Raw genomic sequence first — 53,758 nt, 5'->3', positions numbered from 1 at the left:
CAGGCGGTCCTGGAGATCACCCATCAGGGCTTCACGGCAGAGGGCCGGATCGTCGAAATCTGCCTGCACGTCATGCCGCGCACCAAGTGGCGGCTCGCCTACGAGTGGTCCATCGGCTCGTAGGCCCTCGCCCCAGCCGGGGCACCCGGACTCAGCACCCCAAACATAAGGAGCACAGTTCTCATGGCAAGCAACACGATCGGTACCGACGGCGTCATCCTCCGGGACGCGCGCAGCCGGTACCGCACCGCCCAGCGCGAGGAGAACGGCGCGCACGGCGCGTACGACGCCGAGATTCGCCGTGGTGGTGGAACGCCCCGGACGGAGGTGGAGGTCCTGCGTGAGGCAGCCCCCGCTGACGTCGCCGAGCTCCTGGGCAGCGACGGCGAGGTCGTCGTCCGAGCCCGCCGGATGTACGACGGTGACCGCCTGATCCAGTTGGCGACGACCTACATCCCGGTGGACGTGGCTCAGGCCGCCGGCATCGAGCAGGTCGACACGGGCGTCGGCGGCATCATCAGCCGGATGCGCGAGGCCGGTTTCGATCAGGGGACCGAGGCCACCGAAGACGTCGCCCTGCGCACGGCCACAGCAGACGAGGCGAACGCACTCGGGCTGACGGAGGGCGCGTCGGTCCTGACCATCAACCACATCGGCCGGACCGAGGACGGCCGCGTCGTCGAGGTCACCCAGCACGTCCTGGCCAACGGCTGGAAGCTCCGTTACTCCGCCCCCCTGGCCTGACCGGCCAGTCCGGCCCGGGCCCCGGTTACGTGCTGGGGCCCGGCGCCCTCTCGAAAGGACTCCTACGAAATGAGCACCGCGCGCCTCTCCGCTGCCGAGATCGTCAGCGAGCTGCTGTCGGCACTCGCCGACGACGGTTGGCTCACGCGCTTGACGGCCCCCACCGGCCCCGGCCCGATCGCACCCGGCGCTGGGCTTGGAGACATCGCCAACGCGTTCCGCGCGCACAGCCGCTCCGGGGTGCTCCCGCCGGTCGCCGCCCGTGAACTCGAGCGGGCCGCCGACGCGGCCGACCGGGCGCAGGGCCTGGACGCCGCCGAATCGGTGGCTCTCTACGGGGAGCTGGGCACATCCCTTGCTCACCTGGTGCAAGCCCGCGGCGCGTCCACTCCCGACTCGCCGGAATCCGCGGGCTGACCCCGCGAGACCGCCGGAGGGAGGAAGATGTCCCGCAAAACGCGAACAGGCCCCCGCGGGGGCCTGCCGGTCGCGCTCGCCGGTTGTGGTGGTCGGCGCCGCGATCAAGCACCTGTCGAGGAGGTGCCTGCGATGGTCAGCAGGCTACGCGTACCCACTGACAGTGGGCCAGCGGGACACGGCGACACGCCGTCGGCCGCCCATGCTTCCCGTGTGGCGGGACGGCTTCGCAAGTTCTCTCCCGGAGAACGGGATCTCGGAGTATCCGCGCCGGAAACCCGGTACAACACGGCAGTCCCGTCCGGCACGATCAACGGATGGACCGCCTTCTACCAGGACATTCCCGGTTTCCCAAACCGTCGGGAGGGCTCCACCATGGTCGCCATGCACGCACGCGCCCCATAACGCCGAGAGCCGCCCCTGCGCCAACAGGAGCGGCTCTCGATCTGAACTTTTGACTCAGCCCCCGGCCCTCCAAGCCAACAGAGACTGGGTCGTACGTCGGCGGTAACGCCGGGTTCCCTACCCCGCAGGGCCCGGTCACCAATGACCAGAGTAACCGGCATACCTACTTCTACGCAGCACCGCTCGTAGGCTCGCCCAGTTGCCTGGTGATGATCACCGACGTGCGGCTCTCTACCCGATTGGGAGAGTTCGCACCCCATGCACCACCCGATGCACCACCCCCTCCGGCTCGCCTCCGCGGTGCCCGCGACGCTAACCGTCGCGACCGCGTACGAAGGCGCCGTGATGATGACTACGAAGTGCCCTAACCCTGCTTTGACCTGCCCCGATGGGGGTGTCCGCTTCGGCGCATACAACCGCCGAGTGATGACTACGACTGCCCTTGAGATCACCGTCAGCGCCGCGACCGCCGTGGCTGCCAAGGTGGTGACCCGATGACGACCTCTCCCGACCTGATGGACGACGCCGCCGAGGAGATCGAGTTCGACGGCGACATCACCGACTACTGGACGCACACTCAGGTGCGTGACTGGGTGCTGCTGCTCCCGGAGATGACCCGGACGGCGCTGCACCTGTACCTGATCCTGCGCTCGATGGTCTACGAGTCCGCCCGGCGCAAGGGCGGCGGCCTGCGCCGGATGTCGCTGGACCAGCTGTGCTTCCTGCTGCCGGGCGTGAACAAGAAGCCCTGCAGCCCGACCATGATCAAGGATGCGCTGAAGCTGCTCGGTGAGCACGACCTGGTGGTGAATCCTGACGGCGGCCGCCTGGTCACCTCGACGGGCAAGGGCGGGATCCAGAACTCGTTCCGCAAGTACAAGGTCAACGATCTGCCGCCGGACGCGTACGTGGGCTGGCGCAACGTGTGGGACAAGCTCGACGCCTACACGACGGACTGGCGGGAGAACCCGCCGCAGCCTCCGCTGCACACCCGCACCGAGGAGGGGGTCGTCCAGACGCCCGCCGGCCGCCCGGCCCCGGCCGCCACAACCGCCCCGAAGCCGGATGCGCCGAAGCCCGATGCCCCGGCGAAGCAGGCCCCGGCGGGCAAGAAGGCCGCGCCGAAGAAGGCCGCCCCCAAGACGGCGCCCAAGAAGGCGGCGCCGAAGAAGGACCAGGAGGGCGGCGGGGCCGACGTTCCCGCCGACACCTCGGCGGCGAAGCCGGTGGTGGACGCCTGGACCGAGGGCATGAAGGCCGGCGGGCGTCCGTTCCTGCCCAAGCGCGCCGCGTTGATCGCCGCCGAGGCCCTCGAGCTCCTGGAGGCCGGTGCCGACGTCGAGCACCTGTGCCGGGTGGCTGAGTGGATGGGTCGGATGAAGCCGACATGGAAGGTCCTGGAGGACGCGATGACCTTCCCCGAGGCGCCGCAGCCGTCGGTGCCCGGGCAGCGCTCGGGCCGTCCGGCCGTCGAGATGTGCGAGGCCCACCCGTCCTTCGAGGCGGAGGACTGCCTTCGCTGCGCGGCCGACGAGCGTGACCGCCGTCGGCGTGATGCCTCCGAACCGGCGCCGGTCGACGGTGCCGCCCTGCTGGACCGGCTGCGCGCCGGTCAGCCCGCGTGACCCCCGCGCCACGATCCGAACACACCTGTGGCGGCCACTCCCGTCAAGAACCGGCCGCCACAGAAGACCCCACGAAGGAGATCCGTATGTCCATCGTCGCACCCCACGCCGCTCCTGACGACGAGTTCCGCCCCTCGGGACGGGACGACAGCTTCGACCGCGTCCCGCCCAACGACCTCGACGCCGAGCAGTCCACGCTCGGCGGCCAGCTGCTCAGCAAGGACGCCATCGCCGACGTCCTCGACACCCCGCTACAGCAGCGCGATTACTACCGTCCCGCGCACGAGACGATCCAGGCCGCCATCCTGTACCTGTACGGCAAGGGGGAGCCGGTCGACCCGATCACCGTGGCTGCCGAGCTGACCAAGCGCGGCGACATCACCAAGGTCGGCGGGGCCTCCTACCTGCACACCCTGGTCCAGACGGTGCCGACGGCGGCGAACGCGGCGCACTACGCCGAGATCGTCCACGAGCGGGCCGTGCGCCGCCGCCTGATCGAGGCCAGCGTGCGGATCACGCAGGTCGCCTACTCCGGCGAGGGCGAGCTCGACGACGTCCGCAGCGCGGTGGAGGCGGAGGTCCTCGACGCTCTGGCGACCCGCGAGCAGACCGCCGGCTACGCGTACGTCCGCGAGGACGTCCCCGACTTCTGGGACCAGCTCGACGCCCGGATCAAGGGCACCGGCAAGATGACCGGCGTCCCCACCGGGTTCGTCGACCTGGACGCGATGACCAACGGCCTGCAGTCCGGCCAGCTCATCGTCATCGGTGCCCGCCCGGCTATGGGCAAGAGCACGCTGGCCCTGGACATCGCCCGCGCGGCCTCCATCAAGAACGGCCTGACCTCGGCGTTCTTCTCTCTGGAGATGGGCCGCTCCGAGATCACCCAGCGCCTCTACAGCGCCGAGTCCCGCGTCGCACTGCACCACATCCGCGCCGGAACGGTCACCGAGGACGACCTGAACCGCATGGCCAAGCGCACGCCCGCCATCGAGGGCGCCCCGCTGATCGTGGACGACTCCCCGAACCTGTCGCTCACCGAGATCCGCTCCCGGGCCCGGCGCATCAAGCAGGCCAAGGGCGGCCTGGACCTGCTGATCGTGGACTACCTGCAGCTCATGCAGTCCGGCGCCGGCCGCCGCGCGGAGAACCGCCAGCAGGAAGTCTCCGACATTTCCCGCAACCTCAAGCTGCTGGCCAAGGAGCTGGAGATCCCGATCATCGCCCTGTCCCAGCTCAACCGCGGCCCCGAGCAGCGCACCGACAAGCGCCCGCAGATCAGCGAGCTGCGCGAGTCCGGCTCGATCGAGCAGGACGCGGACATGGTGATCCTGCTGCACCGCGAGGACGCGTACGAGAAGGAGTCGGCCCGCGCCGGCGAGGCCGACCTGATCGTGGCCAAGCACCGCAACGGGCCCACGGCGACGGTCACGGTGGCCTTCCAGGGCCATTACAGCCGGTTCGTCGACATGGCTTCCGAGATCACTTCGGAATAAATCGCCACAGAACGTCACAAACCATGACCGCAGCCGGGCACGCTGCCCGGCTGCCGGGCGAGGGCGCGACGCTGTCCGCTCCGGCTGGCACTGTGGGCCTGGTAGTCACACACCGGCTTCGCCCCCGGCGCTCCTGCGCGCCGGGGGCGCTGTCGTTCCCGGCCGCGGCCGCCGGCACCTGTGGGGCGGCCTGGCGGGTCCTGCAGGTTTCGGGCTGCGGCGAGGGCCTGGCGCACGGTCCGGCCGGCCTGTTCCGACGCGGTGCGGGCCCCGGCTCGCGAGGTGTCTGCCGGAAATCCGGCTATCGAAACGACCAGGCACGATGTGGCATCACCGCAGGTCGTTTCGATGGCCGTTTTTCCGACCCACCTGGACGGATTTCCGACCGGACTGGACGGAAAAAAAACGCCACCACGTCGCTGACCTGCGCAAACGCGTTCCCCTAATAAGCCCCCCCAATAAGTTCTTCTCTCTCCCGCACCACCGACCCCACGGTCGCGGTCGTCGCGGGGGGCCCGCCGGACGAACGGCGAGGAGAGAGGCGGCGGCTTCGCCGAACGACACCGGCCTCCTTGCTGCTGCTCCTGCCTGGCCCCGGTCTGCGGGCCGGCCCCTATCGCACGGCCCCAGACCTCCTCCTCCGAGACGCTCCCGCACCGCCCCTCACGCAGCACCGGCTATTAACGGGCCCCTGCGCGCTCTACCTGGGGTGTTGGGTGCGGTGCGAGCCGCACCCAACACCCCAGGCCAGGACACCTTTCGGGTCCGTCCCGGCGTAAATGATCTTGACTCCCTCACCCAGCGAGCCAAGGTGGTGACCTCGGCCTGGGACGGCGGAGAGTCGGGTGAGCTGCGGTCATGGGCCCGACAACACCGGCCGGTAATGAGCGCAAGGGCCTGTTAATAGCCAGGAGGGAGGGGGCTCGGCCCCGTCACCCATTCGGGTGACGGGGCCTCGCTGTGGGGCGTCCGTCGGACGTACGTGCAGGTCAGAACATAGATACGAGCCCTTCGGGCACGCCCTTCCAAGCCCCATCGGCAAGCCGATGGAACACAGACGCGCTTCGCGCGGCGACTTAGAAGAGGGAGTCGGCGCGTCCCTGTGCGGCCCTGTGCGGCCCTGTGCGGCTCTCAGGGGTCGATCCGCACTCCCCGACGGTGACGCCCGGATAGGCGCTCCTGACCCCCTTCACGCCCCGTCTCGGGCCTGTTCTGCAAGATCCCTGAGCCCAGGAGCGGCGGCATCGCGCCAGGTCAGAGCGCTGTTTGTGGTAGATCATCCGCATATGCGACCAGCAACCGGGCCTTAACCCACGTTTTTGAGATCTTGGTCGTCGGGCAACCGCGGCGCTCCGTCCGCGATTCGCGGACACGGCCGGTGCGGTGGCAGGCTGCGAGGCATGGCGAAGATCGACCCGGAAGCCCGTGAGCAGCTGCTGCAGGACGCCGAGGCGCTGCTGCTGGAGAAGTACAGCGGCGGCCGCGACTGGCTGGACCCGGTCCGCGCGATGCACGCCGTGCGCGCGGCCGCCGACCGGTACGGCCTCGACGACGCCGAGCAGGCGGAGGTGCCGGCCGCCGACGTCCTCGCCGCGCTCACCCAGCTCGACGAGGCGCGGGCGGCCCTCGACACCCTGGAGCGCGACCTGACCCGGGCCGCGCGGCGGCGCGGCGCGTCCTGGCAGCAGGTCGCCGACGTCCTCGGGCTGGCCTCCCGCTCCAGCGCGGAGAGCCGGTATGTGCGCCTGGAGCGCGACGCCGCGAGCTACCACGGCGACCGCAATCCCGAGCGCCAGCGTGCCGAGCGGGCCCGCGACCGGGCTGGGGACGCCTGGTGCCGGGCCAACGAGCCCCGCCTGCGCGCCGCCGTGTGGTCCCTGGCCTGCCTCAACGACTCCTGGCCTCAGCTGGCCCGCACCGCCCCCGCCGAGAAGCTGATCGCCTGGCACCGCGAGCTCGACGGCCCCGGCCTCGCCGCCCGCCTGCGCACGCTGCGCCTGATCCTCGACGCCTACGGCGCCGAGCTGCCCGTCGGCACCGAGGCGGCCGCCGCCCGCGACGAGGTCCTGGCGCTCCTGGGGGAACTTCGCGCCGCCCGGCACAGCGTGCCCGCTCCCCGTTCGGATGCCGCAGAGGGCCAGCAGGCTGCGGTTGGAGGTGTTGGGGCTAACGGGTCCGACCAGCCCTGAGCAGCGGAGAGCCCCGGAGGTACGGAGCCCGGTACCGTCGCGGTCATGGACGGCGAACCCGAGCACCGCCCCGTGCTCTTCCTCAAGAAGCCGGTGCTGATGACCTGGGAGCAGCACCGGCCCGGCGGGTGCCGCTGCGTGTGCCGCCTCTACCACTCCGGTGACCTGACATGCTCGGCGGCCGCCGAGCCGGGCCTCCTGCTGCGGGTGATCGCGTCCGCCGGCTCCTTCCAGGGCGCGGGCGACATCACCGACGCCCTGCCGCTGTGCGCCCCCTGCTACGCCGCGATCACCCCGCTCGCCGAGCCACCCACCGGTTAGCAGCCCGTTGTTCGGTCTCAGCGAGGTGGCGACGATCGCCGCACCGACCTGCGGCTCGCCAACTGCACCGCGGACGACGTCCGGCCCTTCAATCCGAAGGTGCTGGTGACCAGCGGGACACCGGAGGCCTTCAACGTCTCCCAGGTCGGAAGCCCCTTGGTTTTGAAGGCGCCAAGCCCATCCGCCAAGTTGGGCCGGACTCTCGCCACCTTCGCTGAGGCCGGACCACAACCCGTTACCCCCAATGGCCCCAACGTGCGGTGACAGGACTGTCCGCGATTTCGCGGACGGGCGGTTGGGTGTGCGCCATGTTCCGGGATCCGCCTGTCGGGCTCCGGGCCGGGCGGGCAAGATCGGCGGCATGGAGGCGAACGGGGACGGGGACGCGGTGCTGCGCGAGCTCGACGAGATCGGACGGCAGCGCACCGCGCACTACGAGGCGGGGCTGCGGCTGACGGCCCGGGCGCGGGAGGCGACGGCGCGGGCGCTGGAGGCCGGGATCGACCCGCTGGAGATCAGCGAGCGGACGGGCTACCAGGCCCGCACGGTCGAGAAGTGGGAGAGCCGGGTGGAGCGGGCCCAGAAGCGCGGTCTGCTCACGGCCCTGCTGGAGCGGTGGCGTGGCCGGGGGCGCGGCGGGAGCCGGGCAGACGCGTCCGTCGGCTCGTGAGCGGCCGGAGGCCCGTGGCGGGATGTCCCTGTTGGGTCCGACAGGTCTAACCACCGCTGAGCTGGTCGTCGTCGGGGGGCGTGGCGAGTGCCCAGTGTCCCCAGCGCTTGCGGGCGGCGTCCGCGCTGATGCCGAACGGCTCGCCGATCTGTGCCCAGGAGGTGCCGGCAGCGCGCTCCTCGAGGACGCACACCCGCACCAGATCCGCCGCACGGGACTCGATACCCGCGGCCGCGCGGGCGAAGATGCCGGGCCAGGCGTCTTCGTGCAGGACGGCCATGAGCAGGACCTCGCGGACTTTCTCCAGGTGGCTGTCGAGACTGTGCCCGGCGCGGGCGAGGATGTCGCGGGCGGGCTGGGCCTGCCTCGCGCGGCGGCGGTCGCGGTACGCCTTGTCCCGGCACCCGCGCGGCCGCGCGCAGTAACGTCGACGGGGAGAGCCGCCCTCCGGGAGCGGCTGACCGCACCACAGGCAGCGCGGGCCCGGAAGAGGGCCGCTGTCGTCCATAACCGGACCGTACGTCCGCTGTCCTACGACGGCCAGGGGCGGGCGGCCGTGCGCCGGGCCCAACCACGGCGGCGCACGGCGCGCTCCTCACCCGCCGGTCGACCGGTCCAACGCTCCGCCGGCCGGGCAGTCACCGGCACCGTGCCCGTCCTCCTGGTCCTCGTCGTCGGGCTGTGGGTCGGCGGGCCAGATACCGAACGGACCGAGCAGGCCGGGACCGGTGGCGCCGAGCTGGGCGGCGCCACCCTTGAGCCGGTAGTGGTCCCTGATCACGGGCGGGGCCCCGTGCCAGCGGCCTGGGGGAGCGGGCCCGGCACGTTCCGCAGCAGCGCGGCGGTCATCGCCAGGAGCGTCTCCGCCTCGGCTCGGTCGTAGGTGAAGTCCTTGGTGACCGCGTCGTTGTGCATGGCGCCGGAGGTCTGGCTGTAGAGGGCGTCCTGGATCCGCCACCAGCGCTCGGTCTGGTTGCACTGGCTGGCGAGCTTCTTCGGCCCCGGCCTGTCCCAGTCCACGTTGTGCTGGATCCATTCCAGTGCTCGGCGGACTTCCAGGATCGCCGCCCTGATCTCCCCGGTGGTCAGCAGCCGCTGCGCCTCCCGCAGCAGTCGGCCGACCGCAGCGCGCTGCGGGTCACCGAGCGGGTAGGGCACGGCCATCTCGAACGCCGCGGACGGCCCCAGCTGCGCAATCTGTTCCTCCCACCGGCTCTTGGCGATGGTGATGTGCGCCGTGTCCTGGGCGCACCCGGGGTATCCGGCTGCCTGCGGCAGGGTGGCGTTCAGGTCGATCTCGAAGCGCACGTCGCCAGCACGGGCCTCCTCGACCGCGTGGACCTGCAGCGAGGTCAGCGGGAACGACAGATTCACCTGGTGGACCGTCACGGTCGGGGTGTACGCGAGGTTCGCCGTGGTGCGGCCGAGCCGGGAACGCTGCGCCGGCACGGTTCCGAAGCCGAACAGGTCCGCTTCCAGGGCGAGAATCTTGCCTGCCTCAGCGAACGGTGACACCCCAATGGCGAGCTGGACGCCCAGCTCGTGACCGCCCAGCGCGCGGCGCAGCCACGTCTGATCGCTGCTGACTTCCACCGTGAAGCGGATGTCGTCGAAGCGGAGTTCTCGCATAGCTCCCCCAAGGGCGTGTCGATCACCCGATTCTGCCGGGTGGGCCGCCGCGTCACCGCTGTCCGCTCGTATAGCTACCGCCAGGTGGTGAGTAGCGCTCCGCACAACTGCGGACGTCGCCCGCGTCCATGCGGGTGAGCTGCGCAGTGTCCTGCGCGACCCGATCGCGGGTGGGGTCTACAAGAGGTGGACCGGCGCGGGCGAGAGGGGTGCACGACGGGATGGGGACATGGCTGGACGAGCCGGGTGCCCGGGAGTGGCGGGAGGCCGTGGACGCCACGGATCGGCTCCGAGGTCCGCAGGTGCCCATCGGTGAGCTTCCCTGCTTCCTCGAGGGCCGCGCTGCGCTCGAGGAAGCCGTGCGATTGGTGGCCGACCCGGAGGCGCCCGGGGCTACCACCGCGGCGCGTTCGGCGATCCGGCGGGCGCTGGCGCTGATTCCCCAGTCACGCCCTGATCAGCTGTGCTACGAGGAGCGCTGGCGGCAGCGTCACCGCTGGGACGGCCCTCCAGAGGTGTGCAGCCGCCGGACGTGTGGCCGGTGCGTGCCCCTGAAGGCCGCGGCCGACCGGGCCCGCGTGGCTGGTGGGCGATCAGACGCGGACCGGATCCCACACGAAGGGGCCCCGTCCGCGAATCACGGACGGGGCCGGGTTGGTCCTGTTGGGTCCAATGGGTCTGACCGGGGCTGACGTGGTTCTCAGCGCAGGCCGAGCAGGCGCTGCAGCAGTGTGCGGCGCGGCCGCGGCGCGGGCTTTCGGGGCTCGGGTCGCCAGTCGCGGATCCGGTACTCGGGGTGCAGGTTGCGCGGCTGGAGGCCGGGCGGCAGGCCCTCGTACGGGATGAACAGGCACTCGTCGACGTTGAGCGGGCCTTCGCGGTCGAGGTCGGCCAGGTCGTAGTGGACGGTGGCCCGCAGGGGCCGGTCCTGCGTCGCCTTGCGGTGCCGGCGGTGGGCCGGGCGCAGCACGCTCTCCACGGTGATCCGGCTCAGCGCCTTGTCCAGGATGGTCCTGGCCTCGACGACGGTGTTCGCGCCGAACTCGGTGTACGAGCCTTCCGCGCACTCGCTGGGGCAGACCGGTCCTTCGGCTTCGAGGTCGGGCAGGACGAGGAAGATCCTCATGCGCAGCGGCAGGGTGGTCTCGTCCGCGCCGGGGCGGGTCTGCAGGGCGGCGTCGATCTCCCCGGCCGCCTGGCCGATGATCTCCTGCGCGGCGCGGACGGTGCCGGCCGTGAGCTTCTGGTACACGCTGTCCCCCTCCTGGGGCGTCACTGTAGGGCTGGGGTGTGTCAGCCCTGGTCGAGGTGGTCGAGGGCCCGCTGGAGCAGCGGACGGTGTGCGGCGTAGAGGGTGCGTCCGGCGGCCGTGATCGCGGCGTCGAGCTGGTCGAGGGAGCCGAACGGCCACCAGTTCGCGTCGGCCGCGTCGTCGCCCGCGACGGCGGTCACCGGGACGGGCAGCAGGTACAGCGCGCTGGTCGAGGCGACCCAGGCGTGATCCGAGGCCCGCCAGTCGTCCACGACGTCCCGCCCGAGGATCACAGGCCGGTGGTCGGAGAGGTCGACGCCGGTCTCCTCACGCAGCTCGCGGACCAGGGCAACCGGGGCGGTCTCGCCCGGATCGACCATGCCGCCCGGGATCGCCTCCTGGTGGATGTCGTCCCGGGTGATCAGCAGCACCCGGCGCTGGTCGCCGGTGCCCGCGACGACGATCGGGTCAGCAGCGGCATTCTCGCCCCACTTCCCGAGATTCCGGCCGGTGCGGCCGGTGCGGCCCTGCGGGTGCAGGGGCCAGCCCCGTTGGTCGAGCTGGAACGGCACGAGCGCGGCGGCCTGCCGCTGCGGCCAGTCCTGCACGTCGGTCGGTGTGGGGGCGGCCTCGGCCCAATCGGGCACGTGGTGGGCCAGTGCCGACGGCCGCAGCTCAGGCGGCGTGATGTCTGCGGGCGTGTACTCCGGCCAGCTCACCGACCAGCAGCGCCGTCCGGCGGGGATGGTCTCGGTGCGCTCGACGACGTCCTTGTCGAGGTCGCGGTGGACCAGGTCCACGGCCAGGCCGCGGGCGGCGCAGCGCTCGGCGAGGACGGAGGCCGCCGTGGCAGCACGGTGCCGGCCGCCCGCACAGCCGACCGAGACGGTGACCGGCTCCTCCTGGCGGGGTCCGGCGAGGAAGGCCGCGACCATGGCGACGGCCGCCTGGACCAGCTCCTCGATGCCGTCGGTGGCCATCACCGCGTCGCGCACGGCCTGGTCGTGGGCGGTCAGGTAGCGCAGCTCCGGGTTGACGTGCGGGTCGCGGAAGTGGTGGCGCAGGTCGAGCTTGATACGAGCGTCGGGTTCGGCGCCGTGCAGGTAACCGAACGAGGTGATCTCGACGCGGGTCATGCGGTCCCCCAGGGGTTGGAGTCGTTGGGTCTAACAGGTCTTATGGGCGGCGGCCTGGTGGTTCGGCCGCCACCCAGGCGGGATCAGAGCCAGTGGAAGACGCGGCGGACGTCGGAGGCGGCGCCGCCGAGGTTGTCGGCGGCGAGGCGGTCGTCGAAGTCGTACGGGTCCTCGGCGGACGCCATCACGGACTCGGCGGCCGCGTCGAGGACGGCGGCGAACGCCTCGTCGACCTTGGCGGCCTTGAGGGCCTGGACGACGCTGTCCTGGTCGGCGTGACCGCGCTTGATGGCATCGGCGAGCAGGTTCAGCGCGGCGGCCGCGGCCGGGGCGAGGTCGGCCAGTTCACCGATGCCGGCGGTGCCGGTGCGCTCGGCGGCGGTCTCGACGCGGGTGACCTGGGCGAGGTCCTTCGACGGCGTCTCGTCGCTCACATCGTCTCCTGGCGGTAGGTCGGCAGCTCGGGGGCGGCGGCCGGGGCAGGGGCGTCGGGGTCGAAGACGGGGGTGCCGCCCATGTGGATCACGGCGCGCTGCTGGCCGAGCAGGGCGTTGAAGCGGTTGAGGAGCTTGCGTGCGTCGTGGGCCATCTGGGGGTTACCCCGGTACATCTCGATGTCGCGGATCGCGAACTCCAGCCACATGAAGTCACCCTTCTGGACCGGGATGCGGGCCAGCTCGGGGTCGGGCTGGGTGACGGAGGCGGCCCCGGCGCTCTGGTACAGGCGGCCGATCAGGTCGGTGGTGCGGCTGCTGTAGCCCAGGTCCGGGCGGGCGCGGCGGGTGCACTCCTCGGCGTGCAGCAGGATGCGCTCGAACGCCTCCATCTCGGCGAGGGTGATGCCGATGTACTCGACGCGCGGGGGCTCGGGGCGCGGCGGGAGGGGGGTGCCGAAGACGGTGCTGGTCGGGGTCTGGGCCGTGGGCTCGTTCCTGCGGAAGATCACGGGGGCTTCTCCGTACGTAGCGGTGGCCAGGCGGTGCGGGCGTGGCCCGACCCCTTGAGAATGCCAACTCTGAGTTGGCTATGCCAATACAGAGTTGGCCAACTTCCAGTTGGCTAGAAAGGGTTCGGACGCAAGAACACCCCCGACCTGCAACGACGGTCGGGGGTGTTAGGTCCAACAGGTCTAAAGCGACGTGAAGTGCGCGGCCCGGTCCAGCGCCCGCAGCAGCTCCGGCTCCCACCCGGTGCGCGGGATGTCGAGCGCGAACAGCCCGGAGGCGCCGAGGACGTCCAGCTGTACCCGGTGCTCGATCCCCTCCCGCCACGCCTCGCGCAGCGCGTAGCGGGCCAGCCGGCGGGCGTCACGGCCGACGGTCGGGACCGACTCGGCGTCGGGCAGGGCCGCCAGTCGCCTCCCGGCCTCCTCCAGGTCGGCCATGAAGCGCGCGGCACGCTCGGCGTCCGGAGTCGGCGGCACCAGGTGCAGCTCGGGCTCGGCAACGCCGCGGCGCAGCTGCTCCATCCGTACGGGCAGCGGCTCCCAGCCCTCGGTGCCCGCCAGGTCGATGTTCACCTTCGTCACGGTGCGGGTGTAACTGCGAGCCACCCCGCGCGGCTGCAGGGCGGTGCCGGCGGGCCGGTACTCGGGCTCGACGTCCTCGGCGACCACGCCGCCGTGGTTGCCGCGCACCGAGACCCACAGCCAATCGGCGCCGCCGGTCACCTCTGTCATCAGCAGGCGGCGGACCAGGAACCAGCGCTTGAGGGCGGCCCGGGTCGCGCGGCGCAGCGGATAGACCTCGACGGCCACCGGGGTGTCCGGGCGGGCGTTCTGCGGCCGCCGCCGCACCCGGATCTCCTCCAGAGAGGGGGAGAGGTCCTCCAGGCGCAGCGCGCACAGCTCGCCGACCCGGGCACCGGTGTCCAGGACCACCGAGGCCATGGCGAGCATCCGCACCCGCAGCGGGTAGTTCCCGGTGAGCAGGCCGCGCTCGACGCTCCAACCGGTGCCCTTGCCGATGACGTCGGAGAGGGTCTGCAGACTGGCGCGCAGCCGCTCGCGTCGCACGACGTCGACCGGCTCCTTGCCGGGCAGTTGCTCCAGCTGCCGCAGGTGGTGCACCTCCAGGCCGAGCTCGCGCTGCAGGAGGACCATCACCCCGGACCGCACCATGGCGGTCGCCTCCGACGTCGGGCGCTTCTCGCCCCGGTCGCGCAGCTCGCCGACCAGGGCGAGGCGCTCGTACCTCTGGAGCGATTCGCGATCGAGGATGTCGGCCAGGTCGTCGGCGACGGTCAGCGGGTGCTCGGGGTGCTTGAGGGCGCGGACCAGCTCGCGGGCGTGGGCGCGGATCTGCCGGCGGCGGGCCTCGGAAGGGGCCTTCTCGCACACGGCGTCCACGGCCTCCTGGAGCTCGGGCAGCTCCTCGAGGACGTCCTGCTTCTTCATCACCCTGGGCACGGTAGCCACGTCCGGACAGCCCCACGGCCCGAACGAGGAATTAGACCCATTAGAACCAACAGGCCCAACCGTCGCTGACGTGCGGACGCACGACGGGCCCCGCCGCGGATCGGCGGGGCCCGTCATCGCGGCCGGGGCAGGCCGGGGGCTACTTCGTGACCGGCGGGCCGGTCTTGAGGTTCTTCTGGCGGCGCTGCGGGAAAGGGTTGCCGCTGTTGTACTCGCGCTCGTCGCGGCGGATCTGCGCAAGGACGGCGGCCTCCACGTACGCGGAGAGCGACACCGGCACGTCGGCGTCCTCGTCGTCGAGTTTCTGCAGCGCGACCACCGTGTTGCGCAGCCGGTTCATCACGTCCGGGGTGACGTAGGCCGGGATCTTCTCCTTGGAGCCCGGCGCCGCCTGCGGGGCCTTGTCTCCCAGCTCCTTGCCGAGGATGCTCCCCTGGCCGAAGGGCAGTCCGTTGGTCATGCTGCTTCCCCTCGCGGCGCCACCAGCATCCGACCGAGCTGGTCGAAGTCGCGCGTGGTGGTCGATCGCTTGCTGAACTCTCGGATGGACTTGTTCTGGCGCGGTGCACTCTTCGCGTCCACCGTCTTGCGCACTGGGCAGACCAGCGCGTGCGGGTAGTGCTCAGCCATCTCGTTGCCGACCTCCTTGGCGATGTTCGTGACATCCCAGGCGGACAGGACCGCGGCCACGACCTCGACGTCGTAGTCGTCCTGCGCCTTGGAGATCACCTCGCGCAGGGACTTGTTTGATTTGGCGTCCAGAGCGCTGACCTGGCTCGGCACGATGACCTTGCCGCCGATGGCGAGGGTGTACGTGGAGAGCTTCCCGACCTTGGGCGGGCAGTCGACGATGGTGATGTCCACCGGCGCTTCGCTGCGCTTGATCGCGCGGCGCAGGATGCGCTCCCCCGAGACGTTCGGGTCGTACTCGGCGACGGCGCAGTCCTCGTAGCTGGGCACGATGTACACGTTCTCGTAGCGCGTGTAGTAGGTCGCATCGTCCAGGCCGGCCTTCTCGTACAGCACGTGCAGGAGCGACTTGCGGTTCTCCACGGCCAGACCCTCGGGGTACACCGGCTCCAGCCAGCCGGAGAGGCCCGCGTCCTGCGGGTCAGCGTCGATCACTCTCACCGAGTAGCCCATCGCCGCCCAGGCGCAGGCCAGCTCCAGCGTGGTCGTCGTCTTGCCCGCCCCGCCCTTGCGGTTGAAGACCATGAACACCCGGTGCTCGCCGGGGAGGATCGGGGCCGGGCCGGTGAAGGCGGCGGGGAGCAGGATCCGCGGCTTGAGCCGGTTGGCCGGCTCCGTCCACGCCCGCTCGAAGACCGTGGGCATCAGCAGCCGCTCCGGGATCTTCAGCGGCTCCAGCGTTACCTGGACCATGGCTCTCTCCTCATCCGGGCCTCTCCCCGTGCACTCGTCACCGCCAGACCGTACCGCCTCCCCCTGGCCCGCACAGGTACCGCGTCCCGGGTCCGCCCGATCGTGGAAAACCGCAGGCCAGGCCCTTGCCCCCAACAGGGTTGACCCCATTGGGTCCAACAGGACCGACTAACCGGCGCGTTGACCAGCGTGAACCGCCCCCCGGGCCGTCGGTGAGACCTCGCGCCCGCGCGCGTGGGTCTGTCGCAGAACGCGCGATAAGGCCGCGACGGTAGCGATCGGCGTCCGTACGGTCCGCCGGCATGAGATCCCGCAACCGCCGCCCGGGCCGCCCCTCGCTGCTGACCCCGGAGCGCGTCGACGCCATCGTCAGGGCCTCCGCCGTCGGGGCCAACAGCTTCCTCGCCGCGGAGGCCGCCGGAGTTTCCCGGGCCACCCTCGCCCGGTGGATGGCCCGCGGCCGCGACGCCGCCGAGGCCCGCGAGGACGGAGAACCCGCCGACCCGCGTGATGACGCGTACGTGGACGTGTACCGGCGGGTGGAATCCGCCCGGGCGCAGATGGCCACCCGGGCACTCGCCCGGGTTCTGCAGGCCGGGGCCGGGAGCCTGGTCCTGGAGGAACGCGTGCGCACCTACACCGACCCGGTCAGCGGTCTGGACGTCGAGGAGCGGCAACTTCGGTACCTGCGGCCGGACTGGCGCGCGGCCGCCTGGTGGCTCGCCCGGGTGTTCCCCGACCACTACGGGCCGAACGCCAAGAGTTTCGACCAGGTCCTCGACGAGTTCGCCGCCGAGGAATACCGCAACGACCGTGGCCGTGCCGAGTCCGACGAACTCACCGCCCTCGCACAGGCCACCCCCGACACCCCGCCCGCCGAACTCCCCGCCCCCGTCCCGTCCTCTGCCGCCTGATACTCCCGACTCCCCGTCACAGCAGCCCCACCCACCCCGAAATTGGTCTCTCTTCGCCTCAGATGTACTTCCACGCTGTCCCGCACACCCGCTCCGACCTCCTGACCAACTGAAATGACTCCACCCACTCTCTGAGGGACGAGGGGAGTGGGTGGAGTCATCTCTGGGGGCAGGACGCGCAGGTCGGAGCGGGTGTGCGGGACAGCACCTGTAACACCCTGGTTTACAGGTGCGTTTACACCCCGGTCGGCCGCCGGGAGTTGCCGCTGGCGAACTCCGGAGTTTCCCGACGCCCCTCTTTCGGGCGGATCTCGCGCGTTCCGGTGACCACTGTCGGTCCCGCCCGATATCGTGCTGTGCACGGCCCACGCACGGGCCCAAGCCAAGCCTCAGCCCATGACTGGGAGCTATCTGAGGCGGAGGTGCCAGGACCTCGTCTTCACGGACGACGTCCCAGTGCATCAGTGCGGAGAGCAACACCGAGTTCGTCTTGGACGACAACTTCCGTATGCCCGCGTAGCCATCACCGTTCTCGCGCGTGCATCGGGTCATGGGTAACCGCTGCACGCTCCAGAAGGAGAACGCTGTGGTCAAGAAGCATGGGAAGAAGCAGCGCGCCCGGCAGAAGTCCAGGCGCACCGGAGCCGCGCACGCCTCGGCGGCCGCCGGCACCACTCACGAGCACACGCCGCTGCCGGACATGGCGATCCTCGAGGAACTCCCGCACCGCGCAGGCCGGGAACTCGACACCGAACTCGCCGCCCGGCTCGTCGCCGCGTGCCGCACCGCCTGCAAGCCGTGCCAGAAGACGCTGGCGCGGAAACTCCGCACGGAGCAGCGGCCGACCCTCACCGTGCTCGCCGCCGCCGTCTTCGGCCTGGTGCCGACCCCCGGCGCGTTCGCCTCGCCCACCACCAGGTCGTGGGCGCCGCTCGCCCGGGCCGGGAAGTCGGACCCGGCCGCGGCCGCCGAGGCCCTGGCCGCCGTGGAGGCGATGGACGACGCGTCCGCCTCCGACCTCCTGGAGGACGCGCTCGACCACTGGGCCATGGGCGGCGCAACGCCGGAGCAGCTCTCCGACATGTTCAAGGTCATCACCCCGGACGTCCTCGGCATGTCTCCCGAGGACGTCGCCGCGGCGGTCGACCCGCAGACCCAGGTCTCCCTCTACGCCGACCGGGCCGCCGGCGCCGAAGGCTCGGGCGGAGCCGGGAGCGCCTACGGGCTGCACCTGGGGTACGTCGAGATGGTCGACGGGCGTCCGCTCCCGCTGATCGCGTTCGAGCCGCGCGGCGAGCAGGCCGGGCTGGAGCACCTGCGCACCGAGTGCCGGTGGCAGGCGTGGGACGGGCGCGGCAGCGCCTTCCCCGAGCTGGACTTCAACTGGCGCATCCGCACGCGCATCCCCTCCCAGGCCCTGGAAGAGATCGCGCACACCGACATGGAGGGCTGGGACGACATCCGGCTGTGGCGGGGCGAGGCGAAGGTGCCCGACGACTGGTGGAACCTGCTCGACGTCGCCTCCCACGCGCTGCTGTGCGGGCCGGTCTCCTCTCCCGACCCCGACACGCTCCTGGCGGCGGCCGCGCGGGGCGAGCTGGTCGCCGTCGTGGCCCGGGCGAGCTTCCTGTGACCGCCCGGCCCCGCCGTGAGCGGACCGAGCGCACGTACCTGCCCGGGATCGCGGACGTCCGGATCTGCGGCACCGAGGCGACCGTCAAGGCCGTCCTCGACGTCCTGGAGCGCGAGTTCCGCACCACCAGCGCCCGGCCGTACGACGGCGGACAGCGCGCCTACCTCCAGCTCGACACCGGCTGTACCGATCCCGACGGCGACTGAGACCGCCTCATTTCCGGTCGGAAATTTAGAACTTGCCCAGGTCACAGGCCACGGCCCCGGTGCCGTCCGGCGCGCACGCACCCGCACCACGGGAGCGCTGACCGCGCCGGACGGTGCCGGGGGAGCGGGGGCCGGGGGGCCGGCGAAGGCCCCCCGCAGCCACCGGCCCCAGCCCCGGGCCCACCAAGGAGACCCGCAGATGTACCAGGACCCGAATCCCCCCGACCCTCCAGCCGATCTCCGCGCCGCCGACGGCGTGGTCTGGCTCCGGCCGGAGTACCAGGGACGCCAGAACGAGCTGGTCACCCTGGCCGACGGCGCCCGGCTCGTCGGCGTCAGCAAGTCCGCGATCTCGAACTGGCAGAACCGGCACGCGAGCTTCCCCGCGCTGGTGCTGCTCACCGGGTCGCTGCACAAGAGGACCAAGTGGGTCGTCGCCACCGAGCTGGTCGGCTTCGCGCGTGACCAGCAGAAGCGGAGGAACGGCCCCAGGACCGGCCACAAGAGCCCGCAGCGCCCCGGCGCGCAGATCGCCGCCGAGCAGACGGCGCACTACGAGGAGGTGCTACGGACCCTCACCGAACGGGAGCAGCGCCAGAAGAAGGCTCTGGCCCGCACCCGGGCCGCCAAGCGCGCAGCCGAGGAGAAGCTCACCCGGGCCCGTGCCCGGCTCACCGCCGAGATCGACGCTGTCGCTCGACTCGGCATCCCCGCAGCCCGCACCACTACCGAGAAGGAGACCCGCCCGTGAAGAACACCCACGAGAGCGCTGCCGAGACCGACACCACCGCTGTGATGGCGGGGCGGTACATCACGCTGGACGAGCTGGCCACGGAACTGTCGGCCATCGAGCTCCGGCTCCGGCAGCTGGCCCGGGCCGCCGAGGTGCCGGCGTCCCCGGTGGAGCTCGCGGACGTCATCGACTCGCTGCGCTCCACCGCCTCGACCGTGCGGGAGACCGGCGACCGGATGGGCCTGCTGGCCCGCATCGTCGATGGCGACGTGCCGCTGGCCGTACGGTTCCGCGACTCCGACGACCCGTGGGGCGTAGCCGCGCGTGGGACCGACCGGCCGGGGTACGGCGGCCCGGCGATCGTGCCGACCGTCTGGCAGCTGCTCAAGCTCGCGCAGGACGCCAAGCGGCCCGGCGGCGGCGAGACCACGACGTACCCGGAGGCGATGGACGGCATCGGCATCGGCTGGGAGTCCAAGGCGGCCTCCGCCCGGCGCCGCCGGGAGAGGGACGCCGCGGTGGCCGTCGAGGTCCTGACGCTGACGTGCGAGAAGTGCGGGGCCGCCGACGGCGAGCAGTGCAAGACGAAGACCGGGTGGGCCGCCGAGAAGGCGCACGTCGGCCGCCAGCGGCAAGCCGAGGCGAACGTTGATGAGCGCCTGGGCTACCTCGGGGACAACCCGGTCGCCGTGCCCGACGCCCGGTAGATCCGCCGACAGACCCCCTGACAGACCCGCTCACGAAACCACAGACGGGCCCCTGTAAGACCTGTTAGCCCCAACAGGTCCAATAGGGGCCCGTCGTCGTGTGCGGCAGTCAGCGGGCCGTATGGATGCCCTGGAAGCCCGGTCCGAGCCCACGCCGCTTCGGGGACCTGCGCGCAGCGGGCACCATCACCGCGGCGGGCTCCGGGTCGTCGACGGCGATACCCAGGTGCCGGCGGGCGGCGGTGGTCGCGGCCGCCACCGCGGCGAGGGCCTGCGCCAGTTCCTGCCCGGCGCCGCTCAGGGCCTCGGCGAGGGTGTCGATCGCGTCGAGGGCGTCCTCGGCCGCCGCCGTGCTCCAGCCGCCCGGGCCAGCAGCGTCCGCGAGGTGACACGCGCTCTCGACCGTCTGCTCGGCGGTCTTCTCCACTCCGGGCCCGGCCTGCGCCGACAACTCCATGACCACTCAATGACCGTCCGCTCGAAAAAGATCGGTGAGCAACTGTCACACGGCGGCTGGCCGTCATGGCGACGCCCCGGGTTCTGCGATGCTTCGGGCAGGGCCGCCTCGTTGGGTGCGCACCAAAAAAGCCGGTACCGCGGGGCGGTACCGGCTCTCGGCGGTCTCACGCTGCAACGCGAGGCCGGGTAATCCCTGTTCACTCTTCGGTTCGAGTCAGCAGCAATCAGGGCAGGGCCTGCCCCTGTCGGTGCAAGCCCAGATGCGCGGATCGTGGCTCAGGCACTGACATTCGCGCAACTGCGATCGGCGCACGCCTGCATCAACTCGTTCACTACCACGTGTGACTGACACTGTTCCCAATCTCGATCGGCGGGACAGAGTCCCAGGTCACCGTTACGCACGCGGCGCGACGTTGACTCAGAGTTGCTTTTTTCGCACGCGAGTGCGTACGGGCGGACGGGGACGCTCGCGCATCAACTCCCCGCGAAAGACCCCCGAGAGGGCATTGCGGCTCCTGGCGGCTGTCACCATCAATGCCACGCACCACACGAAAGGGCGGCTGCAACCGCCCGTGGTTCGTGCTCAGTTCGAGTCAGCAGCGGTCCGGCGGCCGGTGGGTCGCCGGACCCGAAAAGCAGGGAGCCCCTGTGCCGAAGTCCCCGTCCGTCTCCTGTGTGGAGACCGGAGTCCCCTCCCCCCGACGCCTGAACGGCGCCGAGGCCGTCGTCATCATCGTGATCGTCGCCGTGGCGGCGGTCCTGGTCGCGGTCGCGGGCATGAGCGTGTCCGTGATGCTGCAGTTGCTCGTGGGCGCCGGCCTGATCGCCGTCCTCGTGGTCGGCCTGGTCACCGGAGCCTCGGCCCGGGGCCTTCGCGCCGCGTTGCGCGCCCTGCTGGCGCCGACTGCGTGAGGTGACGGGTCGTGTGCCGTCCCGAAAAGCCGATCACCACCAGGAACAAGGCGTTGCGCGAGCTCGCCGAGTGGCTGCGCGACCAGCGGGAGCACACCCGGCAGGGCTACCGGGCCCTGTCGGTGCGGGCCGGCTTCCACGCCACGACGCTGCAGCGGGCCGCATCTGGCGAGAGCGTGCCCAAGCTGCAGACCGTGCTCGGCTACGCCCGGGCGTGCGATGCCTCCCCCGAGGAGGCGCGGCGGCTGTGGAAGCGGGCCCGGTACGAGGAGACCCGCCAGGCGCGGGGCGGGCGCGGCCTGCCTTCCCCGCGCCCGGAGTTCATCCGCGACTTCGTCGATATGAGCGCGGCCCTGCAGGACCTGTACGAAAAGGCCGGCTCTCCGACGCTGCGCACCATGGAACAGCGCGCGGGCGGCTACGGCGTTCTGCCACGCAGCACCGCACACCGCATCGTGACCAAGCAGGCCATGCCTCATAGCCTCCAGCAGTTCCAGGGGTACCTGCGGGCCTGCGAGGTGGCGGAGGTGGACTGGCCGGACTGGGAGGGCGCCTGGACGCGCGCGTGGCGCCACGAGAAGCGCGACGACTTCGCCGCGTTGGGCGCCTCGCCCGTATCGGACCGGGACATCCTCGCCAGCTCGGGGTGGGAGGCCGTCACGTGGGACTCGCCTGAGAAGGAGCGCGCGACCAAGGTCTTCCGCGAGCGCTTCTACCAGGAGTACAGCGTGGTCACCACGGCTGGCGGTGAAGTCATGGTGACGCACGACGGCAGGCCCCTTCGAGACGGTGAAGTCGTGATGACGCGCAACGGCGTGGCCCTTCGGCCTGTCAAGAAGGGGCGTGGACCTGCCCCGCGCCTGCGGGCGAACGTCCGGGGGCCAGCGTCTCGGCACACTCCCGATCGGCCCACGCCGGGGCAGCTGGCCTTCGCCATCGCCGAGCCGAGGCAGGAACCGGCGCGGGAACCGGACGCCCTCTTCTGAAGACATTTCAGTCCCGGTTGGACCTGTTGCCCCCAACGGGTCCAACCGGGACTGAGCTGTACGGGGTCAGGTGAGGCCGGCGGAGGCGTTGTCGTCCCATCCGTCGTCGCGCTGCATGTAGCCGAGCATTGAGCGGGAGTGGCGGGCCCAGCCGCCCTGGTCGGCGATGGCGATGCCGTCCTTGCCCTTCTTCCGCCCGACGGAGGCCAGGCCGATGCGCAGGGAGTGCCCGGTCCAGGCGATCGGCACCCCGGCCCGGGTGGAGATCCGCTTGATGGCGCGGGTGACGGAGTCCGGGCCCATGCCGCCGGTGACGTGGCCCCACCGGTCGATGCCGACGAACGCCGGCGTCGACGGGTCGGCCCACCGCGGGCCGTGCTCGGCGACCAGGCGGGTGCGGTACGCGGTCCAGGCACGCACCGGGCAGATCTCGGGATCGTCGGCGTAGCGGATCTTCGCGTTGCGCACCGAGTGCTTGGTCTTGCCGGTGAGCACGGCGACGACCAGGCCGCGCGGGTGCAGCGTGACGTCACCGGTCAGCAGCCCGGCCGGGTCCTGGGAGCGGCTGGCGTAGTGGAAGCCGGTCAGCGTAAGCGCCTTGTCCCGGTCGCCGGTGAGGGTGTCGGGGCAGGCGCGGGCGATGGCGCGCAGTCCGTCGATGTCCCCGCCGACCGCCTGTCCGCGGCCGCGCCGCTCCCCGTTCTGCAGGAGCTTGACGGCCAGGCCCTCCAGGGCGGTGCGGGCCGCGGCCTGGTCGTCGCCGGAGACCGTCACGCCGCGCTGGCGCAGCCCGACGACGGCGGCCGCCAGGTGGGTGGAGGCGGAGCTGGGGGCGTAGCCCTTGCCGTTCTGCTGGCCCTCGCGCAGCATCCACGCCACGAACGCCACCAGCGAACCCCGGGAGCCCTCCAGCTCCGGCAGGCGGGCGGCGGCGCAGAACCGCGTCCACACCCGCCAGCTCTTGGCGTAGGTGTCGACCGTGTTGTCCGGGGTGATCTCCTTCTCCACGGCATCGGCCAGGTCCTCGGCCTCGGCCAGGCGCCGGGCGGCGTCGACGCCGTGGCGTTCGGCCCACCGCTCGATGAGCGCCTGGCGCTCGGCGGCCGCCGGGTCCAGCACCGCCGGGGCCCCCGCGCCGTCCGGCTCGCCGATGTCGCCGGCGTCGACCACCGTCTCCACCGTGACCGTCACTTCCTCGTCACTCCCTCCGTCGGGTAGCCGTGGGCGGTCAGCCACCGGCCGACCGCCTCCATCTGCTGCTTGGCCTGCTCCCACGCCTCCCGGCTGCCGCGCCCGAAGATGGCGTCCTGCCCGGCCTTGATGGCGTTCTGCTGAGCCCAGCCGTAGACGAACTGCGGGGTGTTGCCCTCCAGCCGTCCGTGCTCCTCCCACGCGGTGCGCTCGGCGGCCGCCGCCTCGATCAGGGCGGGGTGCCCGTCCTCGGCGGCGTTCGCGGTGACGTCGTGCAGGTAGTAGGCGATGAACGCGCGGGCCGTGGCGTCGTCGTCCGCCGTCGCCACGGTCACCGGTTCTCCTCCCGCGCGGGCACCGTCTCGTCGTCGCCCAGGTCGAGGAGCGCGGCGACCGGCACACGCTGGTCGGCGCCGTAGTAGAGGTCGGGGTTCTCGTCGGCCCAGTAGCGCAGTTCGGCCCGCACCTGGTCCGGGGTGCGGCCCAGGGCCTCGGCGATCTCCGACCAGGTGGTGCCGAGCATGAGCCCCTGGTGGATGTGCTTGGCCCGGCCGGCCAGGATCGTGCGGCGGATCGACTCGCCCGCCGCGAGCACGGAGAGCGCGTCGGCGGCGGTGCCGCGCCAGAGGTTCTCGTTCTCGGGGGTGCGCGGCAGGCCGCTGTGGGCGAGCACGCTGCCGTACACGACCACCTTGTCGGACCGCCAGGACAGCGGGGCCTCGTCGGCCTCCTCGGGGCGGCGGATCGCCCGGCTGAGGAACTCCTCGCGCAGCGCGTCGCCTTCGCGCCCGGCGCGCTCCTTCCACTCGGCGTAGCCCTCGGAGTTCAGGACGTGCGCCGCCGGGTCGAACGGGGCGTCGGCCCCGGCCTTCTCCTTCTGCGCGGCGGGGGAGCTGACGAGCCGCCAGCGGTCCTTGTCGTACCCGTCGGCGTCGTGCCAGCCCGCCCACAGCAGGATGACGAGCTGGTTCCAGTAGTTCAGCCGCTCGGTCAGCCAGTTGTCGGGCACCGGCTCGTGCGGGTAGTCGGCCTCCCACTGGAAGTTCGGCGTGAGGGTGTCCGTGCGGAGGGACGCCGCCTCGTCGATCACTCGCGCGGCGGCCTCCTGTCCGCCGGCCACCAGCTCGCGCAGCCGGTCGTTCAGGAATGCGCAGACGGCGGCGTAGTCCTGCGGGGTGAGCTGGTCGACGGTGAACGTCCGGTCCTCCGGGATGGGCGGGACGGTGGAGCGGTCGAGCATCACGTGGTTTCCCCTCCTGTGGGACGCGCTGGCGACGGGGTGTCATGTCCCGTTCTGTCGCGTCGGATAAGGAGAGCTTATCCGACGTGATCACGGTTGTCCGCGATTCGCGGACAGTGATCCGGAAGGAGCGTTTCCGCGCCCCGGCACCCCGAACGGGTGAGTGTTCCGCCCGACGGAAGCCGACTAGGCCGGACAGCCGTCCCCCAGGGAGAAACCGTCGCCTGCCGCCCGACACCCCCCTACCCCGTGACGCACTTCACACCGGGGCCTTCGCGTACGCCGCCACCTGCGACGGGGCCGTGCGAAGCCGACCTCTCCGTGGCGTTCCTCCGACGCTGCGACCTGTCTATCGCCACCACCACACCGCCAAGGGGCGAGCAAGGGCGCCAAAGCCCGTGCGCCCGAGGCCGGGTGAGGCCCGACGAGTCGACAGGAGAACGGCGATGGACTGGATGGACACGGCGCGCGAGCTCGCGGATGACCCGCTGGTGCGGTGGGTGGTCGGTGAGGGCGTCCGGGGGATCGCGCGGCGTGTGCGGCGCGGCCGCGACTCGGCGGCCGCGCACAGTGAGGCGGGGCCGGCTACCACGGCCCCGGATGCCGAAGAAACGGAGATACCGGTGACGACGATGGTCGAGGACGGCAGGACGGGCGGGCAGCTCGCCGAGGAACTGCTGCAGGGCGTCGGCAACGAGGGGATGCGGGCAGCGACACGGCTGCTCGGCGCGCATCGCAACGGGTACTGGCTGCGGCGCCTACTGGAGGACGAAGCGGAGCTGTCGGTGGCCGCCGACAAGCCGGTCATCGACCGCCGCGGCACGCACCCTTCGGTGGACTGGGACACGATCGGGCTGCTGATGATCTCCCGGCCCGGCGCGCTGAAGTGCTCGCGCAGCGAGATGGCGATGCTGGAGGTGGCCGCGTCGCTGGTGTCCCGCTGCGCGGTGCAGCTCGGCGAGGTCGTCCAGGCCGTCGACGAGAGCGAGCTCCGGCTGGTCCTGCGGGCGCTGCAGGAGACCGCGTACGGGGAGGACACCCACTGACCGGTGGCAACCGACGGATGCCGGGGTGGCAACGGGCATGAGCTGCGCGTTATCCACCCCGTATCCATCCGGCTGCTTCACCGCACGGCGACTACCGGCGGGTGCGGAGGTTCCCCCAGGAGCCGCCGAGGGCGGTCACCGCGCCGCCGATCGTGCCGACGGCGGTCGCGGCCTCCGTGTCCGGCGAAGAGGTCCACCGTCAACGGCGTTGTGCGTACCGCGCGGCCTGACGGTCGACGGCGGGGTCATCGGCGGCGAACTGCCGGACGCGCAACAGGCCCGTGCCCGGGCCGGGCCCTCCGGGCGGGAGCAGCCCGACGTCCTGGGCGACGCCGTCGATCCACCGGCCGTCCGGGCCGGGGCGGCCCTGCAGCTGGCGGACGACGGGCTCGGTGCCCAGATACAACACCCGGCGCCGCGCCTGCCCGTACGCCCGCAGGATCCGCCGAAGCGCGCTCGGGGTCTTCGCGGTGAGCTCCACCTCGACAGCGCCGATGCCCTCTCCGGGCAGCACCAGGACCAGGTCCGGCCAATGCACCGCGCGGACGCCGGCGGACACGGCGAGCACGGGTTCGCGCGGAAATCCCTTGTGCACCCCAGGAACACCGAGGTCCGCCAGGAGCTCCGCCGCCCGGCCGGACGCTTCGGCGGTGCGCACCTCCCGCTCGGTGAGCACCGTGTGCCCGGCGGCCTCCAGGGCGAGCCCGACGTCGGTCAGCGCCAGGCGGTGCAGCAGCCGCTCGCCCGGCGGGTGCGGAGCACCCAGGCCCGCCCCGGCGACCCGGGCGCCGCGCTCGGTGGTCCACACGACGGTGCCCGCCCACCGCACCTCCGCGGAGCGGTCCAGCAGCCCGGCCTCGGTCATCAGCCGCACCCGCCGCCGCGCGGCCTCGATCCGTCCACCCCAGCAGGCGTGGGCGGCCTGGTGGAGCGTCAGCGTGCTGTACCGGGTGGCCAGCCGCAGCAGCTGCTCGTCCGCCTCGGTGCGCTGCCACCCGTCGCCGCGGGCCTCGCCCGTGCCGCGCACCCGCCGCCGGCGCTCCGCCTGCTCCCGGTATACCCCCGTCGTCCTCTTCTCCACTGCCTGTCCCTCTCCCTGTAGTTGGCGCGCGGCCGCGTACGCCGCTGCGCATGGAGAGGGAGCGTGACCTGCGAAAAGGACACCGGCCTGAATGGGCTTCCTCCACCGCCTGGCGGAGGACCTGATGGAGGACGCGGCGGAGGATCACATCCGGTCGAGACCGAGCATCCGGCTCACCGCCTGCTCGATGGTGATGCTGCTCCGTGGACGAGGGGGCGGGGCTACAGCTGGCAAAGGTGGCAGTTCGACCGTGATGACTTCGACACGCTGTCCGGGGGCGGCCTGGGCGGCGATGCGGTTGCGCTCCTTCTCGGAGGCAGCGAAGAGAACGAGTGGGGCTAGGCGGTTGCGCAGTGCTGGAATCCGGCTGGCGACCGGGCAGATGACCGCGTGCGGCTTGCCGTTCACGTACACGGGCACGCCCATGGCGTACTCGGGGGCGCCGCTCTCGGCGACCTTGGGGTAGACACCGGTGTCGTGGTAGACGAATTCCACCACCGGCTTCACCAGTGCCTTCTGCCGCTGGAGCAGGGCCTCGATTGCTGCCAGATGGTCCCGCTCGGTCGCCTGCTGCGCCTCGCGCTGGCGTCGCTGGACGGAGAGCTTGCGCTCGATGATCTGGTCCCGCCGGACTGTCGCCTGGACCTGTTCATCCTCCAGCTGGAAGTACACGCGGGTGACCCACCTCCATTTGCCCTCGCCTCCCCAGCCCTTGGCCCGAAGCCGGTGAGGGCGGGTGGTGTCGGCGCAGATGGCGGCGACGAAGCGTTCGAGCGGGAAGGCGTCGACCGTGGACCACTTCCCGTGACCCCCGCAGGGCAGCGGCCCGTCGACGCCAGCTCCGCATTCCTCGCACTCGCACAGGCCGCAGTCGGCCCGGTCCTCGCACCATTTGGGGGTGAACTGTTCGGCTCCGGCGGTGACCTGGACGGGGCCGCCGTCGTCGGGTCGGGTGATCTGGACGGCCGGTACGTTGTCCAGCCAGGGGATGGTCCTGCGGTCGGTGAACCAGCAGACTTCGACGCCGTCCGACCGGTACCGGCCGGTGCGGGCCTCGATGTCGGTGACGGAGATGGCGGCCATCTGCGCTTCCAGAGCGACGCGGCGACTGCCGTCGGGAGACGTGGCCATGACGTCGGCCCGCCAGGAGCCGTCCGGGGCGGCGACCTCGTATTCGGCACTCCAGCCGGCCGTCCGTGCGTGATGCGCGAGGTCGAGCTTGAGGAGGTGATGGGCCATGCCTTCGCCCGCGGCCTTCGCCGCGCAGTGAGGCGCCTTGTTGGCGTGTCGCAGGAACCACAGGTCGTACCCACCGTGGGTCTTGTGGACCAGGTGCAGCTTCCAGTGGCACTCGTAACAGGTCAGCGGCGCGGGCTGCTTGGTCTTGTAGATGCTGTTCCGGTCCTGGCCACAGCCGAGATCGGCTTGGGTGACATCAATGCGTCCCCACTCTCCGTGGACCCCGACGAACACCATCGCTGTCTCCTTCGTTCCGCAGCGGAGCCTCGTTCGCGGCGGACGGTAGGCGCCAGGTCTGACACGGCATGCCCCGGACGGAGCAGCACAGTGCGCCGTCCGCGCTACAGGCGTCCTCCGTCCTGCTCACCAATCTCTGCCGGGATTGACGGGCGGCGGCACCGTGGGCGCTGGTCCTGCAGGCGCTGCGGGAAGCCGCGTACGGCACGGCGGACTGAACCGGCTGCGCGCGAGAGGGCTCCCTAGGGAAGTAGTCGGCGTCCGTGAGCTCACCCAACGCCCCATTGCCCCCTGCGCGTGACCTGCGGCGGCGCTCACCCGTGGGGAGTGAGCGCCGTTCTCGATCGTGTGGTTCCCGCAGGTGCCGTTCCCGTGCCTCGCTACCGTGCCGTACGTGCTGCGGGCAGTGCGCGCAGGAGTGCGGCGGCGCGTGTGGCGGCCGGCGGGGCGCTGTAGGCGGCGGTGATCTCCAGTGCCCGCCGGGCGCCCGGGTCTCGGCGTTCTCCGGCGGCGAGCGCGGTCCGTTCGCGCCAGACGTCGAAGCGGGGGTCGTAGGGGACGACGTTCAGGCGGGTGTGGCGCCTCCAGTAGTAGGCGAGCGGGTCGCCGTCCCGGGCGGGCCACTGGTCGTAGACGGAGTCCCATCCGTACGGCTCATCGCGCAGTTCCAGGCACGTTTCGCTGATCGGTTCCCTGGCGGGCTGGTAGCGCACGTCGAGCGACAGGCGCAGGTGGCGGCCGGTGTTGGGGGTGCCGCGGTGGACGGTGTGCGCGGTGAAGACGAGGACGTCGCCGGGGGCGACGGGGCCGGTGTGGGCGCGCTGGGGGTGGACGTTGGCCTCCCAGCCGACAGCGGTGGAGGCCAGCCGGAGCGGCAGTGTGCCGTCGCGGTGGGAGGCCGGGAGGATCGCCAGGGCGCCGGTGCCGGGACCTGCCGGGGCGAGCGGAGTCCACACCGTCAGGGTGTTCTCGGATCCCTGGATCTCGGGCCAGTCCTGGTGCCAGCCGGTCTCGGCGGGTCCGGGGACGGGGCGGGGGTGCACGGCGCGCAGGACCTTGCGCGGGTGAACGAGCAGATCGACATGGCCGGTCAGGGTGGTCAGCAGGGAGAGCAAGCGCGGGTGGTGCATGAGCGCGTGCACGTCGCGGTGGGTCCACATCCGGCGGTGCACGCTGCGGTAGGCGGGTGCCGGATCCCACACCGCCGCTCGCGTATCGGCTGGCGGGGCCGGTTCGTCGGTGACGCTGGGCAGCAGCCATCCGGCTTCGTCGGCGACGGCCAGGACGTGACGGCGTACGGCGGCGACATCCGAGACGGGGAGGACCCCGCGCAGGTGGAGGTAGCCGTCGCTGCGCAGCCGCTCCACCAGGGCGGCCGGGGAGTCGAGCAGCGGTGTGGCGTCGAAGAACGACTGAAGCTCGGTCACGGTGCCTCCAGGAAGCGGGAGGTGGCGCGGTCGGGATCGGCGACGTCGGGGTGCGGGGCGGTGGGCACTACGGGGAGCGGGTCGGGCAGGCGCAGCTGCGGGTCGCCTGCCCAGCGGAGCGGGTCGTCCGGGTGCTCGCACTCGAAGGGGGCGAGCAGGGCGGTGGCCGCGAGGGGTGCGTCGGTGCGCTGGTAGCGGACATCGAGCGAGATGCGTCCGGCGGGCCCGGTCGGAGGGAGGGTGGAGTGGACGGTGAGCGCGTGGAAGACCACCAGGTCGCCGGCGGACAGCGGCAGGGACCGCCAGCGGGCATCGTCGGGGGCCAGACCGACCGGGTGGGGCAGGGTGCCGCCGGTGGTGTCGGTGACCGGCCACAAGCCGCGGTGGTGGGAGCCGGGCACGACGCGCAGCGGGCTGGTGCCGGCGGGCACGTCGTGCAAGGGAATCCAGGCGGTGAGGGTGTCGATCGCGCCCTGGACGTAGCGGTAGTCCTGGTGCGGCTCGGTGGCCCACGGGCCGGGTCCGGGCGGGACCAGGCGCAGGAAGCGGCGGGGCTGGGCCCACACCTCGCCGCCGAGGAGATCGGCCATCATGGCGGCGAGCGGCGGGTAGTGGGTGAGCCGGTGCTGGGCCTCGCTGCCGTATCCGGCGGCGCGCAGCTGCTGGACGTCGGGCTGGCTGGCCCGCAGCCGGGTCAGCGGGTCGCCGGGGCCGGGCGGTTGAAGGCGGGCGTCGAGCTGGGTGGCGAAGTCGCCGAGCAGGCCGGGGTCGATGAGGCCGGGCATGACGGCGTAGCCGTCGCGGCGTAACGCCGCCGCGGCGGTCACCTCTGCCCCTTCAGCCGGGCGGCGCAGGCGTACAGGACGTTGTCCATCTCCACCGTCTCGGCGCCGTGTTCGGCCAGGACCGCCTTGACCCGCAGGAAGAGGTCGGCGCGGGTGGACTCGTCGAGCACCGCGGCGTTGGCGTAGGACAGCAGCAGCTCGTAGTAGGCGTCCGGGGCCAGGCGGAGGGTGTCGTGGCTGACCTGCCACCAGGGTGGATCGAAGCGTCCGGAGGCGGCGAGTTCGGCTCGGCCCTCGGCCGCGCGGGCCTCGATACCGCTGAGGTGGGTCGCGGGGTCGCGGACGGCGTCGGGATAGTCCTGCGCAAGTACCTCGTTCAGCGCCTGCTGCAGGGCGGGGTCGGCGACGATCGGGAAGTTCCAGATCAGCGACAGGTGCCCGCCGGGCCGCAGAAGGTCGGCGGCCTTGTCGTAGGAGACGGCGGGGTCGATCCACTGCCAGGCGTTGGCGGAGACGACGGCGGCGAACGATCCGGCGGGGGCGGTGAAGTCCTCGAACAGACCGCCCCGGACGGTGACGCCCAGGTCGTCCGCGGTGTGCTTGGCGAGCAGGGAGCGCAGCCTATCCCCGGGTTCCAGGGCGGTGACCTCGACGCCGGCGGCGCGCAGCGGCAGTGTGAGCTGCCCGGATCCGGCGCCGACTTCGAGGACCTGGTCGCCGGGGGCGAGACCGGCCACGTGGACGATGGAGGTGACCAGGTGGTGGGGGATGCCGGGGCGGGCGGTGTCGTAGACGTCGGCGACCCCGTCGAACGCCAGCTTGTTGTCCCGGCGGGTGTTGGCCTTCACTGCGTGTCCTCCGTGTTCCTCGGCATGCCGACCTTGAGCATGTACAGCGCCTCCTGCAGCTCGGTGTCCAGTCCGCACAGGTCCGCGGCGACCTGCTCGTCGATGGCGGGGGTCATCCACGTTCCCGCTCCCGTCCGGCCGGCGGCGAGCACCGCTGTATGGGCGAGGCGCCCGCACTCGGTGAGCACCGCGGTGTAGGCGTCCGGGCCACGGCCGTGGGCCTGTTCGAGGGCGTGCCAGTTCACCGTGATGAACAGCACGGCCCCGGTGCCGAGCACCCAGTACTGGTGCGCGCAGTCCCTCAGACGGGTGTCGTCGAGCCCGGCCGTGCGCAGTTCCAGGGCGCCCGCGTGGTAGGCGTGCACGCCGCGTTCGATCCCGTCGACGTCCTGGACGGCGACGTACAGCCGCAGATGGGGCCAGGCACGCAGCAGGGCACCGGTGGCGGCCAGCACCGCGTGCAGGGCCGGCGCGGGCAGCGGACGGCGGTCGAACTGCCGCAGGCTGCGCCGGGCAAGTGCCTGGTCGAACGCCGCACGGCTGTCGAGCACTCCGGCCACGGGCGCGGGGCAGGCGGGCAGTTCGGCCATGCGGGCGGCACGGTGGGCGTCGGCGGCGCGCAGAAGGGCTTGCGGGCGGCCCCAGCCGTGCCGGTGCCACAGGGCGGCATCCGCCGGGGCCGGGGCGAGCAGGCCCCGCTTGAGCATCCCGTCGACCAGGTCCTCGGTGAACCCGGCCTTCTCCAACTCGGGCCGGGTGGACGGCGTCAGGGCGGCTGCGAGGCAGGCGGCCTCCATCCGGGTCAGCACCGGACCGCCGGTGAACGGGTCGAGCAGGATCTGCGGCACGCTCTGCAGGGTCGTCTCGGTCATCGGCTCAGCACTCCCATCGCCAGTACGGGCATCGCGTCGGGATCCAGGCCGGTGTGGCCGGCCAGGGCGCGGGCGTCGAAGCCGGGCAGATCACTCCAGGCCCAGCCCAGCCACGCGCCGAGCTCGGCCAGGTGCTGGACGACGTGCCCGACGTCGACCAGCACGGCGCGGGCGGAGCGGGCGTCGCGGTAGCGCCACATCGGCCGCTCAACGGCGCTGGCCAGCATCACCACCGCCACGGACCCGGTCCCGCCGGTCAGCTGGGGCAGGGCCGGGCAGGCGGCGGCGAGCTCGGCCACGTCCGGCTGGACCTGAAGCAGGTCAAGGGCGTTGGCGCGGACGTTGTAGTGGTACAGGCCCTCCGGCATGCCCTCGGCCCGTAACCACAGCAGGGCCTCGGTCGGGTGCCGGGCCCCGCCTGACGGCACGGCCTTGAAGATCAGTTCGACCTGGAGGTACGTGCCGGTGTCGTCGGGGTCGAGCCGTCGCCGTTCCCCGAGGGTGCCGTCGAGCAGAAGCGCCAGTTGTTCCGGCAGCCGGTACCCGCCCTCCTCCGGCTCGGCGGCCACCGTCTGCGCCTTGGCCAGCGGCCACCGCTGGCTGCGCGGCAGGTCGGTGTAGACGGACGGGTACGCGTCCGTGGCCGTGTACTGGCGCATCAGGGCGTTGTCGGTGTCGAACGCCTTGGCCTGGCCCATGTCCAGGAACGGGTAGGAGCGGGTGGCCTGGTGGTAGGCGTCGTGCCTGTGCAGGCTGCTGTCTGCGGTGGTGACGATCAGCCCGGCCTCCTTGGTGCAGTAGGTCCACAGCGGCGCCTGGACGTCCCCCAGCCCGGCGTCGGCCCACGCCTTGAGGGCTTCGGCCTGGGTGAAGCCGCCGGGCGGCAGCGTGCTCAGCGCGGCTAACAGGCGTACGTCGTCGACCAGCAGCGGAGGTTTCCCGTCGTGGACCGAGACGGTGATCCTCCGCTGCCCGCTCACCTCCTCAACGGCTGCCAGCAGCGACGGGTGACGCCGGAACGTGGTGCTCGTCATGGCTTCCTTCCCTTCTCACGACGATCCCGGGGGCGGCGGCTGCCGCACCCCGGGACCTTGGTGGTCGTGCTCGTGTCGTCTCGTCAGGCGGCGGACCCCGTGGCCGCCGGCGCGGCGGGCGTCTCCTGCCCGGTCTCCTGGATCGGCGCCAGGTTGCAGGTGCCGGTCTGCAGCAGACCCGTACGAACCGTGGTGTCGTCCGCCACGTGACCGAAGGTCATCTCGGGCATGTCCCTCTCCCTCTTCCACTGGTTGAGCGGCCGGGCCGGGACGGCTCGGCCGGGTGGTGCTGACCGGCGGGATCGGGGGGTTGTGACGTCCCGACCCGACCCCGCCGGGGTCTACAGGGCGCGGCGCGCGACGAGCGCCAGGACCACGAGCGCGCCGCCGAGCCACCAGGTTTGCCACCAGGCCCACCAGGGCCGCCCGCTGGGACGGCGGGGCCTACGGCGGTGGCCGGTCACGGTCCGGGCCTTAGGAGCTTGGGGCGTTCGCCATGCCGGTCGGGGTGCTGCCCGGCGTGGTGGTCGGGTCGACCGGCCTCAGCCTCCGGCGCCGACGCGGGCGTTGTGGTGGCGGCGGCCCGGGGGCCAAGCACGGCCGCGGGCGGTGTGAGGGCCAGCGCGGCGAGGGCGAGCACTGCGCGGCCCGGACGCGACGGGCGCGCGTGCGCGCCGCTCACTGCTCCTGCCCGGGGTGCGTGTCCGGCGTGACGGGCGAGGGGTTGTCGAGCGAGTCCGGGTCCGTGGTCCACTCCATCCCGCCGCCCTCCGGCATCAGCCATGCCACCGGGCGCGGCTTGTCGCCGTCCGGGGCGATGGCCCGCAGGGTTCCGCGGCGGCCGGTCGCGGTGTCCTCGACCTCCCGGCCGATCCAGGGGTGGTCACGGTGGAGCAGGCTGCGGCGTTTGGTGCTCACTCGTCCTCACCGCCGTCCGTCGCGGCCAGCGGCTCCCAGGTGTAGCGCACCCGTACGCCGTGCTCGCGGAGCCACCGGGTCTCGCGGTACCGCAGCTCCGACGAGGATTCCGGGGCGATGCTGGACGGCCACCGGACGATCACCGTGGCGACCGCGCCGGCCTCCGCCAGCTCCCGCACCCGCAGCCAGCCCGTCCGGCTGCACGGATCCGGTTCGCCGTACTCGTCCTTGACCACCTCGATGATCGTCAGCCCGTGCTCCTGCGCGAAGGACTGGCCTTCCTCCTCGGCGCGCTCCGCCGCCAGGCCGGGCGTCACCGTGCCTCGCTGAGCGCACACGTACAGCACGGCCGCAGCAGGGTCCGGGACGGCTGACGTGGCCTTTTCCTGAGTGGTTCCTGCACTGGTCATCGCTGCCTCAGCAGGTGGATCGGGTCGGCGCCCCGCCGTGCCTACGGGGGATGAGGCGCGGCGGGGCCGTACACGACACCTAACCGTGCGTCACCGCGCGGTGGGCATGACGAAGTTGCCCGGGCTTCTCGCACTCGGACTGACGAATTGAACTTCCCTTTACCTGCCGTGGGCCGCGCGCAACCCCTACCGTGCTGCCGTGGGGGAGACCAGAAATCCAGGAAACCCAGCCTTAGCCGACTGGATGACGGCGCATCAGATGAAGGTGCCGGAGCTTGTCGACGCGGTGAACGACGCCATCGGCGACTTCACCGGCAAGACCGGCACCACGTCGGATCGCACCGTGTTCCGATGGCTGTCCGGCGAGAACCGGTGGCCCCAGGAACGGCAGCGACGGGCCTTGGAGGCGGTCACCGGCCTCGATGCCACGGCTCTAGGGTTCCTGCCTCGGGGGAAACGCAACACTGTCCCACCAGCGCTACCAAAGGACCCCGACGTGCGCCGTCGTAAGTTCTGCAGTGCGGCCACCGGCACCGCGGCCGCCGCCGTGATACCCCTCAACACCCCCTCCGCCTCCCGCCCCTCGCGTGTCGGCACGTCCGACGTGATCAGGCTCCGTGACGACGTCGAGAGACTGGTGGCGCTCGACGCCGACCGCGGCGGGCACGGCCGCCTCGAGCGGGCCGCCCTCGCCGGTGCCGACGAGGCGCTCGGCCTGCAGAAGCAATCCACCACACAGCGCGTGCGGCAGCGCCTGTTCGCCCTCGCCTCGGATTTCACCGCGACGGCCGCCTGGTCTTTGATCGACGCCGGGCAGCTCGACGGTGCCGGCAGGCATCTCGACCGTGCCCTGACCCTCGCGGGCCTCGCGCAGGACCCCGAGATGACCATGCAGGTGTGGAACCTGCGGGCCATGCTCGCCCGCCAACGCAAGCAGTACGCCGAAGCAGTGGCGTCCGCACAGGCCGCGCAGGCGACGACCATCGTCCGGCGCAGTCCGCTCCACGCCTCCCTCGCCCACGCCCGGACCGCTGTCGGGCTCGCCCACAGCGGCGACAAGCGCGCGGCACTGCGCTGCCTGGGCCGTGCCGAGGATGCTCTGTCGAAGGCCGACCTGGCACAGCCCCGGTCGACATGGATCGCATTCTACGGACCGGCCGAACTGCACTCCCTGACCGCGATCGTGCGGGACGTCGTGGGAGACCCGGCGGAGGCTGAGGCCGCCTCTCACCGCGCGCTGGCCGCACTGCCGGAGTCCTACCGGCGCAACCGTGCACACACCACAGCCCGGCTCGCCCTCGCGCAGCTGCACCAGGACGACGTCGAGCAGGCGTGCGCCACCAGCGGCGACGTCTTCGCCATCATGGCCGGCGCCCCGCTTCCCGGGCGGATGCGGCAACTCCTCGGCGACTTCCAGCGCGACCTGATCGCCCGTGCGCCCTCCGCACACATCGCGCACGAGTGGACCGACCGCTACCGGACTGAATGGAGCACCTCTTGACCACCACAGCCGTCGAACTGCGCCGCTTCGGCCACGAGGACCTGCAGGACATCCGGCAGACCCTCCTGGACGTGCACGCGGACGCGTACGCGGACGAGATGGAAGACGAGTTCAACCAGCGCTTCCCGTGGTTCGTCGACCACTGGGGCGGACACCCCGGGTTCTCCTGCATCATCGGCTACGACGGCGGCGAACCGGTCGGCTTCGCGTACGGCGCCCCGGCCACCCCCGGTCGCGAGTGGTGGCGCGAGCACCTGAGCGAGCCGCCGGCGGACGACTCGACGTTCTCCGTGTCCGAGCTGATGGTGCGGCCACAGTGGCGCAAGACCGGGACCGCCGAGCGGCTGCACGCCGCGCTCCTCGAGGACCGGCCGGAGGCCCTGGCGGTGCTCCTGGTGGACCCCGACCACCCGAAGGTCGAGGCGCTGTACGAGGCGTGGGGATATCGCCGCATCGGCAACCGACAGCCGTTCCCGGACTCCCCGAACTTCGCGGTGATGCTGCGCGACCTGCGCGTGCCGACCGCTTCCTGAATCTCCCGGTACAGCGAGGCCCCCGGCAGTGCCGGGGGCCATTTCGTTGCTGCTCACCGCGCGTTGGCCCCGTTGGGCCTAACAGGTCTACCGGCCGCTCACGGACGCGGCCCGCCACGGCCCTGGGAGGGCGGCTGTCGGTGATAGGCGGCCGACTCCTGGGATCGGGCCCGGGTCTGCTCGGCGGACGCTCGCTTCTGCGCGACGAGGTGTGAACGGCGGGACTTGGTCTCGATGTCGTGCAGTTCGGGGTACTTCTTGGCGATGGTCTTCCGCAGGGCCTGCTCGGCCTGGCCGGCCGCCACGGTGTTCCGGCTCTTGGCGGCCGCCTCGGTGTACTGGGTGGTCTCGCCCTGCAGGCGGGTCAGCTCCTGGGCGTCGCGGCGGTCGAGGCGGATCTCGATGTCAGGCAGCTGCTCGCGCATCTTCGCCAGCCGTGCGGTGACGGTGGCGACGTCGTCCGGCGCGAACTTCTGAGCGTCGACGTCGCGGAAATGCCCGGCGAACTCGCTGGTGCGGATCATCTCCCACGCCTCCAGCCGGGCGGTCTTCGCCGCGCTGCGGGCCTCACTCTCCTCCGTGCGCCAGGCCGTCCGCTCGGCGGTGACATCGGCGATGTCCGTCGCGATCTGCTTCTTGGTGATGTTGGCGCGCAGCCGCTCCAGACGGCTCAGGTTCTTCTTCGGCTCCAGGTAGTCGCGCAGGTACCGGTGCCGTTCATCCGCTTCCTTGCGCGCGTTGGCCTCCCGGGCGAGTTGCTGGGCGGCCTCCTTCGCCTTCGCCTCCGCCTGGTCCAGCAGAGTCTCCGCCTCGGCGACGAACGCCTGCCCGCGGGTCTGCCCGGCCTCCTTCTCCTGGGCAAGGCGTTCCTCGAGGGCGCGTGCCTTCTCCGCAGTCTGCGCGGCGGCGCGCTCGGCGATCCCGGCGCGCTCGTAGGCCAGCCCGATCACCTGGGCAAGGTCGGCGTCCGACCGCTTGCCGTACGGCCGGGTCTTCCAGGACTGCACTGCCGCCATCTCGCGCTGCCGCTGGATCTCCGCCAGACGCTTCTCGCTGGCGGCCCGTTCACGGGCGTCGTCTTCGTTGTCGGGCTGGAGCTGCACCGCAGGCTCGACGGCGGCCGCGGTGTCGTCGCGTTCCTCGGCGGCGAGCCGCTGCGCCTGCTCGTACGCCTCCTGCGCCCGGCCGGTGGATACGGCGGTCGCCGCATGGGCCCGCCGTAGCGCGGCCTCGACCTCCTCGCGGGCCTCCTCGCGGGCCATCTCGTGCTCCCGCTCGGCCTGCGCGGGCACGCGGGCGGGGGCCGGCGGTTCGCGCAGCAGGTCCGAGACCATGTAGTCGCCCCGGTCCTGTCCGAGGAACTTCGCGAACGCGGTGACGGCGCGGTGCAGGCGTTCGGTCTCGCTGCGGGCAGCGCCGAGACGTGCCTGCGTCTCGTCGTCCTCGACGACCTGCAGGGGCAGCCAGAGGTGGTTCTCGGCGCGGCCGCGGGTGATGCCCGGGTAGACGGCGAACGCGTTGGCTCCGTGCCCGTACAGCAGGCCCACCTCGCTGGTGAGGCCCTGGCTGGCGGCGACGGTCATGGCGTAGCCGAGGGAGAGGGCGCCGGAGCTGATGGCCTTCGGCTCGAACCACGCGGACACGTGCTCGCCGGACTTCTTGTCGCGCCAGGTGATCTCGACGCGGTGGGCGTCGTCGATCGCGCTGACCACGGCCCGGTAGCCGTTGAGGACGTCGGGGCCGTCGCCGCGGCGGGAGCGGTAGTCGTTCTGGCGCACGCGCACCAGGTCGCCGACGGCGAGGTTCAGGTCCGCCCCGCCGGACAGGGCGAAGCGGTGCTCCTTGCCGAGCTCGCCGCGCTGCCGGCGGATCTGCTGTGCGCCGAGGTTGAGCACGTCGACGTCGGCGTTCTTGGCGGCCAGGACGGTCACCGCGTCGATCAGGTCGTGCGGGTCGGTCCAGCGGGAGCGCACCTCGTCCCAGGTGGTCAGGATCTGCCCGTGGGCCTCGATGGCAGTCTCGGCGGCGTGCACCCGCCCGGTGTCGGCCAGGATCTTCAGGGCCTGCTCGTGGTCGCCGGTGCGCCACACGTCCAGGGCGGCGCGCTCGGCGTCGTTGCGCTGACGCCGGTTCTCCGTCAGCGTCAGCCCGTCGACGAGCCGGTGGACCTCCTTGAACCAGCCGCCCGGGCCGATCGCCTGGAGTTGCTTCGGGTCACCGATCGCCACGATCTTCGTGCCGGTGCGGGCCGCCTCCCGCATGAGCGCGGCGGCCTGCCGGTCGTTGGACATGGTGGCCTCGTCGACCACCAGGACGTCCACACCCGTGAGCCCGTTGCCGTCGCGGATCTGCTGCAGCCAGGACGCGATCGAGCGGGCCGGGATGCCGGAGGCGTCCTGCAGGGACTGCGCCGCGACCGCGCTCACCGTCGCGCCGGCGTACGTGTGGCCGGTGGCGTCCCATGCGATCCGGCACGCCTCCATCAGCGTCGACTTGCCGGTCCCGGCCGCGCCGATGTGGGCGTCGATGCCGTGCCCGGCGGTCAGGGTCCGCTCGATCGCCGCGCGCTGTTCGTCGGACAGGCTGAAGCCGTTGGCTATCTCGAAGATGCTCATGGCGGCCGCGGCCTGCTCGGCGGTCAGCCGTACCGCGCCCTCGTCGAACCGCTGAAGCGCCTGGGTGGTGACGACCTCCTCGGCGTCGAGGATGTCGCGGGTGGTGTAGCGGGACATCGACGACATGACGGTGGAGCCGACGTGCGGCAGTTGGACCGCGTATCCCTCGACCGCGAGGACGTCGGTGGCGAGCTGGTCCAGGAGGTCGATCCCGTCGCCGATCCCGTACTCCAGCGCGTTCGCCACGGCGGCGAGCAGCTGCGCGCGGCTGAACGTTTTATCGCCCGCCGTCAGTCCGGTCTCGGGGTCGAAGACGATGGCGGCGATGTCGGCCGGCGGGGGTATGCGCGGGCCTGCGCCGGGTCCGTCGACGGACGCGCCGCCGGGGTCGGGCGGGCCGGGTGCGGCGGCCGCCACCATCGCGTCGACGTCGCCGACGATGGCCTCGGCGCGGGTGCGCCAGCTGGCCCGCATCCCGGTCGCGTCGGCGTCGATTTTCTGGCGGCGGGTCTCGTCGGCGGCGCGCTGCCGCTCCTCGCGCGAGGCGTCCTCGCCGACCAGTTCGTTGACGATGGCGTGGCGGCGGGAGAACGTGTCGCGCAGTTCCTCGGGAACGTGCCCCACGCGCCGGTGGCCGGGTTCAGTTCGCGGCGTATGCCGAACCGCGCGTACGTCAGCTCCCGCACCCGCGCCTTGAAGTACGCGTCGAGGGCGCTGGCGTGGCGGTGGAAGTCCTTCCCTGATCTCGCGATGCTGCGCCACTGGCCGTCCTCGCACAGCGCCACGTTGGCGATGGTGACGTGGACGTGCAGGTGCGGGTCGCCGGGCTCACCGGGCGTCACCGGGCGCGCGGCGAGGTGTTCCACGGACCAGCCGATCAGACCGCCAGTGGCGATCCGCACCAGCTCGCCGCCCTCGCCCGTCACGGCGTAGCCGATCCACTTCTCCGCCAGGCGGACGGTGTCGTTCTTCGCCTGCTGCACCAGGTCGCGGAAGTCGCGCTCGTCGAGCTCGCCCATGAGCCCGGAGACCGCACTATCCGACTTCGGCAGGTCCAGCACGAGGTCCCAGCCCTTGACCCGCGTGTCGATCCGCTTGTCCTTGTTCGCCCACGCCTTGGCGAGCTCCGCCTCGCCGTAGACGTCGGCCAGGTCGAGGCCGACGGCGCGGGCCAGCTTGTGCAGGGTGCCCACCTGCAGGCGCTGCCCCTCGCCGAACCGGTTGACCTGTCGCAACTGGGTCGCCAGTTCCCGCTGCTGCTTCGGCTTGCCCTCCAGGAGCTGCGCGGGCTCGACGCCCTTCTCGGCGGCCAGGGCCTCGATCGCCTCGGTCAGCCGGGCCACGGTCAGGTGCGCGTCGGGGTGCGTGCGCACCGACGCCGTGGAGGCCATCATCCGAGCGCCGGTGGCGGGGTGGGTGCCGTTCATGATCCGGCGTACGGCGTCCTTGGCTTCGTCGTCCAGGTGCTCGCCCTCGGACCACCCGAAGACGCTCACGCCGCTGCCCACCCACACCAGGTGGCCGTCGCCCTCCTGTCGCAGCCGGTAATCGACAGCGGCGTCGACCGCGTCGTCCAAGACGGTCGTCTCGACACCGTCGGACTCGACGACGCCGCAGCCGGCCTGCTCCCGCAGCCGGTACTCGACCTGCCCGTCCGCCCTGATCTTCGTCAGCCAGGCCACCGGCTGCCCCTCCCGCTTGTGCGCTTGTGCGCCGTTTCGGCCCGGCCGCGCCGTACCTCCCCGACAGGGGAGGTGCCTTTGTGCGTAGCCTGCTTTTGATCTTGTACCTGTAGATGGACAGCTGGGTGAACCAGCGATCATCGACGGTAACCCTGAAACACCGGTCACCGAAAAAGCAGGAGAAGCACTGCGTCTCACTTGCACCGGTGGATCGTCTCCGGTGGGGTCGACCAGGTCTGTCGACGTGCCTGTCGGGGGCCTCCAGGCGCACGCCGGGAGCCGGTGGGGCGTCCGCGATTCGCGGACGGATGCCCGGGGTCCGGTCTCGGTCGGTGATCAGCGGGCGGGCGGCGTGACGAGGTCGGCGGGGTCGAGCTGGACCGCGACGGGCGCCGGTACGCGGGCGCGGCGCCCCGCCGGTACGCGGGCGACGGTGGCGTACACGTCGCCCTCCAGGGTGCCGACGTAGAGGTGCGGCGCGGGCTCCAGGTCGAGGCGCCACAGGTGCGGGACACCTGCCTCGGCGTACAGCGCGGGCTTGGTGATCCGGTCGGTCACGGCGGTGTCCGCGGTGGTGATCTCGACGGCCAGGAGGACGTCGCCGGCGTCGACGACGTCACGGTCATCGGCGGCGGCCGCGGCGCGCACCACGGTGATGTCGGGGACCACCAGGGCGCGGCCGCCGAGGTTCACGTTCACCGCGGGCAGCACCTCGAAGGCGTCGCCGGCGGCGTCCAGGAGGACGGCGAGGCGGTGCGCGGCGCGCTGGTGCACGATGCCCGGGCGGGGGGTGAGCAGGAGGGCGCCGCCGACCATCTCGACGCGGTGGGAGGTGTCCTCACCGAGCGCCAGGACGTCGTCGACTGTCCACGGTCCGGCTCGGTCGGGCAGTTGTATCGGCACGCCTCCACGGTCCCCGGGTGACGGGTCCCCACGCACCCTTAACGCTCCCGCGCTTTACCTGTTCTTGGTGTTCTCGGGCACCCGTGATCCGCAAGCGCTTTGCACTGTCTTTACACATCGATCGGCGCGGTTTCGTGGTCCGCGCGTCCCCGGGGAGCGGTCCCCGATGCGGGTCGGCGCGGTCCCCTCGTACGGTCCCCGACAGGCCGTCAGGGGGACGGTCCCCGTGTCGGATCGTCAGCGGGACGGTCCCCGTCGCACCGTCCCCGCCGGTCGGGGACCGGTCCCCGGACACGACGAAGCCCCCGGCCGCAGGGAGCGCGGCCAGGGGCTTCGGGGCGGGTGGCGGTCACCGGTCTCCGGTGCGGGAGCGGGTGCGGTCGGCGGTCGTTTACGGGCGGGTGGCCGGCGGCCGCGGCGGAGCGTTGAGGTACGCCTCGCAGGCGGCGGCGAGGGGCTTGCTGAACGGGTCGGGGTCGCCGTCCTGGATGCACTCCCACCACGCGTGGGCGACCAGATCGGCGAGGAGGTCAGCGTCCTCCTGGGTGCGCGCGGCCGCCACGAGGCGGGCGTCCATGGCGCAGCGCGCGGGTGCGGCGGACTTCTTGATCCAGTCCGGCAGGGCGCCCGGGTGCGGGTGGCAGACCTGGAGGGCGGCGTACACCCTGCTGTCGATGTAGGCGGAGGGCATGGGCTCCTCACTGGGATCGAGGCGAAACGACGAAGCCTCCACTGAGACGGGGGACGTCTTGGCGGGGGCTTCAGTCCTACCCTGGGCACGAAGCGACCCCCGACACTTTCCCTGTCGGGGGTCGCTTCGGTGGTGCGCAGTGTCAGGGTCCGGCGATGAGCCAGAGGATCAGCACCGCGTCCAGGTCGACGTTGAGCCGGTAGACGACGGAGATCCCGCGCCCGCCGGTCTCCTCGGGCAGAAGCTCGATCACCCACGACGACGAACGGGGGTCGGCGTCGGGCAGGCCGCGGGCCCGCTCGGAGTCCGGGTCCTCCTCGAGGAACCGGCGGACGGATTCGACGGCCTCCTGCTCGCTCGGGCTGAGGTCGGTGCGCAGGATCTTCTCGGCGGCGTCGCTGAAGAACGCGTGGGTCACCGGGCGTTCCCCTCGGCCATCTTCTGGCCCAGCTCGAAGGCGACGTCCTCGGTGCTGCGCATCAGGGCCGCCATCGCCTGCGGGTCGCACCGCAGCAGGACCCGGTGCCGGTACGCCTGGGTGATCTCGCGGACGCGGGTGAGGTCGTCCAGGTCCGCGTCCGCCAGCTCCTTCTCGAACTTGTCGGCGTCGCCGGGGATCCCCCAGACGCTCAGGGCGGCGCGCAGCTCGGCGAGCGTGCGCATCGGCGGCGCGGCGTCGTGGTGGTCGGGTTGTGCGGTCACTTCCCCTCCTTGGGTCGGTGGTTCGAGTGTCCTACTCTGCACGGCCGGCGTCACCGGTCGCCGAGGAGCTGCGCGACCATCGGCCCGGCGTACTGGTTGACCCGGCGGGCGATTTCGTTGACGACCTGCTTGGCCTCCTCGACCAGGGGGCGGCCCTCGGTGTGCTGCGGGGCGGGCAGGTCCCAGTCGGCCGTCGGGACGAGGATGTGGGCCAGGGCGAGCACGGCGGGGCGGTCGACCTTGATGTCCGGCTCGACCTGCCGGACGTACTTCTCGTCGCGGGTCGCGATGTCGTAGTGGTTCGCCCAGTCCTGCCACGGGTGCCGGGGGCGCCGGTCGGACGGCAGGTCACTGAAGCGGAGCGGCACGGCGACCTTCACGACCAGGTCGCCGTTCTCGGTGAACGTCGTCGTGATCGAGTCGAGGTCCGGGCGCAGCGACACGTACCCGATCAGTACCGGGGGCGTGGCGACCCTCCAGGCCGCCGCGGCGAACTCGTCGGCGGTCAGCGGGGTGCCGGGCTCCTCGTACTCGTGGAACTCGGTAGGCCGGGCTTCGATGTAGGCGCCGTACCGGCTGTAGCCGTTGCTGGCACCGGTGCGGTCACCTGTCTCGTCGACGGACACGAGGGTCGTGGGGGTCCAGTCGGTCATGGGTGCGGTTTCCTCTCTGGAACGGGGTGGGGCCGCCGTGCTGGCGGCCCCGGGGTCATGGGGTCATGTCCGCCGGGTTGCGGGGCGGGCTGGTCACCAGTGGCCGCCCTCGCTGCCGATCAGGGCGGCGATCTGATGACCGGCGACGCGGTTGATGTTCTGCACGGCGACGGCCACGGCCTGCTTGGCGTCGTCGATGAGGAGCTCCTCGACGGGCCACTTCCCGGCGGGCTGGTGCAGGGTCCAGTCGTCGGCCGGGAGGCTCAGGACGCCGGACAGCAGCAGCGCCGGCTTCGACTCGTCCTCCGGTGCGTGCAGGGACGCGAAGCGGTCGGAGCCGTGGTCGTAGCGGTCGATCTCCCAGTCGCGCATCGCGTACGGCGGGCGGGCCGTGCCCGCGAGCTGGCCGTGGCCGACGGGGGTCACGATCTCCAGTAGCAGGCGCCCGTCGTACTGCGAGCGGCTGAGCCGTACGGAGGTGAGGTCCGGCCTGATGCGGACGTAGCCGGGGCTCATGATCGGCGGGGTGGCCACGGCCCAGGCCCAGCACAGGAAGTCGGCCGGGTTGTCGCGGTCCTCCTCCCACAGGTCGCCGAGTCGCTGGGTGAGGTAGCGGCCGAAGCGGGAGTCGAGGGGGGCGTTGCTGTCGCCCATCTCGCGGTCGTAGTCGTCGTTCACGGCGACGAGGGTGGTGGTGGACCATTCGGTCACGGTGGGGCTCCTCACGAGGGGCGGGGCCGGTTTCGGCGGTCCCGCCGGGTCGGTCGTGGTGGTGGTGTCAGCGGCGGAAGACGTTGCCGAGCTCGCCGCGCACGAAGGCCCGAACGACTTCGGCGACCTGGGAGGCGCCGGCTTCGGAGGCCGGGGCGACGATCGACATGACGGACGCGCCGTCGGCGGCGAACGAGAACGCCCAGCCGCCGTCGCTGTAGATGCGGACTTCGACGTCGGCGTCGCCGTGGAAGCCGCCGCGCGGGGTGGCGGGGCCGCGCTCGACGATGACGCCCGGGCCGCTGAGCCTGGCGGTGAGCCCGATCTCCTCGGAGGTCAGCGCCTTGATCAGGTGGCCCTGCAGGGCGACGATCTTCGCGGGGGTGCGCTCCGGGTTGGGGGTGCTGTCGTAGAAGCGGGCGACGACGTCGAGCGCGCCGCCGGCCAGGTCGATCGCCCAGCCCCACTCGGACGTGGCGACGCCGTGGCGTTCGCCGGTGGCCCAGAGGTCGGTGAGCAGCTGCGCGGCGTGCTCCAGGACGCTCGGCACGTACAGGGAGTGGCGGGAGGCGGCGGCCTTCTCGACGGCGGCGTACGCCTCGGTGCTGTACGCGGGGACGTCGGTGCTGGCGGTGGTGTCGGTCATGGTTTCCTTCTCGTGAGTGCCCGGGGGCCGGTTTCGGCGGTCCCCGGGCCTCATGCTGTCGTGCGGCGGTGACAATGCGGGCCGGATTGCCCGCACGTCGCCCGTTAGGGGTGTTGGGTCTAACGGGTCTGACGGATGCTGGCCAGCAGGCGCGTGACGAGCTGGCGCAGGATGGTGGCCAGTCCGCGACGGCGCTCGGGCCGGTGGGGCTCGGCGGGCACCAGGGCGGCCGGGTCCGGCGGGGCCTGTGTCACCGGGGCCATGTAGGGCAGGTCCTCGCGGCGCACCCGGCGCATCCCGGCGGGCCATGTCTCGGCGGGGAACCCGGCCTCGTCCAGGGCTGCGGCGATGAATGCCCAGCCCTCGACGGGGCCGGCGGTCGCGATGCTGGCGTACGTGACACCCGGCTGCAGACCGATCGCAACGGCCCACCGGCCGTGGACGAGGTCGCGCTCGGCCGCCCACGAACCGCCGTCCCAGACCTGCAGGGTGCCCGCCCCGGAGCGGTAGCCGGTCTCGTTGCGCAGCCACTGCGCCGCGACCTGGTGGGTCCAGGAGCGGGCGGCGGCCACGGACGGGTGGCGGACCCAGGTGGAGGCGTCCCGGCCGAACCATTCCTCCCACAGGACCGCGAACACGGCGCCGTCGACGTCGTGGACGGTGAGGTGCTCGCCCCGGAAGCGGACGTCGTCCACGGCGGGCGTGGCCTCGATGGCTGCGGCGATCTGGGGGGCCTCGTGGAAGCGGCCGTGGTCCAGGCCGCGCAGGTACCCGCGGTCGAACCAGTCGTCGTACGTGTCGGCGGCGGTCACGTCCGTTCCTCCTGTTCGGCGGCGTCGACCCGGGTTCCGGCGAGCCGGGTGTCGACGGTGTGGAGGCGGCCGTCGTCGGTGTGGACGACGAGGGTGATGCGCTGCTGGCCGTTCTCGTCGGGGCTGAGCCACGCCGTGTGGACGGTCGCTTCGAAGGTGACCGTCACGCGGCGGCCGCGGCGGGCGAGGGCGCGGTGGCGGGCCTCGTCCTCGGACAGGACCTGCAGGCGGGGCGTCGGCTCCGGCGCGGGTGCGGTGAGCGTGAGGATCGTCGGTCCCATCTGCGGGACCGGGGTGGTGCAGGTGCACCCGGTCTCGACGGACTGCTCGGGGACCGCCTTGTACGCCCGGCGGCAGCGCTGGCAGTACCAGACGTGGCAGCAGCCGGGCGGCGGCAGCGTGGTCTTCTTCACGGGCCGGTCCTCTCGACGAGGGTGGCCCGGGCGCGGTCCAGGCGAATGCCGGCGGAGTCGTGGATGTGTCCGGCCGCCTCGTCGAGCTGGCAGGCGACGTCCTCCAGGTCCTCATCGTCGATCTCGCGCAGCGGCTCGGCGACCTTGTTGAGCACGTCGCCCAGGCGGCCCAGGACGCTGGAGGTGGGGTCGACGTCGTCGTACAGCGCGAGCAGCAGTTCGGTGCGCGCCTCGTCGCCGAGCCCCTCCTTCGCCTCGCGCAACAGCTGCTCCAGGGCGTGGCGGGCGATGGTGGCCGCGAGCCGGATGCGGTCCTTCTGGCTCTCGCCGTTCACCGCTCGTCCGCCTTCACGGTGGCGATCAGCGCGGCCAGGGTCTCCCAGGAGTGGTGCCAGCTCTGATCGAGGCAGTACGCGCCGTTCATCCCGAAATCTGACAGTTTGTAGAAGCGTTCCTTGCCGGTGGCCTTGGCGAGCCGCTGCAGGAGGCCCTGGGGCACTCGGCGGTCCGCGGCGTAGTGGGTCAGTCCGCTGACGGCGAGCGCGGCCGCGACGGCGGCCGGGTGCAGGCGGATGCCGAGCACGCGGGTGCCGGCCACCAGGACCAGGCCCTGCGTGGCGCTGTACTGGAGAACGTGGTGGAGGCAGGCGCGGCGGCCGCCGGAGGTGCCGACGGTGGTGACCGTGCCGTCCTCGTGCTTGTACTCGACGGGCGCGTCGTCGGTGGCGCCCTTGCACTGGGCGTCGAAATCCGACTGCCCCCAGTGGTCCGCATGGTCGGCCGCGGCCCGGAACAGGGCGTACGCGGCGGCGAAGGCGGCGGTGCGATGGTTCATGCTGGTGTATCTCCTCGGTTCTGCTCTGGGACGGGGAGTGCGGGGACGGTCGGTGCGTCCGGCCAAAGAGGCCCGGCCGTTCCCGCGTCGGCGGTCAGCCGACGTAGCGCTTGACCTGCTTGCGGATGTGCTCGCGGGAGAAGTCCAGGTGCGCGGCGACGGCGACCTGGGTGAGGTTCTTCGCCTCGATCTCGGCGGCGACCGCGCTCCAGTAGGCGCGGTGCGCGTCCTCGATCGCCTTGTCCCGGGCGGCGGCCGCGGCGTCGAGACGCTGCTTCGCGGCGGTGGCCTCGGGGGTGTCGGGTCGGGTGGGGGTCATGTCGATCGGCTCCGTCTCGGGTGTGAGGGACGATGGGGCTGCCCCCTGCTCCGGGCTGGAGCGGGCCGGGCTGACCCGGGGCGGGCGGTGCGTGGTTGGTAGCCGGTGGGCCGCCCGCCCCGGGAGTCAGAGGGTCTTGGCCGGGGGCTTGCAGTTGTGGGCGATGGCCATGTCCAGGACGCGGCCGACGCGGTCGGCGTCGTCGGTGACCTTCACCTTGAGCCCGCACTTGCCGCACGAGTACGAGGCGGACTTCAGCGGGGTGGTCAGCCGGGTGAGGATCCGGCGGATCAGGTCGGTGAGCATCGTTGCGGATCTCCTTCGGGTGAGTGGGGACGGGCGGGTCGGTCAGGCGTGGGCGAGGGCGACGGCCAGGGCAAGCAGCAGGACGACGAGCGCGCCGGCGGTGATGTCGATGGCGACCTTGAGCGCCCGGTACTTCCCGGCGGCGATCTGGGAGAGCTTCACGACGCGCTCGGCGGTGCGGTCGACGGCGATGTCGGCGCGGACCTCCTCGGGCGTGCAGGCCGCCCAGTGCAGGTACGAGCCGCGTACGTTGCCGCCGAGGCGGGGGCGGACGACCAGGAGGACGACGACCATCGCGGCGACCAGGCCGAGCGCGCCGATGCCGACGAGGATCGCGGCGGCGGTAGGCAGGTCGTGGCCGGGGACGGCGGCGACCAGTACGGCCAGCGGGATTCCGAAGGCGGTGAGCAGGGCGGACGCCTTGCTGTCGGTCCGGCCGATCTCGGCGACCACGTCGGTGCGGGCCTGCTGGAGGCGGGCGTCGACGCTGGGGGCCTGCGGCAGGGTCTGCGGCTGCTGCTCCATGAGGGGCGTCTCCTTCTCTGGGTCGGTGCGGGCCCGCTGCCCACACCCACAGAATGCCAACTCTGAGTTGGCTATGTCAATACAGAGTTGGCCAACTTCAAGTTGCCAATCTGGCCAGGGTGGACCTGTTGGACCTAATGGGGGTAACTGGCCCTGACATGCGAAAGGCCGCCCCCGAACGGGGGCGGCCTGGAGAGAGCTGGGGGATCAGCCTCAGGGGTTGATCTTCGAGACGGTGGAGGTGACGCCGTCGATCCCGTCGTGGATCTGCGGGGCGACGGTGGTGCCCGCGAGGAAGAAGCCGAACAGGACGGCGACCAGGGCGGCGGGCCACTTGAGGTGGCCTCCGCGGATGAGGACGACGAGCACGATCGCCAGGATCACGACGGCGGAGATCGAGAGCTGCACAGCAGCCTCCTTCGGTTCGGGGAGCGGGGGCGCCGTGCCGGGGCACGGCGAGGGGGTTGGACCTGTTGGGACTCAGGTCTGCCGGGTCTTCGTGAGAGGCCACAGGGCCTCCCAGAGGCGTTCGCCGGCGGGGCCGTACTCGGGGGCGATGACCGAGACGTACGTGCCGTGGGTGACCTGCGCGTAGAGGGAGCCGTTCAGGCCGGGCCACTGGATGGCCATGTCAGCGCGGCCGATGCGGCCGCCGAAGGAGGTGATCCGCTCGCCGTCGCGGGTCGTGACGGGCACGCGCGGGTCCTGGACGCCGCCGCGCACGTAGTCGTTGACGACGACGACCAGTCCGGCGCCGCGGGCGGCCTCGAGCAGACGGCTCTTGAGGTCGGGGTCGGTGACGATCAGCTCGACGGCGGCGCGCTGCTCCCACCACCGTCCGTCGTATCCGGTGTCGGCGAGGCCGGGCTGCGAGCAGGTGGTGATGTACCCGGCCCGGCACAGGGCGGCGAGGACGGGCACCAGGTGCTCGGTCTCCTCGTCCGGGCCGTAGCGGGGCTGGTAGCCGGGGCGGGAGCCGATCTCGCCCTCCAGCCACAGCGCCATCAGCTCGCCGAGGTCGGCGAGCGTGCGGGCGGAGGCCCAGCGTCGCCGGTCGGCACGGCTCATCCACGGGAGTTTGATCGTCACGACCGTCACCGCCCCGTCGACTGCAGCTCGTGGCCGTGGCACAGCACCGGACCGATCAGGATGCCGATGCCGTTGACGGTCCAGCGGAAGTCGGTGAGCGGCCCGGGCGCGACCTCGTCGACGATCCGGCCGGTGCGGCCGGCCGCGCGGGGGTCGTCCTCGCAGCTGACGATCAGGACTTCCTCGCCTGCCTCGAACATCGCGTTCCTTCCCTTTGGCGGGGTGGTCGGTGATTTACGGACGGGGCCTGTTGGGCCTGTTAGGGGTAACAGGCCCAACAGGTTTTGAGCTGGTGTTACTCGTCGCTTCCGCCGTCGTCGTCGCCCTTGGCCATCTTGCGTTCGTGGCGGCGTTCGCCGTAGGCGCCGGCCTCCCGGACGCCGTCGCGGGCGAGTCCGATGCCCTCCTTGCCGAGGTCGGCGGCGGAGCCGACGATGCTGGCGGCGGATCCGGCGACCTGTCCGGCGGCCATGGCGGTGGCGCCGAGGGCGTTGAAGAACGCGGTCGCCGCGCCGCCTCCGCCCCGGGCAACGCGCTCCTGGCCGCCGCCCTTGCCGCCGTTGGCCTGGGCGAACGCCTGGGCGGCCTTGCCGCCGCCGGCCTGGGCTCCGGCCGCCGGGGCTCCGAGGGAGATGATCTGCGCGTCGACGGCCTTGCCGGTGGGGAGCTTGCCGCGCACCCGGCCGGTCTTGTTGGGTGCGGCGAGCGCCTGGAGCTCCTCCTTGGTCACCTGGGCGACCTGGAAGACACACTCGGCGGCCTTGGCCTTGCGTCCGTCGTCGCCGCGCGGGCGGTGCGTCTGCCCGCAGCTGCCCACCACCCCGGCCGGGGTGACGTACAGCTTGATGACCTTGGTGCCGCCCCAGCCGGTCTTCGCCTCGGGGCAGTCGACCCAGTGGCCGCCGAAGGACGGGCGGCCCTTGAAGATGATCTGCAGGGGGCCGGGCATCAGTTCTCCTTCCAGGTGCCGGTGCCGGAGAACTCGAAGGTCCCGGACTTCTTGCGGCGGCCGCCGCACAGCACGCGCAGGACCAGCAGGCCGCCGAGCGCGATGCCGACGACCTTGAGGACGAGCACGGTGGCGGCCCACACGCCCGCGGCGGCCGCGCTGATGCCCGCTCCGACGGCGGGGCCGTAGACGGCGGCCGCGGCGGCGACGGCGCCGCCCCCGGCGAGGTAGACGGCGGCCTTGATCTTGCGGCGGTTGGCGGTGAGCCAGTCCGGCAGGCTGCGCCGGGCGCCGGTCTCCGTCCCGGCCCCGGCCGGGGTGCCGGCGGGGGTGAGCGGGGCGAGGGGGACGACCTCGTACTCGACGCGGCTGCCGCCGTCCGGAGTGGTGTGGTGGACGGTCTTGAGGGTGTAGCCGGGCGGCGGGACCGGCACGGTCGGGGCGGCCGGAGCGGCGGCCGGGCTCGAGGTGGTCTCGAAGGCGGACTCGACGAGCTTGGCCTCCGCCAGGAGCTGGCGGACGTGGTCGGCGGTGGTCGGGTCGACGGTGGACTCGGTCACGGTGTCTTCTCCTTCAATCCGGGCGGCGGAGGGGGCGAAGCGGTCGGTGGACGGCATGATCGGCGCCTCTCCAAGCGTGATCGTTTTGCGGTGGTTTGGGGCCAGTGGCGGCACCCGGGGCGGCGGGCATCTGTGCAGGTCAGGGCGTAGGGCGGACCTCGTAGCGGGGGTGTGGACCCTGTGGCGGCGCCCGGGGGTACCGGGCCGCCGCCACAGGGAGCGCCATGGGCTGTGACCTGCGCTTATGGCGGGCGCCCTAGGTCCCGCCCTGGGGGTCATTTGCGGGCATTACGGGCGGCCTCGACGGCGGCCTCGACGTCCTTGCGGAACAGGCCGGAGCCCTTGATCTCGCGCCCGTCGGGGCCCTTGCCGAAGCGGATGCCGGACTTGGCGACCAGCTCCACGTCGGTGCCCTCCAGGGCCTCCTCGATGTCGGCGGCGAGCAGCTTGCCGACGCGGGCGGTGTAGGCGGCGTCCGCCTCGCCGTCCTGCGGCCCCCACCTCTCGGGGTCGTGGTCGGTGAGGTAGGCGCGGACGTCGGCCATGGTGATCCGGTCGGCGTCCGCGTCGAACGCGTCGAGCAGCAGCTCCAGGACGCTGACCTTCACGAGGGTGCCGACGCCGCCGGTGTGGGCCGCCGGGGCGGGGCGCCCGGATCCGGTGGGGCCGCCCGCGAGGGAGGACGCTCCGGTGACGGCGATCAGGTAGTTCTCGATCTCGTCGACGAACTGGCCCGGCGCGCGGTCCATTTCCTGACGCAGTTCGAGCCCTGCCGCGATCAGGTCGGCTGCTCCGTCGTATTCCTCGTCCTCGATGAAATAGGAGCGGATGAGTTCGCCGGGTGCTCCGTCGATATCGACGATGGCGCCGCCCTTGAGGGATTCGGGGATTTCGTGGGCGCGCAGGCCCGCGCCGGTCGCACCGTCCTTGAGGATGGCGTTGGTCTGGACGGCGCCGCCGGTGCGGGTGGCCGCCCGGGCCCCGGTGTTGGACTTGTAGCCGCGCGGAACGGTGTTGGCGTCCGGGTCCTGCGTGGAAATGAGGACCGTCATGTTCAGCGCGGCGGCGAACGCGGCGATCTCTTCCAGCAGTTCGGCGATCCGGTCGCACGCCTTGATGGTGCGCTTTCCTTCATCGTCGCTCGGGTCGGGAATCCGCATCGACGAATTCGCGTACTGCTTGTATTCGTCGATGATGAGGATTTCCAGCGGGAATTCCGAGAGGTCCTTCTCGCCGAACTTGGCGCGGCCCTGCTCCTCGAGGACGGCTTCGCGCCGGTACGCCTCGCGCAGGAACCCTTCCAGCAGGTGGATGAGCCGGTCGGGGCGGCGGCCGAAGAAGGTCGAGCAGATCGGCGCGTAGCCGCGGTGCTCGCCGGGCTTGGCCCCGGCGACCAGGCGCAGGTTGATGCGCGGGTCCAGGCCCAGGCCGCAGATCAGGTTGCGCAGCAGCATGCCCTTACCGGTGCGGGACATGCCGCCGAGCAGCGCCATGACGTGGCGCAGCTTGAGGTAGACGGGCAGGCCGCGCCGGTTGAAGCCGATCAGGATGCCGCGGTTCCACACGTCCTGGCGCTCCGGCTCCTGCACCAGCGGGGAGACGCGGGGCTGCCCGAAGGGGTCGGAGGTGCAGTACCAGAAGGAGACGCGGGTGGGGGAGCCGTCCTGCTTGATGTCGATCCAGTGCCCCTCGACGTCCAGGGCTCCGGCGATGGCCTCCTTCTTCGCGATGAGCGCGGAGACCTGGATGTCGTCGGGGAGCTTGAACTTGGCCTCGACGCCGTTGATCTCGGCCGGGCGGATCGGCTCCAGCAGGGTGATCTGGTGCTCGTCCTTGGTGAACACCTTCGCCGTGCGCAGCACCCGGTTGAGCAGGTCGTCGGTGAGCGGGGCGTGGTCGGCCATGGAGGCGGCCTGCAGGTTGAACGCGGCGGACAGCGACGCGTCGGGGTTGCGGCGGTGGTGCTCGCGCAGGCCCAGGGCGGACAGGATGCCGAGGGTGAGCATGGCGGCCGGGGAGGCGGCGAGCAGGCCGTAGACGTCGGCGACGGCGACGGCGGCCGCGACGACGGTGAACACCGCGGTGACCCCGCCGACGAGCAGCGGCTCGCGGCGGCGTTCCCGGGCGGTCTCCGTGCGCTCCTCGCGCAGAGCGGCGATCACGTCCGGGTTCAGCTTCTTGCGGCGGGCCGTGTCGACCATGTCCGCGTACTCCTGGGCGGAGTAGTAGTGCCAGGCGTCGCGGGCGCCGGCCACCACTCCGATCCCGGAGAGCTTGGTCATCTGCCAGACGTAGACGTGGGTGTGTCCGGCGTGCCAGGCCATCTTGTGCAGGAACACCTTCTTGCGGTGCGCCCACGCGGCGGAGTCGAAGGTGCCGGTGGGGAAGGCGTCCTTCCAGGTCCAGCCGTCGGACTCCGACCGGGGCAGAGGAACGGGGGCACCGTCCTGCTCCTGGTCGTCGTCGTCGAAGACGAGGCCGCCGGCCTCCGGGGCTGCGACGGGCAGGTCGCGGGGGGTGCCGGTGGTGGCGTCCGCCATCCCGGCCTTGCTGCCGCGCACCGCGTCGCGGGCCGACTTCTCCAGCCGGTCCCGCTTCTCGGGGGCCAGGTCGTCGAACAGGCTGGAGAGGTCGTCCGGAATCCGCTCGTCGCCGGGGCCGCCTGCTGCGGGCTCGGGGGAGATGTCCGTCATGCTGAGCTTCCTCGCTCTCTGGGATCAGGGGGTGGAGGGGCGCGGGGCCCGGGCCGGGC

Annotated in this window: 65 protein-coding genes (1 of these 65 cut by a window edge); 18 read left to right on the top strand and 47 right to left on the bottom strand. The window is 72.0% G+C overall.

Going from position 1 to position 53,758, the window contains the following annotated elements; genetic code table 11:
• The 8 genes from ACIBNA_RS40050 to ACIBNA_RS40015 all read left to right on the top strand — a co-directional run.
• Window positions 1-123, top strand: the final stretch of a protein-coding gene (locus tag ACIBNA_RS40050; RefSeq protein WP_399170218.1) for a GntR family transcriptional regulator. It extends 672 nt beyond the left edge of the window; the window shows 123 of its 795 coding nt (coding positions 673-795); its start codon lies beyond the left edge, outside the window; it ends in the stop codon at window positions 121-123.
• 60 nt (window positions 124-183) lie between these two features.
• Window positions 184-744 carry a UTRA domain-containing protein gene (locus ACIBNA_RS40045; RefSeq protein WP_399170217.1) on the top strand — a complete coding sequence of 187 codons (561 nt, stop codon included), beginning with the start codon at window positions 184-186 and terminating at the stop codon, window positions 742-744.
• 69 nt (window positions 745-813) lie between these two features.
• Window positions 814-1,161 carry a hypothetical protein gene (locus ACIBNA_RS40040; RefSeq protein WP_399170215.1) on the top strand — a complete coding sequence of 116 codons (348 nt, stop codon included), beginning with the start codon at window positions 814-816 and terminating at the stop codon, window positions 1,159-1,161.
• A gap of 899 nt (window positions 1,162-2,060) precedes the next feature.
• Entirely contained in the window at window positions 2,061-3,191 is a 1,131-nt protein-coding gene (locus ACIBNA_RS40035; protein ID WP_399170214.1) for a hypothetical protein, read from the top strand.
• Window positions 3,192-3,277: 86 nt separating this feature from the next.
• Complete coding sequence (dnaB, locus tag ACIBNA_RS40030; RefSeq protein WP_399170213.1) at window positions 3,278-4,687, top strand: replicative DNA helicase; 1,410 nt, start codon at window positions 3,278-3,280, stop codon at window positions 4,685-4,687.
• Window positions 4,688-6,087: 1,400 nt separating this feature from the next.
• Window positions 6,088-6,876: a hypothetical protein gene (locus ACIBNA_RS40025; RefSeq protein ID WP_399170212.1), complete on the top strand. Its 789-nt coding sequence runs from the start codon at window positions 6,088-6,090 to the stop codon at window positions 6,874-6,876.
• 45 nt (window positions 6,877-6,921) lie between these two features.
• Entirely contained in the window at window positions 6,922-7,197 is a 276-nt protein-coding gene (locus ACIBNA_RS40020) for a DUF6372 family protein (protein WP_399170211.1), read from the top strand.
• A 361-nt stretch (window positions 7,198-7,558) separates the two neighbouring features.
• Window positions 7,559-7,867, top strand: a complete 309-nt coding sequence (locus tag ACIBNA_RS40015) for a hypothetical protein (RefSeq protein ID WP_399170210.1) — start codon at window positions 7,559-7,561, stop codon at window positions 7,865-7,867.
• Window positions 7,868-7,913: 46 nt separating this feature from the next.
• Here ACIBNA_RS40015 and ACIBNA_RS40010 read toward each other — a convergent pair whose 3' ends face one another.
• The 10 genes from ACIBNA_RS40010 to ACIBNA_RS39965 all read right to left on the bottom strand — a co-directional run bounded on the left by ACIBNA_RS40010 (window position 7,914) and on the right by ACIBNA_RS39965 (window position 15,683).
• Window positions 7,914-8,375 (bottom strand): hypothetical protein, encoded by a 462-nt coding sequence (locus ACIBNA_RS40010; protein WP_399170209.1) that lies wholly within the window; start codon window positions 8,373-8,375, stop codon window positions 7,914-7,916.
• An 87-nt stretch (window positions 8,376-8,462) separates the two neighbouring features.
• On the bottom strand, window positions 8,463-8,648 hold the full coding sequence (locus tag ACIBNA_RS40005; protein WP_399170207.1) for a hypothetical protein: 186 nt from the start codon (window positions 8,646-8,648) through the stop codon (window positions 8,463-8,465).
• Complete coding sequence (locus tag ACIBNA_RS40000) at window positions 8,645-9,496, bottom strand: hypothetical protein (RefSeq protein ID WP_399170206.1); 852 nt, start codon at window positions 9,494-9,496, stop codon at window positions 8,645-8,647. The genes ACIBNA_RS40005 and ACIBNA_RS40000 overlap by 4 nt, the downstream gene beginning before the upstream one ends.
• 700 nt (window positions 9,497-10,196) lie before the next feature.
• Window positions 10,197-10,748, bottom strand: a complete 552-nt coding sequence (locus ACIBNA_RS39995; protein ID WP_399170205.1) for a hypothetical protein — start codon at window positions 10,746-10,748, stop codon at window positions 10,197-10,199.
• 41 nt (window positions 10,749-10,789) lie between these two features.
• Window positions 10,790-11,884 (bottom strand): NUDIX domain-containing protein, encoded by a 1,095-nt coding sequence (locus ACIBNA_RS39990; protein WP_399170204.1) that lies wholly within the window; start codon window positions 11,882-11,884, stop codon window positions 10,790-10,792.
• Between the two features lie 83 nt (window positions 11,885-11,967).
• On the bottom strand, window positions 11,968-12,318 hold the full coding sequence (locus ACIBNA_RS39985; protein ID WP_399170203.1) for a hypothetical protein: 351 nt from the start codon (window positions 12,316-12,318) through the stop codon (window positions 11,968-11,970).
• Window positions 12,315-12,830 carry a hypothetical protein gene (locus ACIBNA_RS39980; RefSeq protein ID WP_399170202.1) on the bottom strand — a complete coding sequence of 172 codons (516 nt, stop codon included), beginning with the start codon at window positions 12,828-12,830 and terminating at the stop codon, window positions 12,315-12,317. Before ACIBNA_RS39980 ends, ACIBNA_RS39985 begins: the two co-directional genes overlap by 4 nt.
• 183 nt (window positions 12,831-13,013) lie before the next feature.
• The gene (locus ACIBNA_RS39975; protein ID WP_399170201.1) at window positions 13,014-14,279 is read right to left on the bottom strand and encodes a hypothetical protein; all 1,266 of its coding nucleotides are present in this window, start codon (window positions 14,277-14,279) and stop codon (window positions 13,014-13,016) included.
• 160 nt (window positions 14,280-14,439) lie between these two features.
• Window positions 14,440-14,760: a hypothetical protein gene (locus tag ACIBNA_RS39970; RefSeq protein ID WP_399170200.1), complete on the bottom strand. Its 321-nt coding sequence runs from the start codon at window positions 14,758-14,760 to the stop codon at window positions 14,440-14,442.
• Window positions 14,757-15,683 (bottom strand): ParA family protein, encoded by a 927-nt coding sequence (locus tag ACIBNA_RS39965; RefSeq protein WP_399170199.1) that lies wholly within the window; start codon window positions 15,681-15,683, stop codon window positions 14,757-14,759. Before ACIBNA_RS39965 ends, ACIBNA_RS39970 begins: the two co-directional genes overlap by 4 nt.
• Before the next feature lie 302 nt (window positions 15,684-15,985).
• Here ACIBNA_RS39965 and ACIBNA_RS39960 point away from each other — a divergent pair, with 302 nt between their 5' ends.
• From ACIBNA_RS39960 to ACIBNA_RS39940, 5 genes are all read left to right on the top strand, one after another.
• Entirely contained in the window at window positions 15,986-16,597 is a 612-nt protein-coding gene (locus ACIBNA_RS39960) for a hypothetical protein (protein ID WP_399170197.1), read from the top strand.
• 586 nt (window positions 16,598-17,183) lie between these two features.
• Entirely contained in the window at window positions 17,184-18,230 is a 1,047-nt protein-coding gene (locus ACIBNA_RS39955; RefSeq protein ID WP_399170195.1) for a hypothetical protein, read from the top strand.
• A complete protein-coding gene (locus tag ACIBNA_RS39950) occupies window positions 18,227-18,436 on the top strand; it encodes a hypothetical protein (RefSeq protein WP_399170194.1) in 210 nt (69 codons plus the stop codon). The genes ACIBNA_RS39955 and ACIBNA_RS39950 overlap by 4 nt, the downstream gene beginning before the upstream one ends.
• Before the next feature lie 199 nt (window positions 18,437-18,635).
• Entirely contained in the window at window positions 18,636-19,187 is a 552-nt protein-coding gene (locus ACIBNA_RS39945; RefSeq protein ID WP_399170193.1) for a hypothetical protein, read from the top strand.
• Complete coding sequence (locus ACIBNA_RS39940) at window positions 19,184-19,876, top strand: hypothetical protein (RefSeq protein WP_399170192.1); 693 nt, start codon at window positions 19,184-19,186, stop codon at window positions 19,874-19,876. Before ACIBNA_RS39945 ends, ACIBNA_RS39940 begins: the two co-directional genes overlap by 4 nt.
• Window positions 19,877-19,985: 109 nt before the next feature.
• Here ACIBNA_RS39940 and ACIBNA_RS39935 read toward each other — a convergent pair whose 3' ends face one another.
• Window positions 19,986-20,333, bottom strand: coding sequence for a hypothetical protein (locus tag ACIBNA_RS39935; RefSeq protein WP_399170191.1), 348 nt, complete (start codon window positions 20,331-20,333; stop codon window positions 19,986-19,988).
• A gap of 650 nt (window positions 20,334-20,983) precedes the next feature.
• On the opposite strand from ACIBNA_RS39935, the gene ACIBNA_RS39930 reads away from it, so the two are divergent.
• Together ACIBNA_RS39930 and ACIBNA_RS39925 are read left to right on the top strand one after the other, a co-directional pair.
• Entirely contained in the window at window positions 20,984-21,247 is a 264-nt protein-coding gene (locus ACIBNA_RS39930) for a hypothetical protein (protein ID WP_399170190.1), read from the top strand.
• 11 nt (window positions 21,248-21,258) lie between these two features.
• Complete coding sequence (locus ACIBNA_RS39925) at window positions 21,259-22,233, top strand: helix-turn-helix domain-containing protein (RefSeq protein ID WP_399170189.1); 975 nt, start codon at window positions 21,259-21,261, stop codon at window positions 22,231-22,233.
• Window positions 22,234-22,299: 66 nt separating this feature from the next.
• Here ACIBNA_RS39925 and ACIBNA_RS39920 read toward each other — a convergent pair whose 3' ends face one another.
• Genes ACIBNA_RS39920 through ACIBNA_RS39910 form a run of 3 tightly spaced genes read right to left on the bottom strand, consistent with a single transcriptional unit; the run spans window position 22,300 to window position 24,667 of the window.
• The gene (locus ACIBNA_RS39920; RefSeq protein ID WP_399170188.1) at window positions 22,300-23,424 is read right to left on the bottom strand and encodes an integrase; all 1,125 of its coding nucleotides are present in this window, start codon (window positions 23,422-23,424) and stop codon (window positions 22,300-22,302) included.
• Window positions 23,421-23,759, bottom strand: coding sequence for a hypothetical protein (locus tag ACIBNA_RS39915; RefSeq protein ID WP_399170187.1), 339 nt, complete (start codon window positions 23,757-23,759; stop codon window positions 23,421-23,423). Before ACIBNA_RS39915 ends, ACIBNA_RS39920 begins: the two co-directional genes overlap by 4 nt.
• The gene (locus ACIBNA_RS39910; RefSeq protein ID WP_399170186.1) at window positions 23,756-24,667 is read right to left on the bottom strand and encodes a hypothetical protein; all 912 of its coding nucleotides are present in this window, start codon (window positions 24,665-24,667) and stop codon (window positions 23,756-23,758) included. The genes ACIBNA_RS39915 and ACIBNA_RS39910 overlap by 4 nt, the downstream gene beginning before the upstream one ends.
• 443 nt (window positions 24,668-25,110) lie before the next feature.
• On the opposite strand from ACIBNA_RS39910, the gene ACIBNA_RS39905 reads away from it, so the two are divergent.
• The gene (locus tag ACIBNA_RS39905) at window positions 25,111-25,710 is read left to right on the top strand and encodes a hypothetical protein (RefSeq protein WP_399170185.1); all 600 of its coding nucleotides are present in this window, start codon (window positions 25,111-25,113) and stop codon (window positions 25,708-25,710) included.
• 199 nt (window positions 25,711-25,909) lie between these two features.
• Here the strand turns inward: ACIBNA_RS39905 and ACIBNA_RS39900 are convergent, their stop codons facing one another.
• The 11 genes from ACIBNA_RS39900 to ACIBNA_RS39850 form a co-directional block, all read right to left on the bottom strand.
• Complete coding sequence (locus ACIBNA_RS39900; protein WP_399170184.1) at window positions 25,910-26,791, bottom strand: hypothetical protein; 882 nt, start codon at window positions 26,789-26,791, stop codon at window positions 25,910-25,912.
• A 144-nt stretch (window positions 26,792-26,935) separates the two neighbouring features.
• Entirely contained in the window at window positions 26,936-28,267 is a 1,332-nt protein-coding gene (locus ACIBNA_RS39895) for a competence protein CoiA family protein (protein ID WP_399170182.1), read from the bottom strand.
• A gap of 380 nt (window positions 28,268-28,647) precedes the next feature.
• Complete coding sequence (locus tag ACIBNA_RS39890) at window positions 28,648-29,694, bottom strand: phytanoyl-CoA dioxygenase family protein (RefSeq protein WP_399170181.1); 1,047 nt, start codon at window positions 29,692-29,694, stop codon at window positions 28,648-28,650.
• Window positions 29,691-30,521 (bottom strand): phytanoyl-CoA dioxygenase family protein, encoded by an 831-nt coding sequence (locus tag ACIBNA_RS39885; protein WP_399170180.1) that lies wholly within the window; start codon window positions 30,519-30,521, stop codon window positions 29,691-29,693. Before ACIBNA_RS39885 ends, ACIBNA_RS39890 begins: the two co-directional genes overlap by 4 nt.
• Window positions 30,518-31,327 carry a class I SAM-dependent methyltransferase gene (locus ACIBNA_RS39880; protein WP_399170179.1) on the bottom strand — a complete coding sequence of 270 codons (810 nt, stop codon included), beginning with the start codon at window positions 31,325-31,327 and terminating at the stop codon, window positions 30,518-30,520. Before ACIBNA_RS39880 ends, ACIBNA_RS39885 begins: the two co-directional genes overlap by 4 nt.
• Window positions 31,324-32,199: a nitroreductase family protein gene (locus ACIBNA_RS39875; RefSeq protein ID WP_399170178.1), complete on the bottom strand. Its 876-nt coding sequence runs from the start codon at window positions 32,197-32,199 to the stop codon at window positions 31,324-31,326. Before ACIBNA_RS39875 ends, ACIBNA_RS39880 begins: the two co-directional genes overlap by 4 nt.
• Window positions 32,196-33,233 carry a SagB/ThcOx family dehydrogenase gene (locus ACIBNA_RS39870; RefSeq protein ID WP_399170177.1) on the bottom strand — a complete coding sequence of 346 codons (1,038 nt, stop codon included), beginning with the start codon at window positions 33,231-33,233 and terminating at the stop codon, window positions 32,196-32,198. Before ACIBNA_RS39870 ends, ACIBNA_RS39875 begins: the two co-directional genes overlap by 4 nt.
• A gap of 83 nt (window positions 33,234-33,316) precedes the next feature.
• A complete protein-coding gene (locus tag ACIBNA_RS39865; protein ID WP_399170176.1) occupies window positions 33,317-33,463 on the bottom strand; it encodes a hypothetical protein in 147 nt (48 codons plus the stop codon).
• Between the two features lie 111 nt (window positions 33,464-33,574).
• Entirely contained in the window at window positions 33,575-33,697 is a 123-nt protein-coding gene (locus tag ACIBNA_RS39860) for a hypothetical protein (protein WP_399170175.1), read from the bottom strand.
• 214 nt (window positions 33,698-33,911) lie between these two features.
• Complete coding sequence (locus tag ACIBNA_RS39855; RefSeq protein ID WP_399170174.1) at window positions 33,912-34,151, bottom strand: hypothetical protein; 240 nt, start codon at window positions 34,149-34,151, stop codon at window positions 33,912-33,914.
• Window positions 34,148-34,561: a hypothetical protein gene (locus tag ACIBNA_RS39850; RefSeq protein ID WP_399170173.1), complete on the bottom strand. Its 414-nt coding sequence runs from the start codon at window positions 34,559-34,561 to the stop codon at window positions 34,148-34,150. Before ACIBNA_RS39850 ends, ACIBNA_RS39855 begins: the two co-directional genes overlap by 4 nt.
• A gap of 244 nt (window positions 34,562-34,805) precedes the next feature.
• Here ACIBNA_RS39850 and ACIBNA_RS39845 point away from each other — a divergent pair, with 244 nt between their 5' ends.
• Together ACIBNA_RS39845 and ACIBNA_RS39840 are read left to right on the top strand one after the other, a co-directional pair.
• Window positions 34,806-36,062: a hypothetical protein gene (locus ACIBNA_RS39845; RefSeq protein WP_399170172.1), complete on the top strand. Its 1,257-nt coding sequence runs from the start codon at window positions 34,806-34,808 to the stop codon at window positions 36,060-36,062.
• Window positions 36,047-36,595: a GNAT family N-acetyltransferase gene (locus tag ACIBNA_RS39840; RefSeq protein ID WP_399170171.1), complete on the top strand. Its 549-nt coding sequence runs from the start codon at window positions 36,047-36,049 to the stop codon at window positions 36,593-36,595. The genes ACIBNA_RS39845 and ACIBNA_RS39840 overlap by 16 nt, the downstream gene beginning before the upstream one ends.
• Before the next feature lie 98 nt (window positions 36,596-36,693).
• Here the strand turns inward: ACIBNA_RS39840 and ACIBNA_RS39835 are convergent, their stop codons facing one another.
• The 22 genes from ACIBNA_RS39835 to ACIBNA_RS39730 all read right to left on the bottom strand — a co-directional run bounded on the left by ACIBNA_RS39835 (window position 36,694) and on the right by ACIBNA_RS39730 (window position 53,699).
• A complete protein-coding gene (locus ACIBNA_RS39835) occupies window positions 36,694-39,210 on the bottom strand; it encodes an AAA family ATPase (RefSeq protein ID WP_399170230.1) in 2,517 nt (838 codons plus the stop codon).
• A 290-nt stretch (window positions 39,211-39,500) separates the two neighbouring features.
• Window positions 39,501-40,892 carry a relaxase domain-containing protein gene (locus ACIBNA_RS39830; RefSeq protein ID WP_399170170.1) on the bottom strand — a complete coding sequence of 464 codons (1,392 nt, stop codon included), beginning with the start codon at window positions 40,890-40,892 and terminating at the stop codon, window positions 39,501-39,503.
• Between the two features lie 336 nt (window positions 40,893-41,228).
• Window positions 41,229-41,795 carry a Uma2 family endonuclease gene (locus ACIBNA_RS39825; RefSeq protein WP_399170169.1) on the bottom strand — a complete coding sequence of 189 codons (567 nt, stop codon included), beginning with the start codon at window positions 41,793-41,795 and terminating at the stop codon, window positions 41,229-41,231.
• Window positions 41,796-42,186: 391 nt separating this feature from the next.
• A complete protein-coding gene (locus ACIBNA_RS39820) occupies window positions 42,187-42,486 on the bottom strand; it encodes a hypothetical protein (RefSeq protein ID WP_399170168.1) in 300 nt (99 codons plus the stop codon).
• Between the two features lie 142 nt (window positions 42,487-42,628).
• The gene (locus tag ACIBNA_RS39815; protein ID WP_399170166.1) at window positions 42,629-42,904 is read right to left on the bottom strand and encodes a hypothetical protein; all 276 of its coding nucleotides are present in this window, start codon (window positions 42,902-42,904) and stop codon (window positions 42,629-42,631) included.
• Window positions 42,901-43,188, bottom strand: coding sequence for a hypothetical protein (locus ACIBNA_RS39810; protein ID WP_399170165.1), 288 nt, complete (start codon window positions 43,186-43,188; stop codon window positions 42,901-42,903). Before ACIBNA_RS39810 ends, ACIBNA_RS39815 begins: the two co-directional genes overlap by 4 nt.
• Before the next feature lie 50 nt (window positions 43,189-43,238).
• Complete coding sequence (locus tag ACIBNA_RS39805; protein ID WP_399170164.1) at window positions 43,239-43,841, bottom strand: hypothetical protein; 603 nt, start codon at window positions 43,839-43,841, stop codon at window positions 43,239-43,241.
• Window positions 43,842-43,934: 93 nt separating this feature from the next.
• Entirely contained in the window at window positions 43,935-44,552 is a 618-nt protein-coding gene (locus tag ACIBNA_RS39800; RefSeq protein ID WP_399170163.1) for a hypothetical protein, read from the bottom strand.
• Between the two features lie 67 nt (window positions 44,553-44,619).
• Window positions 44,620-45,198 carry a hypothetical protein gene (locus tag ACIBNA_RS39795; RefSeq protein WP_399170161.1) on the bottom strand — a complete coding sequence of 193 codons (579 nt, stop codon included), beginning with the start codon at window positions 45,196-45,198 and terminating at the stop codon, window positions 44,620-44,622.
• 119 nt (window positions 45,199-45,317) lie between these two features.
• Window positions 45,318-46,010 (bottom strand): hypothetical protein, encoded by a 693-nt coding sequence (locus tag ACIBNA_RS39790; protein ID WP_399170160.1) that lies wholly within the window; start codon window positions 46,008-46,010, stop codon window positions 45,318-45,320.
• Window positions 46,007-46,423, bottom strand: a complete 417-nt coding sequence (locus ACIBNA_RS39785; protein ID WP_399170159.1) for a hypothetical protein — start codon at window positions 46,421-46,423, stop codon at window positions 46,007-46,009. The genes ACIBNA_RS39790 and ACIBNA_RS39785 overlap by 4 nt, the downstream gene beginning before the upstream one ends.
• Complete coding sequence (locus ACIBNA_RS39780) at window positions 46,420-46,758, bottom strand: hypothetical protein (RefSeq protein WP_399170158.1); 339 nt, start codon at window positions 46,756-46,758, stop codon at window positions 46,420-46,422. The genes ACIBNA_RS39785 and ACIBNA_RS39780 overlap by 4 nt, the downstream gene beginning before the upstream one ends.
• Entirely contained in the window at window positions 46,755-47,258 is a 504-nt protein-coding gene (locus tag ACIBNA_RS39775; RefSeq protein WP_399170156.1) for a hypothetical protein, read from the bottom strand. Before ACIBNA_RS39775 ends, ACIBNA_RS39780 begins: the two co-directional genes overlap by 4 nt.
• Window positions 47,259-47,352: 94 nt before the next feature.
• Entirely contained in the window at window positions 47,353-47,577 is a 225-nt protein-coding gene (locus tag ACIBNA_RS39770; RefSeq protein ID WP_399170155.1) for a hypothetical protein, read from the bottom strand.
• A 126-nt stretch (window positions 47,578-47,703) separates the two neighbouring features.
• Entirely contained in the window at window positions 47,704-47,883 is a 180-nt protein-coding gene (locus tag ACIBNA_RS39765; RefSeq protein ID WP_399170154.1) for a hypothetical protein, read from the bottom strand.
• A gap of 42 nt (window positions 47,884-47,925) precedes the next feature.
• On the bottom strand, window positions 47,926-48,408 hold the full coding sequence (locus ACIBNA_RS39760; RefSeq protein WP_399170153.1) for a Pycsar system effector family protein: 483 nt from the start codon (window positions 48,406-48,408) through the stop codon (window positions 47,926-47,928).
• A gap of 213 nt (window positions 48,409-48,621) precedes the next feature.
• Window positions 48,622-48,816, bottom strand: coding sequence for a hypothetical protein (locus tag ACIBNA_RS39755; RefSeq protein ID WP_399170152.1), 195 nt, complete (start codon window positions 48,814-48,816; stop codon window positions 48,622-48,624).
• 72 nt (window positions 48,817-48,888) lie between these two features.
• On the bottom strand, window positions 48,889-49,476 hold the full coding sequence (locus ACIBNA_RS39750; RefSeq protein ID WP_399170151.1) for a DUF6919 domain-containing protein: 588 nt from the start codon (window positions 49,474-49,476) through the stop codon (window positions 48,889-48,891).
• A gap of 26 nt (window positions 49,477-49,502) precedes the next feature.
• Window positions 49,503-49,697, bottom strand: coding sequence for a hypothetical protein (locus ACIBNA_RS39745; protein WP_399170150.1), 195 nt, complete (start codon window positions 49,695-49,697; stop codon window positions 49,503-49,505).
• A gap of 95 nt (window positions 49,698-49,792) precedes the next feature.
• Window positions 49,793-50,446, bottom strand: coding sequence for a hypothetical protein (locus ACIBNA_RS39740; RefSeq protein ID WP_399170149.1), 654 nt, complete (start codon window positions 50,444-50,446; stop codon window positions 49,793-49,795).
• Window positions 50,446-51,006, bottom strand: coding sequence for a hypothetical protein (locus ACIBNA_RS39735; RefSeq protein WP_399170148.1), 561 nt, complete (start codon window positions 51,004-51,006; stop codon window positions 50,446-50,448). The genes ACIBNA_RS39740 and ACIBNA_RS39735 overlap by 1 nt, the downstream gene beginning before the upstream one ends.
• A 275-nt stretch (window positions 51,007-51,281) precedes the next feature.
• Entirely contained in the window at window positions 51,282-53,699 is a 2,418-nt protein-coding gene (locus ACIBNA_RS39730; RefSeq protein WP_399170147.1) for a hypothetical protein, read from the bottom strand.
• Between the last annotated feature and the right edge of the window lie 59 nt (window positions 53,700-53,758).

The sequence above is a fragment of the Streptomyces sp. NPDC050164 genome (assembly GCF_044459945.1).
GTDB lineage: Bacteria > Actinomycetota > Actinomycetes > Streptomycetales > Streptomycetaceae > Streptomyces > Streptomyces coeruleorubidus_A.
Note: the sequence above shows the minus strand (reverse complement) of the source record. Positions and strands in the feature narration are given on the sequence as shown.

Coding starts and splice junctions, on each gene's coding strand:
- ACIBNA_RS40045 (WP_399170217.1), top strand. CDS start 184: ATGGCAAGCAACACGATCGGTACCGACGGCGTCATCCTCCGGGACGCG.
- ACIBNA_RS40040 (WP_399170215.1), top strand. CDS start 814: ATGAGCACCGCGCGCCTCTCCGCTGCCGAGATCGTCAGCGAGCTGCTG.
- ACIBNA_RS40035 (WP_399170214.1), top strand. CDS start 2,061: ATGACGACCTCTCCCGACCTGATGGACGACGCCGCCGAGGAGATCGAG.
- dnaB (WP_399170213.1), top strand. CDS start 3,278: ATGTCCATCGTCGCACCCCACGCCGCTCCTGACGACGAGTTCCGCCCC.
- ACIBNA_RS40025 (WP_399170212.1), top strand. CDS start 6,088: ATGGCGAAGATCGACCCGGAAGCCCGTGAGCAGCTGCTGCAGGACGCC.
- ACIBNA_RS40020 (WP_399170211.1), top strand. CDS start 6,922: ATGGACGGCGAACCCGAGCACCGCCCCGTGCTCTTCCTCAAGAAGCCG.
- ACIBNA_RS40015 (WP_399170210.1), top strand. CDS start 7,559: ATGGAGGCGAACGGGGACGGGGACGCGGTGCTGCGCGAGCTCGACGAG.
- ACIBNA_RS40010 (WP_399170209.1), bottom strand. CDS start 8,375: ATGGACGACAGCGGCCCTCTTCCGGGCCCGCGCTGCCTGTGGTGCGGT.
- ACIBNA_RS40000 (WP_399170206.1), bottom strand. CDS start 9,496: ATGCGAGAACTCCGCTTCGACGACATCCGCTTCACGGTGGAAGTCAGC.
- ACIBNA_RS39990 (WP_399170204.1), bottom strand. CDS start 11,884: ATGACCCGCGTCGAGATCACCTCGTTCGGTTACCTGCACGGCGCCGAA.
- ACIBNA_RS39975 (WP_399170201.1), bottom strand. CDS start 14,279: ATGAAGAAGCAGGACGTCCTCGAGGAGCTGCCCGAGCTCCAGGAGGCC.
- ACIBNA_RS39970 (WP_399170200.1), bottom strand. CDS start 14,760: ATGACCAACGGACTGCCCTTCGGCCAGGGGAGCATCCTCGGCAAGGAG.
- ACIBNA_RS39965 (WP_399170199.1), bottom strand. CDS start 15,683: ATGGTCCAGGTAACGCTGGAGCCGCTGAAGATCCCGGAGCGGCTGCTG.
- ACIBNA_RS39960 (WP_399170197.1), top strand. CDS start 15,986: ATGAGATCCCGCAACCGCCGCCCGGGCCGCCCCTCGCTGCTGACCCCG.
- ACIBNA_RS39945 (WP_399170193.1), top strand. CDS start 18,636: ATGTACCAGGACCCGAATCCCCCCGACCCTCCAGCCGATCTCCGCGCC.
- ACIBNA_RS39935 (WP_399170191.1), bottom strand. CDS start 20,333: ATGGAGTTGTCGGCGCAGGCCGGGCCCGGAGTGGAGAAGACCGCCGAG.
- ACIBNA_RS39905 (WP_399170185.1), top strand. CDS start 25,111: ATGGACTGGATGGACACGGCGCGCGAGCTCGCGGATGACCCGCTGGTG.
- ACIBNA_RS39895 (WP_399170182.1), bottom strand. CDS start 28,267: ATGGTGTTCGTCGGGGTCCACGGAGAGTGGGGACGCATTGATGTCACC.
- ACIBNA_RS39875 (WP_399170178.1), bottom strand. CDS start 32,199: ATGACCGAGACGACCCTGCAGAGCGTGCCGCAGATCCTGCTCGACCCG.
- ACIBNA_RS39870 (WP_399170177.1), bottom strand. CDS start 33,233: ATGACGAGCACCACGTTCCGGCGTCACCCGTCGCTGCTGGCAGCCGTT.
- ACIBNA_RS39865 (WP_399170176.1), bottom strand. CDS start 33,463: ATGCCCGAGATGACCTTCGGTCACGTGGCGGACGACACCACGGTTCGT.
- ACIBNA_RS39850 (WP_399170173.1), bottom strand. CDS start 34,561: ATGACCAGTGCAGGAACCACTCAGGAAAAGGCCACGTCAGCCGTCCCG.
- ACIBNA_RS39845 (WP_399170172.1), top strand. CDS start 34,806: ATGACGGCGCATCAGATGAAGGTGCCGGAGCTTGTCGACGCGGTGAAC.
- ACIBNA_RS39840 (WP_399170171.1), top strand. CDS start 36,047: ATGGAGCACCTCTTGACCACCACAGCCGTCGAACTGCGCCGCTTCGGC.
- ACIBNA_RS39835 (WP_399170230.1), bottom strand. CDS start 39,210: ATGAGCATCTTCGAGATAGCCAACGGCTTCAGCCTGTCCGACGAACAG.
- ACIBNA_RS39820 (WP_399170168.1), bottom strand. CDS start 42,486: ATGCCCTCCGCCTACATCGACAGCAGGGTGTACGCCGCCCTCCAGGTC.
- ACIBNA_RS39805 (WP_399170164.1), bottom strand. CDS start 43,841: ATGACCGACTGGACCCCCACGACCCTCGTGTCCGTCGACGAGACAGGT.
- ACIBNA_RS39795 (WP_399170161.1), bottom strand. CDS start 45,198: ATGACCGACACCACCGCCAGCACCGACGTCCCCGCGTACAGCACCGAG.
- ACIBNA_RS39775 (WP_399170156.1), bottom strand. CDS start 47,258: ATGAACCATCGCACCGCCGCCTTCGCCGCCGCGTACGCCCTGTTCCGG.
- ACIBNA_RS39770 (WP_399170155.1), bottom strand. CDS start 47,577: ATGACCCCCACCCGACCCGACACCCCCGAGGCCACCGCCGCGAAGCAG.
- ACIBNA_RS39765 (WP_399170154.1), bottom strand. CDS start 47,883: ATGCTCACCGACCTGATCCGCCGGATCCTCACCCGGCTGACCACCCCG.
- ACIBNA_RS39760 (WP_399170153.1), bottom strand. CDS start 48,408: ATGGAGCAGCAGCCGCAGACCCTGCCGCAGGCCCCCAGCGTCGACGCC.
- ACIBNA_RS39750 (WP_399170151.1), bottom strand. CDS start 49,476: ATGAGCCGTGCCGACCGGCGACGCTGGGCCTCCGCCCGCACGCTCGCC.
- ACIBNA_RS39745 (WP_399170150.1), bottom strand. CDS start 49,697: ATGTTCGAGGCAGGCGAGGAAGTCCTGATCGTCAGCTGCGAGGACGAC.
- ACIBNA_RS39740 (WP_399170149.1), bottom strand. CDS start 50,446: ATGCCCGGCCCCCTGCAGATCATCTTCAAGGGCCGCCCGTCCTTCGGC.
- ACIBNA_RS39730 (WP_399170147.1), bottom strand. CDS start 53,699: ATGACGGACATCTCCCCCGAGCCCGCAGCAGGCGGCCCCGGCGACGAG.